General features: G+C 60.9%; 37 protein-coding genes, 1 tRNA gene and 1 riboswitch. Of the genes, 16 read left to right on the top strand and 22 right to left on the bottom strand.

Annotated features, from left to right (window positions below):
- Positions 1-30: 30 nt before the first annotated feature.
- The 3 genes from AB8E48_RS05865 to AB8E48_RS05875 all read right to left on the bottom strand — a co-directional run bounded on the left by AB8E48_RS05865 (position 31) and on the right by AB8E48_RS05875 (position 2,995).
- The gene (locus AB8E48_RS05865) at positions 31-957 is read right to left on the bottom strand and encodes a phosphoribosylaminoimidazolesuccinocarboxamide synthase (RefSeq protein WP_049331615.1); all 927 of its coding nucleotides are present in this window, start codon (positions 955-957) and stop codon (positions 31-33) included.
- Positions 958-1,226: 269 nt separating this feature from the next.
- Complete coding sequence (gene purD / locus AB8E48_RS05870) at positions 1,227-2,510, bottom strand: phosphoribosylamine--glycine ligase (protein ID WP_368886077.1); 1,284 nt, start codon at positions 2,508-2,510, stop codon at positions 1,227-1,229.
- Positions 2,511-2,659: 149 nt separating this feature from the next.
- A complete protein-coding gene (locus AB8E48_RS05875; RefSeq protein ID WP_368886078.1) occupies positions 2,660-2,995 on the bottom strand; it encodes a hypothetical protein in 336 nt (111 codons plus the stop codon).
- Positions 2,996-3,545: 550 nt separating this feature from the next.
- Here AB8E48_RS05875 and AB8E48_RS05880 point away from each other — a divergent pair.
- The 5 genes from AB8E48_RS05880 to AB8E48_RS05900 all read left to right on the top strand — a co-directional run bounded on the left by AB8E48_RS05880 (position 3,546) and on the right by AB8E48_RS05900 (position 10,856).
- Positions 3,546-4,673, top strand: coding sequence for an asparaginase (locus AB8E48_RS05880; protein WP_368886079.1), 1,128 nt, complete (start codon positions 3,546-3,548; stop codon positions 4,671-4,673).
- Between the two features lie 2 nt (positions 4,674-4,675).
- A complete protein-coding gene (locus AB8E48_RS05885; protein WP_368886080.1) occupies positions 4,676-5,143 on the top strand; it encodes a sterol carrier family protein in 468 nt (155 codons plus the stop codon).
- A gap of 240 nt (positions 5,144-5,383) precedes the next feature.
- Positions 5,384-7,135: an amidophosphoribosyltransferase gene (gene purF, locus AB8E48_RS05890; protein WP_314668051.1), complete on the top strand. Its 1,752-nt coding sequence runs from the start codon at positions 5,384-5,386 to the stop codon at positions 7,133-7,135.
- Positions 7,136-8,281, top strand: coding sequence for a phosphoribosylformylglycinamidine cyclo-ligase (gene purM / locus AB8E48_RS05895; protein ID WP_044150117.1), 1,146 nt, complete (start codon positions 7,136-7,138; stop codon positions 8,279-8,281).
- A 643-nt stretch (positions 8,282-8,924) separates the two neighbouring features.
- Complete coding sequence (locus tag AB8E48_RS05900) at positions 8,925-10,856, top strand: S8 family peptidase (protein ID WP_368886081.1); 1,932 nt, start codon at positions 8,925-8,927, stop codon at positions 10,854-10,856.
- 96 nt (positions 10,857-10,952) lie between these two features.
- Here AB8E48_RS05900 and AB8E48_RS05905 read toward each other — a convergent pair whose 3' ends face one another.
- Entirely contained in the window at positions 10,953-12,860 is a 1,908-nt protein-coding gene (locus AB8E48_RS05905; RefSeq protein ID WP_368886082.1) for a S8 family peptidase, read from the bottom strand.
- Positions 12,861-13,480: 620 nt separating this feature from the next.
- Here AB8E48_RS05905 and AB8E48_RS05910 point away from each other — a divergent pair.
- Positions 13,481-15,199 (top strand): S8 family peptidase, encoded by a 1,719-nt coding sequence (locus AB8E48_RS05910; protein ID WP_368886083.1) that lies wholly within the window; start codon positions 13,481-13,483, stop codon positions 15,197-15,199.
- 220 nt (positions 15,200-15,419) lie between these two features.
- On the opposite strand, the gene AB8E48_RS05915 is transcribed toward AB8E48_RS05910, so the two are convergent.
- The 10 genes from AB8E48_RS05915 to clpB all read right to left on the bottom strand — a co-directional run bounded on the left by AB8E48_RS05915 (position 15,420) and on the right by clpB (position 29,185).
- Positions 15,420-16,613 (bottom strand): glycosyltransferase, encoded by a 1,194-nt coding sequence (locus AB8E48_RS05915; RefSeq protein ID WP_368886084.1) that lies wholly within the window; start codon positions 16,611-16,613, stop codon positions 15,420-15,422.
- Positions 16,610-17,680, bottom strand: a complete 1,071-nt coding sequence (locus tag AB8E48_RS05920; protein ID WP_368886085.1) for a phosphodiester glycosidase family protein — start codon at positions 17,678-17,680, stop codon at positions 16,610-16,612. Before AB8E48_RS05920 ends, AB8E48_RS05915 begins: the two co-directional genes overlap by 4 nt.
- Before the next feature lie 324 nt (positions 17,681-18,004).
- Entirely contained in the window at positions 18,005-18,214 is a 210-nt protein-coding gene (locus AB8E48_RS05925; RefSeq protein WP_005504588.1) for a DUF3073 domain-containing protein, read from the bottom strand.
- Positions 18,215-18,606: 392 nt separating this feature from the next.
- Positions 18,607-20,349 carry a carbohydrate-binding domain-containing protein gene (locus AB8E48_RS05930; RefSeq protein WP_368886086.1) on the bottom strand — a complete coding sequence of 581 codons (1,743 nt, stop codon included), beginning with the start codon at positions 20,347-20,349 and terminating at the stop codon, positions 18,607-18,609.
- Between the two features lie 234 nt (positions 20,350-20,583).
- Positions 20,584-21,504 carry a polyphosphate polymerase domain-containing protein gene (locus tag AB8E48_RS05935; RefSeq protein ID WP_296545563.1) on the bottom strand — a complete coding sequence of 307 codons (921 nt, stop codon included), beginning with the start codon at positions 21,502-21,504 and terminating at the stop codon, positions 20,584-20,586.
- 130 nt (positions 21,505-21,634) lie between these two features.
- Entirely contained in the window at positions 21,635-22,342 is a 708-nt protein-coding gene (locus AB8E48_RS05940) for a DUF4956 domain-containing protein (protein ID WP_296545564.1), read from the bottom strand.
- Positions 22,343-22,657: 315 nt separating this feature from the next.
- Positions 22,658-23,728, bottom strand: coding sequence for an excalibur calcium-binding domain-containing protein (locus tag AB8E48_RS05945; protein ID WP_368886087.1), 1,071 nt, complete (start codon positions 23,726-23,728; stop codon positions 22,658-22,660).
- A 315-nt stretch (positions 23,729-24,043) separates the two neighbouring features.
- On the bottom strand, positions 24,044-25,276 hold the full coding sequence (locus tag AB8E48_RS05950; RefSeq protein ID WP_368886088.1) for an excalibur calcium-binding domain-containing protein: 1,233 nt from the start codon (positions 25,274-25,276) through the stop codon (positions 24,044-24,046).
- Positions 25,277-25,448: 172 nt separating this feature from the next.
- Complete coding sequence (locus AB8E48_RS05955) at positions 25,449-26,417, bottom strand: Sir2 family NAD-dependent protein deacetylase (RefSeq protein ID WP_368886089.1); 969 nt, start codon at positions 26,415-26,417, stop codon at positions 25,449-25,451.
- A 158-nt stretch (positions 26,418-26,575) separates the two neighbouring features.
- Positions 26,576-29,185, bottom strand: coding sequence for an ATP-dependent chaperone ClpB (gene clpB, locus AB8E48_RS05960; RefSeq protein WP_368886090.1), 2,610 nt, complete (start codon positions 29,183-29,185; stop codon positions 26,576-26,578).
- A gap of 273 nt (positions 29,186-29,458) precedes the next feature.
- On the opposite strand from clpB, the gene AB8E48_RS05965 reads away from it, so the two are divergent.
- The 4 genes from AB8E48_RS05965 (at position 29,459) to AB8E48_RS05980 (ending at position 33,135) form a co-directional block, all read left to right on the top strand.
- Positions 29,459-30,142 (top strand): NAD(P)-dependent oxidoreductase, encoded by a 684-nt coding sequence (locus AB8E48_RS05965; RefSeq protein ID WP_368886091.1) that lies wholly within the window; start codon positions 29,459-29,461, stop codon positions 30,140-30,142.
- A gap of 18 nt (positions 30,143-30,160) precedes the next feature.
- Entirely contained in the window at positions 30,161-30,817 is a 657-nt protein-coding gene (locus AB8E48_RS05970; RefSeq protein ID WP_368886092.1) for an HAD family hydrolase, read from the top strand.
- 310 nt (positions 30,818-31,127) lie between these two features.
- On the top strand, positions 31,128-31,625 hold the full coding sequence (gene dps, locus AB8E48_RS05975; protein ID WP_294627814.1) for a DNA starvation/stationary phase protection protein Dps: 498 nt from the start codon (positions 31,128-31,130) through the stop codon (positions 31,623-31,625).
- A gap of 349 nt (positions 31,626-31,974) precedes the next feature.
- Positions 31,975-33,135 (top strand): VIT1/CCC1 transporter family protein, encoded by a 1,161-nt coding sequence (locus AB8E48_RS05980; RefSeq protein WP_390896013.1) that lies wholly within the window; start codon positions 31,975-31,977, stop codon positions 33,133-33,135.
- 226 nt (positions 33,136-33,361) lie between these two features.
- On the opposite strand, the gene AB8E48_RS05985 is transcribed toward AB8E48_RS05980, so the two are convergent.
- The 4 genes from AB8E48_RS05985 to AB8E48_RS06000 form a co-directional block, all read right to left on the bottom strand.
- Positions 33,362-34,309, bottom strand: coding sequence for an amino acid oxidase (locus AB8E48_RS05985; RefSeq protein WP_368886093.1), 948 nt, complete (start codon positions 34,307-34,309; stop codon positions 33,362-33,364).
- Positions 34,310-34,542: 233 nt separating this feature from the next.
- Entirely contained in the window at positions 34,543-35,460 is a 918-nt protein-coding gene (sucD, locus tag AB8E48_RS05990) for a succinate--CoA ligase subunit alpha (RefSeq protein ID WP_368886094.1), read from the bottom strand.
- A 29-nt stretch (positions 35,461-35,489) separates the two neighbouring features.
- Positions 35,490-36,656: an ADP-forming succinate--CoA ligase subunit beta gene (gene sucC, locus AB8E48_RS05995; RefSeq protein WP_105360621.1), complete on the bottom strand. Its 1,167-nt coding sequence runs from the start codon at positions 36,654-36,656 to the stop codon at positions 35,490-35,492.
- 458 nt (positions 36,657-37,114) lie between these two features.
- Positions 37,115-40,066, bottom strand: coding sequence for a UvrD-helicase domain-containing protein (locus tag AB8E48_RS06000; RefSeq protein ID WP_368886095.1), 2,952 nt, complete (start codon positions 40,064-40,066; stop codon positions 37,115-37,117).
- 144 nt (positions 40,067-40,210) lie between these two features.
- On the opposite strand from AB8E48_RS06000, the gene AB8E48_RS06005 reads away from it, so the two are divergent.
- Positions 40,211-41,071 (top strand): VOC family protein, encoded by an 861-nt coding sequence (locus tag AB8E48_RS06005; protein WP_368886096.1) that lies wholly within the window; start codon positions 40,211-40,213, stop codon positions 41,069-41,071.
- Between the two features lie 110 nt (positions 41,072-41,181).
- Here the strand turns inward: AB8E48_RS06005 and AB8E48_RS06010 are convergent.
- Positions 41,182-41,254 (bottom strand) — tRNA-Arg (locus AB8E48_RS06010).
- Between the two features lie 175 nt (positions 41,255-41,429).
- Here AB8E48_RS06010 and AB8E48_RS06015 point away from each other — a divergent pair.
- Positions 41,430-42,443, top strand: coding sequence for a DUF4031 domain-containing protein (locus tag AB8E48_RS06015; protein ID WP_368886097.1), 1,014 nt, complete (start codon positions 41,430-41,432; stop codon positions 42,441-42,443).
- A 183-nt stretch (positions 42,444-42,626) separates the two neighbouring features.
- Here the strand turns inward: AB8E48_RS06015 and AB8E48_RS06020 are convergent, their stop codons facing one another.
- The 3 genes from AB8E48_RS06020 to AB8E48_RS06030 form a co-directional block, all read right to left on the bottom strand.
- Positions 42,627-43,316 (bottom strand): C40 family peptidase, encoded by a 690-nt coding sequence (locus AB8E48_RS06020; protein ID WP_303939522.1) that lies wholly within the window; start codon positions 43,314-43,316, stop codon positions 42,627-42,629.
- Positions 43,317-43,476, bottom strand: a riboswitch (cyclic di-AMP (ydaO/yuaA leader). It abuts the gene before it with no gap.
- 634 nt (positions 43,477-44,110) lie between these two features.
- On the bottom strand, positions 44,111-44,815 hold the full coding sequence (locus tag AB8E48_RS06025; RefSeq protein WP_368886098.1) for a metal-dependent transcriptional regulator: 705 nt from the start codon (positions 44,813-44,815) through the stop codon (positions 44,111-44,113).
- A gap of 208 nt (positions 44,816-45,023) precedes the next feature.
- Positions 45,024-45,743 (bottom strand): DUF3027 domain-containing protein, encoded by a 720-nt coding sequence (locus AB8E48_RS06030; protein WP_368886099.1) that lies wholly within the window; start codon positions 45,741-45,743, stop codon positions 45,024-45,026.
- A 141-nt stretch (positions 45,744-45,884) separates the two neighbouring features.
- Between AB8E48_RS06030 and AB8E48_RS06035 the strand changes: the two genes are divergently transcribed.
- The 4 genes from AB8E48_RS06035 to AB8E48_RS06050 all read left to right on the top strand — a co-directional run bounded on the left by AB8E48_RS06035 (position 45,885) and on the right by AB8E48_RS06050 (position 49,091).
- On the top strand, positions 45,885-46,157 hold the full coding sequence (locus AB8E48_RS06035) for a hypothetical protein (RefSeq protein WP_049326987.1): 273 nt from the start codon (positions 45,885-45,887) through the stop codon (positions 46,155-46,157).
- A gap of 76 nt (positions 46,158-46,233) precedes the next feature.
- Entirely contained in the window at positions 46,234-46,938 is a 705-nt protein-coding gene (locus AB8E48_RS06040) for a response regulator transcription factor (RefSeq protein ID WP_049326988.1), read from the top strand.
- Between the two features lies 1 nt (position 46,939).
- On the top strand, positions 46,940-48,439 hold the full coding sequence (locus AB8E48_RS06045) for a sensor histidine kinase (RefSeq protein WP_368886100.1): 1,500 nt from the start codon (positions 46,940-46,942) through the stop codon (positions 48,437-48,439).
- Positions 48,440-48,800: 361 nt separating this feature from the next.
- Positions 48,801-49,091 carry a WXG100 family type VII secretion target gene (locus tag AB8E48_RS06050; RefSeq protein WP_005504526.1) on the top strand — a complete coding sequence of 97 codons (291 nt, stop codon included), beginning with the start codon at positions 48,801-48,803 and terminating at the stop codon, positions 49,089-49,091.
- Positions 49,092-49,234: the final 143 nt, after the last annotated feature.

A 49,234-nucleotide genomic window follows, 5' to 3' on the forward strand; every position in this document is an offset into this window, starting at 1 on the left:
CAAAGACTTATTGAGCCTCAAAAATTGAGTTTAGAACTTTGTGCCGGTCAGACGCTCATACGCCTCAACGTAACGCGCACGAGTCTTCTCCACAACCTCCTCAGGCAGGTGCGGCACGTTATCCGAGCCATCCCAACCCGACTCCGGCGAACGCAGCCAGTCACGCACATACTGCTTATCGAAGCTCGGCTGCGGACGACCCGGCTCGTACTGCTGAGCATCCCAGAAACGCGAAGAATCCGGGGTCAGCACCTCATCGCCCAGGGTAATCTCGCCGCGGTACGAATCAGTACCGAACTCCATCTTGGTGTCCGCCAGAATAATGCCCTGCTCGCGAGCAATCTTCTCCGCAGTGGTGTACAGGCTCAGGCTCAGCTCCTCCAGGCGCTCACCCACCGGCTGACCCACCTCAGCGTACAGCTCCTCACGGGTCACCAGCTCATCATGCTCACCCACCTCAGCCTTACCGGTCGGAGTGAAAATCGGGGTGTCCAGGCGGGAACCATCCACCAGGCCCGCAGGCAGCTTCACACCAGCAATCTCACCGGTCTCGTTGTACACAGCCAGACCCGAACCGGTCAGGTAACCGCGCACAATGCACTCAACCGGGAACATGTTCAGGGAGCGGCAAATCATTGCTCGACCAGCCACAACATCCGGAACGTCAGTGGACAGCACATGGTTCGGAACCTGCTTAAGCTGCTCAAACCACCACAGGGACATCTGAGTCAGAATCTTGCCCTTATCCGGGATCTCGGTGGGCAGAATACGGTCAAACGCGCTGATACGGTCCGAGGCAACAACCATGACCGAACCGGCACGCAGCTCAGCGTCATCATTGACGGTCAGGCCGGTAGCGTCAAAACGTTCCTCATTCGGAACGTACAGGTCGCGGACCTTGCCGGAATAGATGTGAGTCCAGCCAGGAATCTCCACGGGGTTAGAACGAGAAGTCATGAGAATTTCTCCTGATGAGGTGGTGTGATGTGGATGCAAAAAGTCTGTGTAATTACAATACCGCGACAGGCACGGCTCCCGATAGTGCCAATTGGGCATCAATACGGCACAATCTTGAGAGCCCAACCTGCCCCGGTCGCCGCCGCCAGCACCCCCGAACCAAGGAAATGAACCAGGGAAAAGCTGAAGCGGCACAAAGCTAAGAAGCGAGAAGCAAAGAAGCGACCGGCTCCCCCACCCTCAAGCGGGGAAGCCGGTCACCTTATGTTTTAGCCGCGCGGGGCGGGAATCTGGATGCGGTTCTCCACAGCCTTCAGCGCGATATCGGTGCGGTACTGCGCGCCAGCCCAAGAGATAGCGCGAACACCCTCGTAGGCGGCGTCGCGGGCAGCGCCCAGGTTCTCACCGAGCGCCACAACAGCCAGTACGCGGCCGCCAGCAGTGTGAATCTCCTCGCCGGAAACCACGGTACCGGCGTGAATCACGTGCACGCCCTCCAGAGCGTTCGCCTCGTCCAGACCGGAGATGACGTCACCCTTGCGGGGAGTGTCCGGGTAGTTCTCAGCAGCCATGACCACGTCCACTGCGGTGCGGGGATCCCAGTCCAGCTCGGTGCCCTCAGAAATTTCGCCGCGGGCAGCCGCACGCAGCAACTGACCCAGCGGGGTGCGCAGACGCGCCAGAACCGCCTGGGTTTCGGGGTCGCCAAAGCGGGCGTTGAACTCAATAACGCGCACGCCGCGGCTGGTCACAGCCAGACCGCAGAAGAGCACGCCCACGAACGGGGTGCCGCGCTCAGCCATACGTGCCACGGTCGGGCGGGCAACCTTCTCCACGACCTCCTGTACGAAGCCCTCGGGCAGCCAGGGAAGCGGGGTGTAGGCGCCCATACCGCCGGTGTTCGGGCCCTCGTCGTTGTCGAAAATGCGCTTGAAGTCCTGAGCCGGGGACAGCGGCAGAACGTTCTTACCGTCAGAGATGACGAAGAGGGACACCTCGGGGCCGTCCAGGAACTCTTCGATGACCACGGTGCCGCCAGCGTTGAAGCAAGCCTGAGCGTGCTCCAGCGCCGCAGCACGGTCCTCGGTCACCACAACGCCCTTACCTGCAGCCAGGCCGTCGTCCTTGACCACGTAGGGTGCGCCGAATTCGTCCAGTGCCGCCTGCGCCTCAGCGGCGTTCGTTGCCACGTAGGCGCGAGCGGTCGGCACGGAAGCCTCTTCCATGACCTGCTTAGCGAAAGCCTTAGAGCCCTCCAGCTGAGCGGCAGCTGCGGAGGGGCCGAAAACGTCAAAACCCGCCTCACGCAGTGCATCGGAGACACCTGCGACCAGGGGCGCCTCCGGGCCAATAACGACCAGGTCGGCGTTCAGTTCGCGTGCCAGGGCGGTTGCCTGGGCGGGGTCATTCGCATCAATTGCGTGGACGGGAACATCCTGGGCAATACCGGCGTTGCCGGGGGCGCTGTGCACCTCAGTTACCTCAGGGTCGCGCAGAAGCGCTCGAATAATTGCGTGTTCGCGGCCGCCGGGGCCCAGTACCAAAACCTTCATGCTATTTAGGGTACCCGGTACCCTCTCAAAAATGTGAGCTGAGCACACTAAAAATGCGGCCCTTCTCATGTAGCGGCACATTCGCAAGAATGCACGCTAGAGAAGAGCCGCACAGCGCGGTAACCGAAGCTACCGAATCAAGCTAAACCTTAGATGAGGGCGGTAATAGCAGCCACACCACCGAAGACAATACCCGGGAGGTTCGCGATGATGATCGGGACGTCCTTCTTGGGGCGCCACAGACCGTACAGAACCCACAGGGTGCAGTTCACAGCAGCAACCAGAGGCTGGATCCAGTCACCCTTGTGACCGTTCAGGTTACCGATAATCTGCGGGAAGTAGAACACGTACATGAGCACTGCAGTCACAGAAGCAACGCGAGCCAGGATGGGGAAGAACTTTGCGTGGAATTCAGATTCTGCGCTCAAACCGCCCTTGGGGGAGGTGTTCTGTGCGGAGGTAGAGGTGTTGTTCTGCTCTGCCATGGATGTACTCCTTTACGTAATTGTGTGCGCCGTATGAGCCACTTAGAAAAGTGGCTGAAAGTGACGGTGCAAAAATCCCTGTAAACCCTCAAGTTTTAAACCCTATGCTTCGTACCGGCATATTCACCTTAAGGGTGAGGTTTAGGGTGGGGGTGGCAAGCGAGCGCGCGAGGGCTCAGCGTACCGTTCAAGGGTGGGTAAGTGGAGAAAAAGCTCATATGCCGCTGCCTTGGTCTTCGCCATATATTGGGCGGTGACGTCTATACGTCGGTCGGTCCTATGCGGTGCGCAGGGTTGATGCGGAGGCTACCTATAGTAGGGGAATCGTGCGGGCTGTGCCTCGCTCACGATGCTTGCCTCAGAGCCACCTTTGAAGGTGTTCTGCGCGATGAGCACCCTACCATTATAAAAATGAGTGACTCATAAAATCAACCTTTTGAGGGATATACGCTTCCTCACACTCCTTATCAGGTGCATATAAAATCCCGTTTTCAGCTACCTTTCACCGCACAAATAGGGCGATGCAATACGCCCCGTTTAAACTAGAAGAATGACCAACAGCACCACCTCACAGGCCACCACTCACACCACCCACCAGGGCAGCGCCTTCGACGTAGAACTCGCGCAGCTCACCCGCAACAACCTCGTGGAGGCACGCCACCGCGGCCGCCTCATTCTGCTCGGCCCCGACGGCGAAATTCAGCTTGCCCTCGGTGATATTCATGAGCCCTTCTACCTGCGCTCCGCCGCAAAGCCGCTACAGGCAATTGGTTCCATGAAGGCGGGCGCACCCCTGCGCGGCTCCCAGGTCGCCATCGCCTGCGGCTCGCACCGCGGCACCTTCGAGCAGATGCGCGCCGTACAGGACGTACTCACCCAGGGCAGCACCGAAACCAACCCACTCACCTCTGCGAACCTGGCGCTCAAGCCCGCGCTCCCCTCCGATAAGCAGGCACGTCAGGCAATGATTCAAGCGAACCTTGCCGCTACTGCCCTAGCGCACCCCTGCTCCGGCAAGCACGCCGCATTCCTGTGGGCGTGCACCGCCAAGCTCGAGCGCGGCGAGCTCGAAGAAGGCTCGCAGAACTGGACCCTCCACAACTACCTCGACCCCAACCACCCGCTGCAGCAGGTCATCACCGAAGAGATCGAGGCATTCACCGGCGAACCGGTAGCCGCCATCGGCGTGGACGGCTGCGGCGCGCCCGTGCATGCGGTCTCGCTGCTGGGTGCCGCACGCGCCTACTCGGCCCTGGGCTCGGCAATCCGCAACCTCGGGGCGGATGCGCGCGCCTCCACGGTTGCAACCGCCATGGTGGACTACCCCGAGCTGATTCAGGCACCCGGCTACCCCGACACCGTGCTCAGCGAAGAACTGGACGCCATCGTCAAGAGCGGCGCGGAGGGTGTGCTCTGCATCGGTCTGCGTTTGGGCGCGTCCGTGGTGGTGAAGATGAGCGACGGCACCCACCGCGCCATGTACGCCGTGGCTCTGCGTGCGCTCGCCGCTGGCGGTTACCTGAGCGCCGAAGAGCGCGAGCGCCTGCTTGCGCTGGTGGTTCGTCCCGTGACCGGCGGATACGCCGATGGCAAGCCGGTTGAGGTCGGCGAGCTGCGCGTGCATGAGGAGCTCTTCACCCGCGAAGATCTCGCTACCGGCGCCCCGGAAGAGGACTAATCGTGGCGATTCGACGTAAAACCTCCGAAGCAGACGGCATGGCGGCGGTACGCGAAGTGCATGCTTTCTTTGAGGAACAGCGTGCGGCAGCCGGCGAGCCTGCAGATTCGCACGCCCGAGGCGAGTACCTGCTGAACAGCTACTTGCTGAATAGCCCGGAGGTGGAGCAGGCGTTTGCCGCGCTCCCCCGCTCGGTGCGCGCAACCTTCGTTCGCTTCACCCTTGAAGAGCTGGCAACCCTCGCCCCCGGCAATAGCGTGGAGGTGCGCGTGCCCCCGCTGGGCGTGACCCAGTGTGTGGCGGGCCCCCGCCATACACGCGGCACTCCCCCGTCCGTTGTGGAGGCGCGCCCGCTCGTGTGGGCGGCGCTGGTGCTGGGTGCCTGTTCGTGGGAGCAGGCGGTGGGTGCCGGTGCGCTTGATGCGTCGGGCGAGCGCAGTGATTTATCGGCGCTTCTTCCGCTCTTCTAGAATTTGCTACGAGCCCGCAGGTCCACGCAGTTTTCGTAATTTGGCGTGTTTGTTGCCTGTTCTAGTGGTCCATACTGAGGTATTTAGCGTATCCTTCACCACGTCTACATTGAAACCCGGTACACTTTTAAAGGTCTGGTGTATGCTACCGCACACACAGGCAGGTGCGAGTACAGAAACACACGTCCGTCTTGCGCCTGCGCAGACGCATCCGCAGTCCCAACGTCGAAAAGAAGTGAATTGATTCGCCCCGACGGAAAACTCACTCACGACCTCGATCCGATTGACCACGGCCCCAAGGACGCCTGCGGCGTCTTCGGCGTCTGGGCACCCGGCGAGGACGTGGCAAAGCTAACCTACTACGGCCTGTACGCACTCCAGCACCGCGGCCAGGAATCAGCAGGTATCGCAACCAGCAACGGCAAACGCATCCACGTGTACAAAGATATGGGACTCGTCTCCCAGGTCTTTGACGAAGCCACTCTCAGCTCCATGCCCGGCGACCACGCTATCGGCCACGCCCGATACTCCACCACCGGCGCATCCCACTGGGCTAACGCACAGCCCACCCTCGGTACCACCCCGCACGGCACGCTCTGCCTGGCGCACAACGGTAACCTCACCAACTCGGCTGACCTTTACGACCGAGTGATTGCCAAGAATGGCGGCAAGCCTCCCAAGCACGGCGAGCTCGCCCAGGGCAACACCACCGACACCGCGCTCGTCACCGCCCTGCTGGCGGAGCACGACTTCGATTCCCTCGAAGAAGCAGCACTTGACCTGCTGCCCACCCTGCGCGGTGCTTTCTGCCTCACCTTCATGGATGAGAACACCCTCTACGCCGCACGCGACCCGCAGGGCGTTCGCCCGCTGGTGCTCGGTCGCCTGGAGCGCGGCTGGGTTGTCGCCTCCGAAACCGCGGCACTGGACATTGTCGGCGCGTCCTTCGTGCGCGAAGTTGAGCCCGGCGAATTCATTACCATCGACGAGAACGGCCTGCGTTCCCAGCGCTTCGCTGAGGCAAAGCCCGCCGGCTGCGTCTTCGAGTACGTTTACCTCGCCCGCCCGGACACCACCATCTCCGGCCGTAGCGTCTACGAATCCCGCGTAGAGATGGGCCGTCAGCTCGCCCGCGAGCACGCCGTCGATGCTGACCTGGTCATGCCCACCCCCGAATCCGGTGTTCCCGCCGCGATTGGTTACGCCGAAGAGTCCGGCATTCCCTACGGTAACGGCCTGGTCAAGAACGCTTACGTGGGTCGAACCTTCATTCAGCCCTCGCAGACCATCCGCCAGCTGGGTATTCGACTCAAGCTGAACCCGCTCAAGTCCGTGGTTGCAGGCAAGCGCCTCGTCGTGATTGACGACTCCATCGTTCGCGGTAACACCCAGCGCGCCCTGGTGCGTATGCTCCGCGAAGCAGGCGCGAAGGAAGTGCACGTTCGTATTTCCTCCCCGCCCGTGAAGTGGCCCTGCTTCTACGGTATTGACTTCGCTTCCCGCGCAGAGCTGATTGCGAACGGCCTGTCCGTGGACGAAATCGCCTCCTCCCTGGGCGCCGATTCCCTCGGTTTCATCTCCCAGGACGGCATGATGGCAGCCACCGAGCAGCCCGCCGAAAACATGTGTACCGCATGCTTCACCGGCGAATACCCGATTGAGCTGCCCAGCGAGGAACGACGCGGCAAGTCCCTCTTCGACTCCGAAGAGAAGGGCAAGGGCGGCCCCCTCGCCGGTAAGGCGGCAGAAGTGACCGTGGAACGCCCCGTCCCCTCCAAGCCCGAGCACGCCGAGGCGGTCTCCATTGAGACCCGCGAAGGCACCGAAACTCTCGAGACGAAGTTCGACGCCTCCGCAGTACAGGTTGCCGCAGACGATGCCGGCATGGGCATGTGCAACCCCGGCCCCGACGCCGACCTCGAGGCATTGCTCACCGAGCAGGACCGCACCCCCGCAAACTCCTCCGCTACCACTACCCCGAAGGAATCCTAAATGAGCGAGAACACCACCACCGTAACCTACGCGAGCGCAGGCGTTGACGTAGAGGCTGGCGATCGCGCCGTTGAGCTGATGAAGGGCGCTATCAAGGCGACCCACAACTCCTCCGTCGTTGGTGGCGTGGGCGGCTTCGCGGGCCTGTACGACGTCTCTGAGCTGGTCAAGTACCGCAAGCCCTACCTGGCTACCTCCACCGACGGTGTGGGCACCAAGGTCGCTATCGCGCAGGCTCTGGATATTCACGACACCATCGGCTACGACCTGGTCGGCATGGTCGTGGACGACATCGTCGTGTGCGGTGCGAAGCCGCTGTTCATGACCGACTACATTGCCACCGGCAAGGTCGTTCCCGAGCGTATCGCTGACATTGTGCGCGGTATCGCTGGCGCATGTGCACAGGCTGGTACCGCCCTGGTTGGCGGCGAGACCGCTGAGCACCCCGGTCTGCTCGCTGAAGACGAGTACGACGTTGCGGGCGCAGCAACCGGCCTGGTCGAGGCAGACGAGTTGCTCGGCCCCGACCGCGTGCGCGAAGGCGACGTACTAATCGCTATGGCGTCCTCCGGCATTCACTCCAACGGCTACTCCCTGGTCCGCAAGGTCCTGAACGTTGCCGGTTGGGGCCTGGAGCGCCAGGTGGACGAGCTGGGCCGCACCATCGGTGAGGAACTGCTCGAACCCACCCGCGTGTACGCAGCGGACTGCCTGGACCTGGCGGCGGCGTTCCCCGTCAACGGCGAAGACGGCACCACCGGCAGCGGTGTGCGCGGCTTCTCGCACGTGACCGGCGGCGGCCTGGCTGCTAACCTGGCTCGCGTTCTGCCTCAGGGCCTGGAGGGTCGCGTGGACCGCTCCACCTGGCAGATTCCCGCCATCTTCTCCCTGATCGGCTCGCTGGGCAACGTGCCCCTTGCCGACCTGGAGCGCACCCTGAACCTGGGCGTGGGCATGATTGCTATCGTTGACCCCTCCGTGGCTGAGGCTGCTACCAAGCGTCTGAACGACCGCGGTATCCCCTCCTGGATCATGGGCGATGTTGTTGCCGCCGGCGAGCCCGAGGCAAACAGCGCCGACTACATTCAGGGTGCTAAGGGCGTGGACGGCGGCGCGGTTCGCTTGCTGGGCTCCTACGCTTCCTAGGGACGCTTCTTCACACAGTGAGCGAGCGCCAGCCTGACTGGTGCTGATAATTGCTGATGCCGGGGCGGTCACCTCTACGGTGGCCGCCCCGGTTTTTGTGTGTCTACCGGTGGTGCGCTGCCCGGTGTTTTTACTACCGGGTTTTTATTTAATTTCGCGCGTATTTCAGGCTATTTTTATTTTTTGCTATCAACTGCATTTTTAATGCATTCCAGTGCTTACACTGCAGTGTTAAAACATTTACTTTTCTCTCCAGCTCGCAAGAGGCGCCACGCAGCCCACATCACACACCCTAACCCTCAAGCTTTACCTACATAAACTCTCAACTATTGGGCACTATTCAGCCTCCACGGGTTGATTTTCTGCACATTAACCCGTGAAAAGTACCTCAAAAATCCCTCAAGCTCACCTTGAAGTGATACCTTAGAAACGTACGTTGCACACCGTCCAAAAAAGAGTTCTTCCGGTACGAAAAAAGGGTCCACAAAACGCTATTCCCTCACCCCATTCATTACTTCAGCGCGCCCAAAATCAGGCCCCTTTTGCCACCCCGTAAAAACCCTATCCGCACCCCGTGCACCTACAGACGGAAACACCAGTACGCATCGCACAGTCCGCATACCACCTACATCAGGAGAACCAGATGAGGCTTCCATACATCGACGCACGCCGCACCGAAACACCTCCTCACCCCTGCACCCGCCGCAAGCGCCCCGCACGCACGGCACTGAGCCTGCTCGCCGCCGGCGCCATCCTCTTCGGAGGCGACCTGCCCACCGTCCTCGCGCAGGCACCCAGCGACGAAGCCATCCTGGCAGCAGCTCAGGCGGCACCCCAGATCGAAGGCCCCGTCAGCCCCTTAACCCTCACTCGCGACAGCGCGGTACGCCCCAACACCCCCACCGCCGCAGCACCCGGCACGCTCCCCCAGCAGAACTTTGACCGATTCATCGTTACCTACACCAACGAAGCCAAGCAGCGCAAAACGCTGCGTGACGGCGAGTGGGACGCAGTCCACGGCATTGCGGACGACATTATGGACACCGTCGATGTCGCCAGCGAAGCGATGAACGTCGACACCAAGCTCCTGCACAACACCTCCACCGATGACGCCGTCATCCAGACCTCCAAAACCCTCAACAAAACCGAGGCAAAGGAGTTCATGGCGAAAGTCGCCTCCGACCCGGACGTGGCCTCCGTCGAGCCCGACTACATCAACTACCCCGCAGCAGAAGGCGACATCACCTTCCAGTTCAACGACCCGCAGTACAGCAAGCAGTGGAACCTCACCAACCCCACCACCGGCGTGCAGAACACCGGTAACGCGCGCCTGCGCCGCGGCGCAAACGTGAAGGTCGCCGTGCTCGACACCGGCTACGTGCCGCACCCCGACCTGGTCACCGGCATGGCGAACGGCTACGACTTCGTCAGCGACCCGCTCAGTGCCCGCGACGGCAACGGCCGCGACCCCAACCCCCTGGATGAAGGCGACTACGCACCCTACAACCTCTGTAAGGACCAGGCGAACGCCCACACCTCCACCTGGCACGGCACCCACGTGGCGGGCATTATCGGCGCACGCGGTAACAACGGCATGGGCATTGTCGGCGTCGCCGACCTCGCCCGCGTGCAGCCCGTGCGCGTGCTGGGCCGCTGCGGTGGCCGCACCTCCGACATTGCCGACGCGATCATCTGGGCTGCAGGCGGACACGTTGACGGCGTGCCGGACAACACCTACCCCGCTAAGATCATCAACATGTCCATCGGCACCGTAACCCAGTGCCCCGCCGCCTACCAGCGCGCCATCAACATCGCCCGTTCCAAGGGCGCACTCGTGGTTGCCGCGGCAGGTAACGGCAATACGGACGCCTCCAAGTACGCGCCCGCCAACTGCATGGGCGTCATCACGGTTGGCGCAACCACCAAGGCCGGTACACGAGCATCGTTCTCCAACTACGGTACGAGGGTCAACATCTCCGCACCGGGTGAGAACATCCTCTCCCTGTCCGTGAACAGCCTCGACCGCCCGGATAACACCAAGTTCACCTACGTCTACGAGAGCGGCACCTCCATGGCGGCGCCGCACGTCTCCGCTCTGCTCGCGCAGCAGCTGGTCAACGGCACCTCCATGACCACTCAGCAGGTCGAGAGAGCATTCACCCTCGCGGGAGGTAATCGCATCAAATGCGACAAGATCTTCTGCAGCCGCGGCATTATCAACAGCTTCAACCTGGCGAAAAAGGCTGGAAACCTGGACGCGAACGGCAGGGTGACCTATCTGCGACCGCGCAAGATCATTTCTAAGGGCCTGAGCGCCGGAGCATCTAACACCAAGATTGCGGACGGTACCGGTGAAGCTGCAGAGGCAACTACTACCGCAACAGCGCAGGCGGCAGGAACCAACGGCGAGACCCTCACCGGCGACTACGACCGAATTCCCGGCGCCCCCGCCATGGAAATCCCCGAAGATGCCCAGGTCCAAGACCTGAACGGTGACGCCGAGCCCGTCACCCAGGACGAGCCGCTGGTCACCAACCCCGCACAGAAGCCCCGCGAGGCAGACGAGCAGCACTAAGCTACCCATAGCGTAGCCAGACCCGGTTCACGTGCATAGCGAAGCCCCCGATGAAAGAACTCATCGGGGGCTTTTCGTATCTAAAAAGAGTTTCGACTAGCGGTGATTACCGGAAGCGAAACCCAAGTAACCACTGCTCGGGTAGGTGTTCGCAGAAGAACCGTGCCAGGAGCGGTAACGCGGAGTGTGACCGTGACGCGGACGCGACGGGTACGAGGGGCGAGTCACCGGGCGGGACGGGCGGGTCACCGGGCGGTTAGTCTTCGGAGCCGGAGCCGGGGTCACCTTCGGTGCAGGGGTCTGGTGACGCTTAGCGTCCTCTTCAGCCTTCTTGCGAGCTGCTTCTTCAGCCGCCTTCTTACGTGCGGCCTCCTCTGCCGCCTTCTTACGTGCCGCCTCAGCTGCGGCAGCCTCCGCAGCTTCACGGTCGGAGCGGACCTGCTGAACCGCACGTGCCGCATTCACAATGCCAGAACCGCACGCGGACTGGTCGCACTCAACGCCCTGAGAGGTGGACTGCAGAACCTTCTTCGTCTGCGCGTAGGTCAGCTTCGGGTCGACCGCCTTCATGAGCGCCACAATACCGGCAACGTGCGGTGCCGCCATCGAAGTGCCCTGGTACTCGGCGTAGTCAGCCTTACCGGGAGCGGTCTTGCCGGCGTTCAGAGTGGAGAGGATACCGCCACCCCAGTAGCGGCGGTCGCCGCCGGGTGCGCTCACGTCCACGCGGGAGCCGTAGTTAGAGAAATAGGAGCGTTTGCCGTTCTTATCGGTCGCGCCCACGTTGATGACATCCTCGCAGTTGCCGGGGCTGGACTTCGATGCGTCAAAGTTATTGTTACCCGCGGCGACAACCACGATGGAGCCGCGCTTATTCGCCTGAGCAATCGCCTGGCGGTACGGGGTGGTGCAGGTGCCCTCGCTACCGATGGACATGTTAATGACCTGGGCGGGGTTCTGGTTTGCGGGAACGCCGCGCACGCTACCGCCGGCAGCCCAAATAATGCCGTCGGTGATGTCCGAGTCGAAGCCACCGCAGGCGCCCAGAACGCGCACGGGCACAATCTTCGCCTCGGGTGCCACGCCGGCAATACCCTCATTGTTATTCGCAATAGCGGCGATGGTGCCCGCCACGTGGGTGCCGTGCCAGTCGGAGGCGGTCGCCTTTGAACCGGTGAAGCACTGGTTATCTACGGTCCAGTTGCCGGCGTCGGTCGGGTCGGAGTCGCGACCGTTACCATCATTGGAGAACGCCGACTCGGCAATGAAGTCGTAGCCGGGCAGAACGTTAGCGTCCAGGTCAGGGTGCGCGGTGATGCCGGAGTCCAGCACCGCCACGGTCACGCCCTTGCCGCGGGTGGTGCCCCACGCCTCCAGCGCAGAAACGCCCTTCTCGCCGGTGAGGGACCACATGCGGTTCATCTTCGGGTCGTTAATCTTGACGGGCTCCGAGGTGTTATCCACGGTGGCGTAGCGGCGCATATCGGGCGACACGGAGGCAACCTTGGAGTTCGCGCTCAGGGCGTCCATGTACTGCTGCGCCTGGGCGGGGGTGAGCTCCGCGGAGGTGGTGACCACGCTGGCATCCAGCGCGGTGGAGCGGACGTAGCTGGTCTTAATGTTCAGCAGCTCGTCGATGCTCTGCACGTCGGAGGTGATGCCCGCGTAGAGTGCGTCGCTCCAGGTTGCCTGCTGGGTACCGGCGGCTGCGGACCAGTCAATCTGGTCTGCGGTGGCGTCGGTGGAGGCGGCGTTCTTCGCGTCCTCGGTGTAGGTGATGATGAAGCGGTTGTACGCCACGGGTGCGGACTGGGTGGCCTGTGCAGTGTTGGAGGCCTGTGCAGTGTTGGAGGCCTGCGCGGCGTTAGAAGCCTGGGTAGCCTGCGCGGTGGGTACTGCCACGGCGGGGATGACGCTTGCCGAGAGCAAGCAGGTTGCGGTGACGAAGCTCAGCAGGGAACGCTGTGAGGAGCGTGCCTGCGAGGGGCGAGCAATGCGAAGCATAGACGTCCTTGTGTGAGTGGGTACCGGGCATGCACGGTTCGGCGCAGCGTTGCCGATTCGCGTTGAGGGCGCAGAGTGCTGTGTGTGTGCTCGGTACGAGTGAATACGGAAGAGTGAAGTGTTGGTGCATAGTGTGGGCTGTGAAGTGGCTTCACAATGTGCATGCACGGGTACGCACCGTGAGATACTCTAGCACCATTTTTCAGTTACTTTATGAATAAAATATACAATGTGATGCACCTCATTTTATATAAAGATGAGCAATACTTAAATCACTACTTTAAGGCATAAGAATATCTCGACTAGGCATTTCTTTATCTGCATTTACATGAAGGAAAAATCTCATTATCTACGCCACACTATCGAGTTTTAGGCGCTAGATACATGGGAAAAGGTGCTAGGATAGCGATATCTCACCACATAAACTACTTCCGAAGAACTCCCATACGGGGGTTTAGAGAAAAATACACATCAATGCAGTGATGTGCATTTTCTTTTTCTATTCGCTCCTCACAAGCAAATATGCAAAAGAATGCAAATATTTTCTCAAAAGTGCATTTATGTGAGTGGATGACCAACCCACTTGCCGCTTCCGGCACTCACATACGCAAAGGACCCCGATGTCTTTTACCACTCACCCCTCAGCGCGCCGCATCGCACGCACCGCACTGAGCCTGGGCACCGCCGCAGCACTCGTCGCGACCCTGGGCGCCCCCGCATCCTTCGCGGCACCCGCCAAGGCTAACGGCGCCGAACGCTCCAAGGCGCACACCACTATTTCCTCCCTCAGCTCCGGTCAGCAGAAGGCAGGCTTCAACCGCTTCGTCATCACCTACACCGACAGCGCCCTGAACTCTGGCGGCATCAACTGGGCAAGCCCCGCAGGCACCCAGGTCGCCACCTGGAGCGACGCCCTCTACCAGGGCATCAGCTCCGACGTGAAGAGCGTTGACGAACTGTTGAAGGTCAAGACCAGCTACGTACGCACCACCGCCCAGAAGGCGACCGTGGTGACCCTCTCCTCCAAGCTCACCGCAGAGCAGGCTGAGAAGTACATGGCGACGCTGAGCTCCAACCCGTCCGTCGCATCGGTCGAGCCCGATCTGCTGCGCCACTCCAACGCACGCACTCGTGGCGCCGCAACCTCCAAGGTGGCTCAGGTAGCCCAGGCGGCTCAGGCGTCGAACCAGGTTGTGGCACCGAACGACACCCTGTACCCGCAGCAGTGGAACCTGCACGGCACCAAGGGCCTGGCAACCCCCGAGGCGTGGAAGACCACCCTGGGCGCTGGCGTGACCGTTGCTGTGATTGACTCCGGCATCGTCAAGCACCCCGACCTGAACGATAACGTTCTGCCCGGCTACGACTTCATCACCGAGCCTTCCATTGCCCGTGACGGCAACGGCCGCGATTCCGACCCGACCGACCAGGGCAACTGGGAAGAAGCCGGCGTCTGCGACGCTGACTCTGAGGCAAGCGAGTCGAACTGGCACGGCACCCACGTTGCCGGCTCCATCGCTGCGATTATGAACAATAAGCGCGGCATCGTCGGCGTGGCACCGAACTCCAAGATCCTGCCCGTGCGCGCCCTGGGCATGTGCGGCGGCTACGACTCCGACATTGCGGATGCAATGGTTTGGGCAGCCGGCGGCACCGTTGAGGGTGTTCCCGCGAACTCCAACCCCGCCAAGATCATTAACCTCTCCCTCGGCGGCGAGGGCACCTGCCCCGCAACCTACTCCAAGGCTATTGCCGAGGTGAACAAGCGCGGCGCGATCCTCGTGGTCGCAGCGGGTAACGACGGTCAGGACACCTCCAAGGTCGCTCCGGCGAACTGCGGCGGCTCCATTGTGGTGGGCGCTACCGACCAGGAGGGTAAGCGTAGCGACTTCTCGAACTACGGCAAGCTTGTTGATGTGAGCGCCCCCGGCAGCAGCATCATGTCCACCGTGGACCTGGGCACCACCGTTTCCAAGGGTGCGGGCTACACCGAGTACGACGGCACCTCCATGGCAGCGCCCCAGGTTGCTGGCGTGATTGCTCTGATGAAGTCCGTGGATCCCTCGCTGACCGCTGAGCGTGCAAAGCAGATTCTGAAGCAGAGCTCCAAGCCGCTCACCTGCGATGTGAACGCTTGCGGTTCCGGCATTGTGAACGCGGCGAGCGCACTGGCTATGGTGCAGGGCAAGAAGGACCCGAACCCGACCGCGAAGCCCTGGCCGAAGCGTGCACCCAAGCACCCGACCCGTGCGGCTCGTGTTGGTTACGTGACTAACCCGGCTGTTAACCACAACCCGCCGTTCCTGATTACTCCCGGCGGTCTGGTTCCCGGTCAGTAATCGGTATGTTGCCAGTTCGGAAGCCGGTGAGCCAATAGGCTTCTGAAAGGCCGATATATACAAAAAGCCCCCGCTGAGTTTTTCTCAGCGGGGGCTTTTCGTGAACAGAACGCTGCCGCTTTTGATGCGGCAGCTTACTTCTCCCACCCACCCTCACGACTGACGGGTGGGAGAAATCTTGGGGTACGCCCCCAGCGAGCTGGACGCTAGGGTAGACGAGCTAGGGGCGTACCTGGGAGGCGCGCACACCGGTACGGATACCGGCAGCCTCCACGCGAGCGGACTCGTAGCTGACCGCACGCAGACCCGAGGGTGCGTTGGTTGCCACCGCCTTTTCTCTCGGGTTTTCCTGACGCTGGGTGGGTAGAAAAACCCAGCGGCGCTGGACCGCGAAGCTGACCGGAATGAGGAACAGCTCGGTCAGGATTTTGGCGACCAGCAGGGACGCGCCCAGGCCGGTCAGGGTTTCCATCAGAGCCGCGTTGGCTGCGAGGATACCCACCGCCAGCACGGCGTACCGCACCAGCGAAGAGGATGCCGAGGGGCGTGCGCCTCCGTCGTGCATGAGCATTCGGTTGACGGTGAAGTTTGTCAGCGCCGAGATAACACGTGCACCGACCACGGCGGCAAGCAGCGGAGCACCCAGACCCACCAGGACGAAGAGGGCGATAGCATCCACGAGGAAGCCGGTCAGGAAAGACGACGCCAGGAAGGCGAGCAGCGGTGCGTAGATGAGCGCCGAGTCCTGCAGGGGCCTAAAGTGGCTGGTCGGGTTACCCGGCTCGTAGACCTTCACGATGGGCACCTGCACCAGGTCCACGTCTGCGCGGGTTGCGCGCAGCAGCATGGAGAACTCGTACTCGTACTTATCGCCGGGGATCTGCAGCAGCCAGTCCAGGATCTGCGGGGTGAAGCCGCGCAGGCCAGTCTGGGTGTCTGCCACGCGGGCGCCGGTCGCCAGGGCGAAAAAGCCTACGGTTACGCTGTTACCAATCTTGGAGCGCAGCGGCACCTTGGTGCCTTCTTCGCCGGCGTTGGGGTCGGGCTTGGTACGCACACCGAGGACGATGCTCTTCTGGCCTGCCGCCGCCGCGGTTTCGGTGCGCACACCCACACGGAAGATGTCCTGGGGTAGGTGCTGGCCGTCCGCATCGGCGGTGACGATGACCTCGCCGGGGCGGTTTGCCTTCGCCCAGGCGATGCCGGTGCGCAGTGCCGCACCCTTGCCCTTGTTGACGGAGTGGGTCTGCACGGTCACGCCGTCGATACGCAGTTCGGTAAAGATCGGTGCGTAGGTGCTGCCGGATCCGTCGTCAATGACGAGGATTTCGGCGTTAGGATCCTGTTCGCGCAGGGCCCGGGCAAGGCGGACCAGTGACTGATCCGGCTTATAGGCGGGTATCAGGATTATCACGATGCGCTCCCTGCAATGTAGAGGATGTCACTGGTGCCACGCTCCTTAGTGCCACCCTGCGGGCGGTTGACCAGCTGGTTGTTGAAGACCATGGCGGAGGAGCCGCCACCGTCCAGGTTGTAGGCGCTGACGCAGCCGAGGTCCTTGAACATCTGGGCGAACTCGGGCATGGTCACGCCGCGCGAGTAGTTGGTGGAGCGGCCGTCAACCACGATGAAGACCAGGTGGTTGGTGCCGAGCACGCCCACGCCGGTTCGCGGCTGGTTGCCCTGGATGGAGTGGTTACCGAAGTTGGTGTCCACCTCGACGCTGTCGATGCCGTCGACAACCGCGGAGTCCTTGACCAGCGCGGGACCGAAGGAGAGGGTGTTCCATACGCCTTCGTTGACGAGGGTCTGGGCGTTGGTTGCGGTTTCGTCGTAGAGCTTGACGGAGCCGTCGCGGTAGAAAGCCAAACCCTCGCGAGCGCCGGAGTCACGGTAGACAACACCGTTTCGGATTACGATGCCGGTGGTACGGAAGCCGTAGTAGTCACCGTTGATCGCCCAGATGCCGTTGTGCTCCGAGGCAATGTTCGAGGGGGTGTCGATGATGTTCTGGCCGAACTTGTTGTTCGCGAAGGCGCTTCGCAGCAGGGTTGCGTTGTCGAGCTTGATGTCTGCTACGAAGGAGACGACCGCATCGGAGCCGCTGCCGGTGGTGGTGGAGGTGATGGTGATCGAGCCTTCGTTAGCGGTGAGGCTCTGGCCGTTAACCTTCACGCCGGTCAGTTCGGTGGGGTCTGCCGTGGCGGAGCCGGAGGCACTTGCGTTTGCCTGGGCTGCTGCCGCCTCGTAGGCGGTGGTGTCTTCGATTTCGGTGTGCTCTGCCAGGTAGCGGTTGTATGCCCAACCTGCGCCGCCGCCGACTACTGCGAGTGCGCCGAGGCCGCCGCCGATGAAGATTCGACGGGTGAGCTTCTTCTTGGCTAGCTTCTGCTCTGCTGCGGTTTGTGCGGCGGTTGCTTGTTCTGCCGCGGTCTGGGTGGTCTGGTCAATGTTCTGAGTCATGTTCTGTTCGTTGTTCATGTCTCTAGAATGCCGGGCTATTCTCTGTGCCAGGCATGACTAAGCTGTGCAGGAGCTATGTATGCTTATTCATTTCAAACTTTTTTATTACTACTTATGCTGTATTACCAGATGATGCTATGCGTACCCATGTATAAACATGTGCACTGGCTTTGTGTTCCATCTAGCTAAGGAACCCCGCGGGTAACCCGCCCCTCCCCCGACCCACAGGCCACCTCAGAGGGCACGAAAAAACCGGCTGAGCACCCCGTGCGGGGCCTCAAGCCGGTTCATCGTCTATACAATACGCTCGGTCGATATGCACCGAATCAATCCGCGTATTCTTTATGCCTCATCCTCGTAGGACGCGTACTTTTCTGCGTATGCCGAGTAGTCGTCCTCGTCGTCATAGCGACGGCGGGACGAATCGGAGGACTTCGTTTTCTTCGCGCTGCTCAGCTCGCGCTCGAGCGCGCTGTAGTCGGTCTCGGGGCTGAAGTACTTCATCTCCCGAGCCTGCCTTGTTGCTTTAGCCTTCTGACGGCCGCGCCCCATGGCGTGACCCCCTCTTTCATCCTGTCCGAGGCGAACAGCACGCGCGGCGCATCGCTCTCGGATCGTTCAACAGTCTTTACTACACTATAGAGTACCCTGTTTCAGCCCTGAATGTCTCGCTCAGCGGCACCTATTTTACGTATCAAAGCACTTCTTCGCACCGGAACAACCGTTTTATTTTGCACCGGTAGCCTTTTATACACCAGACGCCAACTCCCTAGATAACACATAGCCCCGCATCGGACGTATCGCTACATCCGATGCGGGGCGAGTGTCTCTCCCACCGGCTCACTCACAAGACCGGGTTCGGAGAGGGTACCGTGCGGGTCATGACATCCCGCACGGAGCTTAGGGGGGCAGCTCCTACCGCTTAGCTTGCGGCAAGGGAGCCGCTAGCTGGCGGTGAAAGAACCCAGCGAGGTGGCGTTCGACGCCAGGGTGGTGCTGGAGGCATCCACGCTATCGGTGGTGGTGTACACGGTGTAGCTCTCGCCCTTGGTGATCTTGGAGCTGGAGACCAGGATCAGTGCGGTGCTGGAGTTCGTCACCTTGTAGTTCGCCACCACGTTACCGGAGGAGTCGGTCACCTGTACGGTGGTGCCGGCGCTCAGGTTCGATACGTTGCTGATCTTCACGTAACCGCTGGTGGAGGAGGTTGCGGGCGCCTCAAACATGTCACCGGAGTTCGCCGCGCTCACGGTCGTACCGTTGAGCAGCAGGTCGCCGTTGGTGTCCAGGGAGGTGTTACCGCCGGTGAAGGGGCCGTTCACGACCAGGGTGCCGCCCGAGAGGGTTGCCGTACCGTTGGAGTCGATGCCGTCGCCGTTCGCGTTCACGGTGACGGTACCGCCGGTGATGTTGATGGTTGCGTCGACGACCTCGAAGGTGCCGCCGCCACCGCCCATACCGCCACCTGCGCCACCGCCAGCCGGGGGCTGACCCATGGTACCGGAGGGTGCCTGGCCGCCTGCCGGTGCCTGGTCGCCTGCCGGAGCCTGACCGCCCTGTGCCGCGTTACCCGGTGCAGCCTGGCCGCTCTGGGTATTCTGCGTAGTCTGGGTATTCTGCGCTGTCTGGTTGGTCTGCGTGGTGGAGGTCGAAGCCGACTCGGTACCGGTCGAGCTAGTGCTGGTGGTGCTGTACGAGGCGTTGATGCCGTCATCCGAGCTGGTCACGTTTACGGTGCCGTCCAAGATGTTGATGTACTGCGCCTCAATACCCTCGTTCGACTGGGTAATGTTCAGGGTACCGCCCGAAATCTCAAGCACGCGCTCGGCCTTGAAACCGTCGTCACCTGCGGAGATGTTCACGGTACCGCTGCTCAGGCGTACCCAGCCGCGGTTGCCGTCGGTGTCGTTGGTTGCCTTGATGCCGTCCTGGCTTGCGGTCACGGTGACGGTGCCGTCCAGGATATCGACGTAGTCCTTACCCTTGATGCCGGTGTTTGCCGCGTTCACCTCCAGGGTGCCGGAGGCAATAACCAGGCCGTCAGTGGTGTGGATACCCTCTTCGTACTTACCCTCAACCTTCAGGGTGCCTTCGCCCGCCAGGGTCAGGTCGCTCTTGGAGTAGATGGCGGCGTCGGGGCTGCCGCTGGCGGTATCGGAGTAGGAGGAGCCGTCAGAGACGGTGTTGGTGGTGCCCGAGGCGGTGTAGATAACGACCTCGTCCGCCTCAACCACGTTGATTACCGCGCCGGTGGAGTTAGTGATGGTCGCGTTGTTCAGAATCAGGCGGACCATGTCGCTGTCGGCTGCCTCAACCTTGACCTGGCCGCTATAGGTGCCGCTCAGGCGGTAGTTACCCGCCTTGGTGATGGTGATGACGCCGTCACTGACGGTCACGCCGTCGGTCGCGGTCGGGTTAGAAAGATCGATAGTAACTTCGCTGGAGGAATCCCAGGTCAGATCCTTCGCGGAGTAGTGGGTGTCCTCGGCGAGCTTCGCGCCGCTCTTCACGTCGGTGGAGAAGGAGTCCGCCACCTTCGACGTGGTATCCGAGGTGCTCGAAGCGGAGGTCGTGGTTGCGCTCGAAGCGCTAGCGTTCGAGGTCGAGGTTGCCGAGCAGCCGGTCAACGCCAGGGCTGCCAGGAGGGTAATGGAGGTTGCGCTCTTGATCATATTGCTCTTTTTCACGGGTTTTCCTTTGTGTTTGGGTGACTACTCGCGGAGAGCTCGCGCCACAGGTGGGGGTACAGGTTGTATGTGAAATGTGAATATGTGTGAGAGCGGTTATTGCCTGTGTGGGGCGAATAAAGCCAGTGTTGTGTTTTGTTCGGAGGGTTATAGGTTAGGGGGCTGGGGGTGCGGGTAAGGTAGGTGCGCTACCCTACCCGCGCATCCCAGGTTGCCGTTTAGGCGGGTTGCCGTTTAGGCGGCTGCGAAATGCTCGGTCAGCAGCTTCTGGTAGTCCTCTTCGGTCATGTCATCCAGATTGAGGCGGGTGCCGTTGACCGGTTCCAGGTGCATCCAGTTCTTCAGGGTTTCTTCCCACTTGTTGCTTGCCAGCTGCGGGTTCAGCGCCGCCATGCCGGTTGCAAACTTGGAAATCTTCGCGGGGGTGATGCCCGCATCCCAGAGGTGCTGGTCTGCCACGGAGGGCTCCACACCGGACTTGGTTTCAATGATGACCGCGTTCGGCAGGCCGTAGGTGGTGCCGACCAGGTTGCCGTGGAAGTTACGGTAGTTCACGCCCGCCATGAGGATGTTCTCAGAGAGAGGGGTCCAGGTCAGGGCGTTATCTACGGTCATACGGGAGGCGACCGGGTTCTTCTCGCTCTGCGGCAGGAAGACCGTGGTACGGCGGTAGCCGGTAGTCAGGACCGCCTCGAGCTTGTGCACGGGACCCGCGAGGATGTCACCAAGTGCTGCGGTGATGTACTCGTGGCCTTCCGCGGTGAGCGTATCGCGCTTCTCGAAGGTGTACGGGATACGCTTCTTGACGGTCATATCCTGCTCACCGTCGGTCTTGACCTCCAGGAAGGTCAGCTTCGAGTCCAGGTAGCTACGGGTACGAATCTTGAAGGTATCGTCGCGGCTGTAGGCTGCCGAGTGGTAGCTCTGCATCTGCGGGGTGTCGAAGTAGACCGAGTCGTAGGCGAAGTCGCGCTGGCCATCGATTTCCATGACGGAGGCATCTGCGTCGAGCGTGGAGAGTACCTTGGCGGCGGTTTCTGCGTCGACAATGTACTTGCGGTCCACACGGGTCTGCATGGCTGCCTTCTCGTTCATGGCTTCGAGGCTGATGCTCTTCCACTCTGCGGGGATGATGTTTGCGGCTGCGTTAGTCATGGGTCTTCGTCCTTCTGGGGTGCCGCCCCGGTGCGCTAGGTTGTGCGTTGGGCTGTGCACTAGGGCGGCGTGTCGTGGGTATCTGGGATGGTTGTGCGGTTGGAGTGAATCGGAGGCTTCGAGCTTGTTGCTACTTACCAACCGGCATGCGCTGGAGGGGAACCATCCGAGTATCCAGCGTGGCGTGCGCCTCGGCGGTGGGCGCTACCGGCTGAGTTGCTACAGGCTGGCGGGTTGCGGTTACCTGCGGTGCTGCCGCCTCCACCGCTGCGGGGGTGCCGCCTTCGGGGGTTTCCTTGGGCTGGTAGGTGACGGTGGCGCGGGTCAGGTTGTTCACCATGTCCAGCTCGGTAATCTTCGCCGAGGTGACGGTGTAGCCCAGGCGAGCGGTCAGGTATGCCTTGAGCTCCTCCTCGTCACTGATCGCGCGATCGGCGGTGACGGTCTGAGTCAATTCCGTAGAAATCGGGGCGCTGCGCGAGTCAAGAATCGCGATCAGGGCGACCAGGGTAGCCATCAGGGCGAAGGCGATGTACGCCGGGCTGATGTTCACACCTGCGATCATGCCGACCGAGAGGGCTACGAAGTAGTAGCCGACCTCGCGCTGGCTCAGGGCGGTGGAACGCAGTCGGATAATCGACAGGACACCGAAGAGGCCCATGCCCATGGCGGATGCGTTCGATCCGGCGGATACCAGCGCCACCGAGACGGTGAAAATACCGGCGTTGATGACCGCGTAGGAAATCATCAGTTCGCGGTTGCGGTGCCGCACCATGTAGAGGGTGCAGAGCGCTGCGATGGCTATAGCATCGGCGAGTGCCATGGTCAGAATGTTCATTGGGTGCTCCAGATGTCGTGTCGTGAGATTCGCGGTGCTCGTCGCTGTCTGTTCTTCAGCTTCGGGCTGTGCGTTCTTTGTAGTATCTAGATTCCCGTGCGAGTCTGTGTTTACCCTGTGCTCGCCTTAACTTAGAGATAAGTGTTATGCGTCTCCGATAAACAGCCTTGTCAGTGGTGCTATTTGTCCGTAATTTTTTGCTTCTTTCGCGCCGTTCCCAGCATCCCTAACAGCCTCAAAAGGCACAAAAAATGGGCTCCCTCCGATATGGAGGGAGCCCATCAAAGTAGCTAAAAGCTTAGCGACTAGGCACTATTAAGCCTTCTTGCGCATGCGGGTTGCAACGATGGTCGCGCCACCTGCGCCCAGAGCAATCAGGCCCAGACCAGCAGCAGTCATTGCACCGGATGCACCAGTCTTAGCCAGGGAAGAAGAGCTCTTGGAGGATGCGTTCGAGGAACCGGAGCCCAGGTTGTCGCCGGAACCCAGGTTGTCATTCGAGCCGGAGCTCAGGCTGATGCTGTCAGACTTCTTGGAGTTCTCGTAGTCAACGGGCTGCTCGCAACCATAGTCGTCGCCGTCAGCGTTGAACTTCTCGCGGTAATCCGGGTGGCTCTTGTGAATCGGTGCCAGACCTGCAGCCTCAACGTCGGCGCAGTTCTGGAAACGGAAGTGCTGCTCGCTGTCAGACTTCTGCTCATCGGACTTCTGATCCTCAGACTTCTGCTCTTCGGCAGGCTTCTGGTCCTCAGCGGGCTTGGTTTCCTTAGCGTCCTCAACTGCGGGTGCGGAGGTCTCTTCAGCAGGCTTGGGAGCCTCGGTAGTCGGCTCAGCAGTTGCATCCTTGGACGGCTCGGGAGTGGGATCCTGGGTGGGTTCCGGGGTCGAATCCTGGGAAGGAGCGGGGGTCGGGTCCTCGGTGGGAGCCGGTGCGGGCTGCTCTGCGACCTTAATGGTCACGGTAGCTGCCTTACCGCCACGGGGAACGTCACCGTCCTTCAGGGAGCCGGACAGCAGGTAAATGTCAACGGAAACGCTGCCGTGCAGCTCTTCCTGCCAGGGGATGGTGGCGGAGAAGTTACCATCGCTATCAGCGTGGATTTCCAGGTAGTCCTGGCCGTTAATCTTAACGGCGCCCTTGTTCAGCTTCAGAGCCAGAACGGAACCGGAGGTGCCGTCAGCGGTCTTGAAGCCCTCGCCACCAATGTTCAGGTCCTTACCCTCATACCAGGTGTCGGGAGCAAGGAACTGTGCAGAGTCTGCGTAGGTGTGAACGGTCTGAGGCGCGCCTTCAACAGCGAAGGTTGCGGGGACGGAAGTAGCAATCAGGCCACAGCCAATCAGGGCAGTGGCACCAATGCGTGCGATGTTGTTTCGAATGTTCATGCCCCCCATTCTAACGAGCGAAGCTTGGGATACCGGCTCCCAAGAAGCCAATTTGCCATGACCTGACTCACAAAACATATTTTTCTTGAAGGTTTATTGAAGGCATGGTTGAACTATAGAGACCTTTTACACCGCCGTGCACCCCTAAAGCCTCAACCTAACCTTGAAAAAACTAACAAGTACATACCCCACCCTACCGACACAACACACCAACAAAAACCGCCCCATTAAACGCGAGAATCCCCTCCACCCAAACGCTCAAAAGCGTTCAGAAGAGGGGACTCTCACGCACCGCACCGGGCGGCGGCAATAGTTTTAGGAGTTCTTGCGGTTACGCACAGCAGACACGCCAGCAACACCCAGGCCGAGGGCTACCAGGCCCAGACCAGCAATGGTGAAGGCGTTGGAAGCACCGGTGTTCGCCAGGGAAGAGCGCTGAGCGCGGCTGGAGGTGGAGTTGCTCGAAGAGGAGGAACCGCTACCCAGGTTGTCCAGGCCGCCGGAGTTACGAGAGGAAGAACCAGAGGAACCGTTGGAAGAGGAACCGTTGGAAGAGGAACCGTCGGTCACCTCGCTGTTGATAACCTCGCAGCCCCAATCATTCTTGTCGTTGTCGAACTTCTGACGGAAGTCCGGGTGACTCTTGTGAATGGGTGCCAGGCCAGCAGCCGCAACCTCTGCACAGTTCGCGAAGCGAGTGCTCTCAGCAGAAGCGGTCACCTGCTCGGTCGCAGAGGTGGAATCACCCAGCTGATCCTTCGCATCGTTAGCAACGGATACGCTCTGCTCAGTAGTGGCCGAAGCGGAAGCCGATGCCGAAGCGAAGGGGGTAGCAACCACAGAAGCGGAAGCCGACGCGGTAGCCGGCGGGCTCACCGAAGCAGTAGCGGAAGCCTTCTCATCGGCGCGGTTCTTAATCTTGGCATCCACGGACGCCACAGCATCCTCAGCGGCGGTAGCCGAAGCAGAAGGAGTAGCAGATGCGGAGGACGCAACAGAAGCGGAGGGGGTAGCCACCACGGAAGCCGAAGCGCTCGCGGTCGCCGAAGGGCTCACCGAAGCGGTAGCGCTCGCAGTAGCGGAGGGGGTTGCTTCCTGAACGGAACGAGCCTCAATCTTCACGGTCGCAGCCTTGCCGCCGCGAGCGGTGTCGTTGTCCTTCAGGGAGCCAGAGAGCAGGTAGACGTCCACGGAGATGCGCTCATCCAGATCGCTCTGCCAGGGAATAGAAACGGAGAAGTTACCCTTCTCGTCAGCCTTAACTTCCAGGTAGTCCTTGCCGTCAATCTTGACGGAGCCCTTGTTCAGCTTAATAGCGATGATGGAGCCGGAGGTGCCGTCCTGGGTCAGGAAGCCCTCACCGGTAACCTTCAGGGTTTCACCCTTGTACCAGACCTCAGAAATGTGGGAAGTCGCCTTGTCGGAGTAGACGTGAGTGACGGACTCTTCGCCGTTCTGAGCGAACGTTGCGGGGATTGCGGTGACCACCAGGCCGCAGCCAATCAGGGCGGTGGCACCGAAGCGAGTGATAGTGTGTCGAATGTCCATCCCATCATTTTATCCCCGCATGGTGGGTATATCCGCCTGTCCAGGAGCTATTTGCAATGACTTGCAACACAAAATAGCACTTTCGTGCAGATAACGACGGGCCAGCTACGGGTCAGTGCACGCGCGGCAAAATTCGCCGGGTGCCAGCGTTACCCAGTCGTGCCGGTGCCACCTAGTCGTCAATCTCGTCAAGCATGAGCTCAAGCGCCTCACCCACGCCGGAGCGCCACAGGTAGGTTGCCTTCGCATCGGCGCGGCCCGGGCCACCGTTAATCACGGCAACCGGTTTGCCGGAGCGCAGAGCCTCCAGCACAATCTTGTAGCTGCTCATGACCGCCACTGAGGAGCCCACCACCAGCAGCGCCGAGCACTCGGCGAGCATGGCGTCCTTGCGTGCCTTACGCTCGGCGGGCACGGATTCGCCAAAGTACACCACATCCGGCTTGAGGCGAGTCGAGCCGCAGGCGAGGCAGGGCACCATCTGAAAGTCGCGGATGTAGTGCTCGTCCAGTTCCACGTCGCCGTCGGGGTTCACGCGCAAATCTTCGTCTTCAAGGCGCGCCAGGTAGCCGGGATTCGCCGCGTCCAGGCGCGCATCGAGGCTTTCGCGCCCCTCGTCTTGACCGCAGTCCAGGCAGACGATGCGCGATAGGTCGCCATGCAGGGCCAACAGATTGCGGCTTCCAGCGCGGGAGTGCAGGCCGTCCACGTTCTGCGTGATGACGCCACTGATAGCGCCCAGCTGCTCGAGCTCGGCGAGCGCGTAGTGGGCACGGTTCGGCTGGGCGCGGCGCATGCGGCGCCAACCCACGTAGGAGCGCGCCCAGTAGCGCTGACGGGCAGCATCATCGTAACGGAATTCCTGGTAGGTCATGGGACGGTGGTCGTGCAGGGATCCGCCCGGGCCACGGTAGTCGGGGATGCCGGATTCGGTGCTCACGCCGGCACCGGTCAGCACGAGAACCTTACCGGACTTGAGTAGCCGCGCGATGCCCTCGGCGGCGTACCCCTCCTCGTGGGGTTCGGCGGTATCCGCCACAACGCGCTGGATGGAACGAATCGCGGCCCTGTGCACGGAGGCGATTTCTTCGCGCTGTTCACCGGCGGCGGCGAAGTTCTGGTGGTCGGTCCAGCGGTCCATTCTTCTCCCATGCTCTGTGATTTAGTACATTAAACGGCTGTGGGGCACCCCCTTTCGAGGGTACCCCACAGCCTATTTCTTATGGTTTCGAACTGGCAAACTCAGCCACAGGCTAAGCCCGCCGAGCTAATCAGGTCCGTCCGACTAACCGGTTGAGTTTAGTCCTCGGACTTCTGCTCACGCTCGGAGGTCACCGACAGGCCGTCGCTGGCAACGTCCGGGTTCACGTCCACGGTCACGGTGTCGCCGTCGTGGATGGCACCGGAGAGGATGCCGCGAGCCAGACGGTCGCCGATTTCGCGCTGAACCAGGCGGCGCAGCGGGCGGGCACCGAATGCCGGGTCGTAGCCGGTCTTACCCAGCCACTCCAGGGCCGCGTCGGTCACGTTCAGGGTGAGGCGGCGGTCCTCCAGGCGCTTAGCCATGCTCTTGACCTGCAGACCCACAATCTGGCCCAGGTTCTCAGCCGACAGGGGCTGGAACATGATGATGTCATCCAGTCGGTTGAGGAACTCGGGGCGGAATGCCTGGTGCACAACCTCCATAGCCTTCTCGGAACGCTCGTCGAAGGGCAGGTCCTGGTTGACCAGGTACTGCGAGCCGAGGTTCGAGGTCAGGATCAGGATGACGTTGCGGAAGTCCACGGTGCGGCCCTGACCGTCGGTCAGGCGGCCGTCATCGAGCACCTGCAGTAGGATGTCGAAGACCTCGGGGTGTGCCTTCTCAACCTCGTCGAGCAGGACCACCGAGTAGGGGCGACGGCGCACGGCCTCGGTCAGCTGACCGCCCTCTTCGTGGCCAACGTATCCGGGAGGAGCACCGACCAGGCGAGAAACGGTGTGCTTCTCGGAGTACTCGCTCATGTCGATACGCACCAGGGCGCGCTCGTCATCAAACTGGAACTCAGCCAGTGCCTTAGCCAGCTCGGTCTTACCGACACCGGTCGGGCCCAGGAACAGGAAGGAACCAATCGGGCGGTTCGGGTCGGAAATACCGGCGCGAGCGCGGCGCACGGCGTCAGCGACAGCTACCACTGCGTCTTCCTGACCAATCAGGCGGGCACCGATGCGCTTCTCCATTTCGAGCAGCTTCTCGGACTCACCCTGCATCATGCGGCCTGCGGGAATGCCGGTCCAGGAGGAAATCACCTCGGCGATATCGTCCGCGGTGACCTCTTCGGAAACCATGGACTCGCTCTTAGCGGTGTCCTCGGCGCGCTGTGCTTCTTCCAGCTCAGCCTGCTTTGCCGGAATCTCACCGTACAGCAGGCGGGATGCCTCGGCGAGGTTGCCCTCGCGCTGTGCGACCTCTGCGCGGGAACGCAGCTCGTCAATCTGGGTCTTGATGTCACCCACGCGGTTCAGGCTTGCCTTCTCAGCTTCCCAACGGGCGTTGAGGGCGTCGAGCTCTTCCTTCTTGTCCGCCATGTCCTTGCGCAGGGCCTCCAGGCGCTCAACCGATGCGGGATCGGTCTCGTCGGCAAGAGCCAGCTCCTCCATGGTGAGGCGGTCCACGGCGCGGCGCAGCTGGTCAATTTCCTCCGGTGCGGAGTCAATTTCCATGCGCAGGCGGGATGCTGCCTCATCAATCAGGTCAATTGCCTTGTCCGGCAGCTGACGGGAGGGAATGTAGCGGTTGGACAGGGTGGCTGCGGCAACCAGCGCGGAGTCAGCAATCTGCACCTTGTGGTGCGCCTCGTAACGTTCCTTCAGACCACGCAGAATACCGATGGTGTCCTCGACGCTGGGCTCGCCCACGTACACCTGCTGGAAGCGGCGCTCCAGGGCGGGGTCCTTCTCGATGTTCTCACGGTACTCGTCCAAGGTGGTGGCACCGATGAGGCGCAACTCACCACGGGCAAGCATGGGCTTGAGCATGTTGCCCGCATCCATGGAACCCTCGGATGCACCAGCACCGACGACGGTGTGAATCTCGTCGATGAAGGTCACGATCTGACCCTCGGACTTCTTAATTTCCTCGAGGACTGCCTTCAGGCGCTCCTCGAACTCGCCGCGGTACTTTGCACCTGCGACCATGGAGCCCAGGTCCAGGCTAATCAGGGTCTTGCCGCGCAGGGATTCGGGCACGTCGCCGGAAACCATGCGCTGTGCCAGGCCCTCGACCACGGCGGTCTTACCGACGCCGGGCTCACCAATCAAAACGGGGTTGTTCTTGGTACGGCGGGAGAGCACCTGCACGACGCGGCGAATCTCGGAGTCACGGCCGATGACCGGGTCAAGCTTGCCTGCGCGGGCAATGGCGGTCAGGTCGGTGCCGTACTTTTCGAGTGCCTGGAAGGTGCCTTCGGGGTCGGGGGTATCCACGGTGCGGTCTCCTCGGACGTTGGGGATGGTCTGCGCGATGAGCTCTGCGGTAGCACCAAGCTTGTGCATTGCTTCAGCGGTGCTATCGGTTCCGCTGGCGATGCCCAGCAGAATCATTTCGGTGGAGACGTAGGTGTCTCCGAAGCCCTGGGCGCGGGTCTGCGCGGTCTGCAGGGCGGAGAGTGCGGAACGGCTGAAGGAGGCGTTCTGCACGGATGAGCCAGATGCCTTGGGCAGCTTCTTGATTTCTGCGGAAGCAGCCTCGGAGATGGCGTCTACATCCAGGCCTGCGGCCTTCAGCACGGAGACTGCGATGCCTTCGCGCTGATCCATCAGGGCCTTGAGAATGTGGCAGGTTTCAATAGTGGGGTTGCCCGCCGTTTGCGCATTGGTATTAGCGGCGGAGATAACTTCTTGACTCTTGGTCGTGAACTTAATATCCATGATGTCCTTTCGTATCGTGCTTTCAGGGGACTATCCTATGTCCCTTCGCATTACATAACTTGAGTCTACTCCACTCAACTATGTTTCGCAAGGACTTTTCAAAAAATTTTCTCCACTTTTTTCGTTTTTCACCCCGCACTGTTCTGAGCCCTAGCCAAAACCCCGCTTGAAAGAGCCTCAACCGAAAGCCCCCAGTCGAAACCGCATTGTTATACTGACCGAATTGGGCGCTACAAGCCCCCACAACAGCTACAGCCCAAGTTGGGAGCTCACATGAAAATACTGGTTCTAGGCGCAACCGGCCGCACCGGCCGCCTCTTCACCCGCAAAGCCCTCGAGGAGGGGCACGCAGTCACCGCCTACGTGCGCAACCCCGATAAGGCACGCACACTTTTGGGAACCCACCCGAACCTCACCATCACCCCCGGCGACCTCAACGATGCCGAACAGCTCGCCGCAGCATCCACCGGGCAGGACGTCATGGTGAGCGCCCTGGGACAGAAGGCCACGGTGCGAGAGTTCCTTCACAGTACGTTCCTACAGGAGCGCCTGCCACTCATCATGCAGACGGTCACGGGCGCAGGCGTGAAGCACTGCGTTCTGCTGAGCGCCTACGGTGTGGGTGATACGGTACGAACCGCATCCCTGCCCATGCGCCTGGCATGCAAGGTCATCATGCGCGGCATTTTCACCGACAAGGTTAAGGCGGACGCCCTGGTCGCCGAATATCAGCCGTATATTTCGCGGGCGCACCCGGGCAGGCTGACCGATAAGCCCGGTAGGGGCGGGGTGAAGGTGTTTGATATGGCGAGTGTCAGGCGAACTCCGGGCATTCCAACGATTGCCCGTGAGGACGTTGCCGATGCACTGCTCACTATCGCCGAGAACCCCCAGAACGCGGGCACAGATTTTTTGGTGACGATTGGGAATGCTGTCCTGCGGTCACCCCAGAAATAAACCGGTAGGCTTAATGACATGACGACTACGAACACCTTCCCCGCCGCCATTCTCTTCGACCACGACGGAACCCTGGTCGACACCGAACCCGTATGGGCAGCCGCTAAGGTTGCTCTCACTGCAGATTTCGGTGGCACCTGGACCGAGCAGGACACCCTCGATTGCCTGGGTCTGTCCATGCAGTTCACCCTGGATCGCCTGCGCGAGCGCGGCGTGGATCTGCCGGACGAAGAGATTAATGAACGTCTTGTGGCGAAGGTGCATGATGCTCTGGCGCATCAGCCGGTTGAGTTCCTGCCCGGTATTGAGCGTTTCCTTTCGGAGGTTCGCGAGGCGCAGATTCCGGCGGCTGTCGTCACCAATGCGACCACTTCCGTAGCGCGCCGCACCGCAAACGCGGCTCCCGAGGGCACGTTCTCAGTGGTTATTGGCAACGATGAGACCACCAACCCCAAGCCGGACCCGCAGCCCTATCTTTTGGCGGCAGAGCGTCTGGGTGTTGATCCGACTCGGTGCGTGGCTCTCGAGGATTCCCCTTCGGGCGTGCGCAGCGCAACCGCGGCGGGCATGCGTGTCATTGTTGTGCCGGGCGAGCTGGAGGTTCCGGCGGAGCTGGGCACTGTGCGCCTCAAGCATGAGGAGCTGACCCTACAGGCAGTGCGTGCACTGGCATAGCCGCTTGGTTCGCAGAGTGGAGGCTCTGTAGAAAACTGAATACGCTTCACCGTAAAGGGTGGGATGCGCGACACGAGATACCGCGCATCCCACCCTTTGTGTATACCTGGGCGGTGAGCCGCGGGCGTTTGGGCGGGGCTTTTGAGCGAGGGTTTAAGGTTGGCGCAACACTCAGATGACAATTTATTACGAATTACTCAAAATAACCTTGACAGCGGCTCCTTAAAATGATTTACTCATAATAACGATTCGGCGGGGCGCACAAATCCCACCGAACCAAAAACATCACAGCATCAAGAAGGAGACCATCATGGCATTCGCAAACTACACCGCACCCGGCCTGACCCTCGAAGAAGGCAAGGGCATTTCTGAGGTTCTCCAGGCACGTCTGCACGACCTGAACGACCTGCACCTGCTGCTGAAGCACGCACACTGGAACGTGACCGGCCCCGGCTTCATCGCCGTTCACGAGATGATTGACCCCCAGGTCGACACCGTCCGCGAGTTCGTTGACGCCATCGCAGAGCGTATGGCAACCCTGGGCGCAACCCCCAACGGTCTGGCTGGCGCACTGGTTGCACAGCGCTCCGTCGAGGACTACCCCGTTGGCCGCGCACGCGTTGCCGACCACCTGCACGCCCTGAACGATGTCTACACCCGCGTGATTGAGGACCACCGCAAGGCTATTGCTTTCGCTGGCGAGTCCGACCCCGTCACCGAGGACCTGCTGATTGGCCAGACCGCTGAGCTGGAGAAGTTCCAGTGGTTCATCCGCGCGTTCCTGGAGAACGGCGAAGGCAATATCTAAGCCCCATATCTAAGCGGCAGTCTCATCATGGCGCGAGCCATATAGGCGCTAACTTTTAGAGTCACGAGACCGGGCGGGTGCGCTCTCCTTTTTTACGGAGGGCGCACCCGCCCGGTTTTTTATGCGCAAAATCTACCCCCATCTACGCACCACCCAACCCTTTGTTCCTCGTCCGCTCGGCATCACAAAGTACGTTGAGGCGAACATGAACACCCGGTTAGGCCGTCCTAGATTTTCTGTTCGGAGTGCTCTACAGTGGTTCACTGGTCAACACAGAACACACAGATTGAACGCATGATTGAGCGCCCGGGAGCTGCCCGGCGCGCCCCGCACCGGCGGAAAGAGAGATATGAGCACGCACGCACCCTACGAGCACGGCGAAGAGACCGAGATGCTCCAAGGCGAGCACCAGCCGACCCGCCACAGCGCGGTCACCGACCCTACGCCCGCGCAGATTAAGCGTTGGCGCCGCTACCTGGCTGATGAAGAGTCGGAGGCGCGCATCTACCGCTACCTGGCGCGCCGCGCCGAGGGTACCGACCGCGAAATCTTGTTGCAGGTTGCCGAGGCGGAGAAGCGTCACCAGCAGCATTGGCGTGACATGCTCGGTGAGCACGCGGATGTGCACGTGCGCCCCTCCCTGCAGTCTCTGCTTCTGCAGTTCTTGGCGAAGAACTTCGGTTCGGTGTTTATTCTGGCGATGGCGCAGCGCGCGGAGTCCCGCTCCCCCTACGCAGAGGACCCCGATGCAACCGAGGAGATGGCGGCTGACGAGGCGATTCACGAGGAGATTATTCGCGCTCTGGCGACCAGCGGTCGTGAGAAGCTCTCGGGTAATTTCCGTGCGGCGGTCTTCGGTGCTAACGACGGTTTGGTCTCGAACCTGGCGCTGATTATGGGTATTACCGCCTCGGGTGCGTCCAGCTCGATGGTTCTGCTCTCGGGTATTGCAGGCCTGCTGGCTGGTGCGCTGTCGATGGCTGCGGGCGAGTTCGTGTCGGTGCGTTCTCAGCGTGAGCTGCTGGATGCGTCCCAGCCGACTCAGGTGACCCTGCGTGTTGCCCACGATTTGGATTTGGACTCGAACGAGCTGGAGCTCATTTACCGTGCCCGCGGCATGGAGCCGGAGGCGGCGCATCACCGCGCGATGGAGCGTTTCGGCTACCTGGATTGTGATTGCGACCCGTCGCTGTCGCACCGTGATGATGAGGAGCGCGAGGAGAACGTGGCGCTGGGCACCGATATTGGTGCCGCAGCGGCTTCCTTCTCGTTCTTCGCTTCGGGTGCGCTGATTCCGATTCTGCCTTATATCTTCGGCCTGTCGGGTGTGGGTGCGATGATCCTGTCCCTGCTGTTCGTGGGTGCGGCTCTAGGCTTCACCGGCGGCGTGGTGGGTCTGCTCTCGGGTGCGTCCCCGCTCAAGCGCGGTATCCGTCAGATTCTGATTGGCTACGGTGCGGCGTTCGTGACCTACCTGCTGGGTCTGGCGTTCGGCACAACTGTCGGTTAGATTTATCCCCTTATTTTTAGGCCTTAACAAGTTTGTATAGTTACTCTGACGTTCATTTTCAAGCGTTTGAGAACTATACAGGTGCAGAAATCCCCCGGCGGATACACTCAGTGTATCCGCCGGGGGATTCATCACTCTCTGCACTTGCACCGCTCAGCACGGGGTAAGCAACAATGCGGGGCGAACCTCGCGGGGCATTGAGCTGAGGCCCTACAGCATAACCAGATTAGGGGTTAATCTGGGTGGTAGTCTCAGCGCCAGAGAGCGCCTTGGTGTCGGTGTAGCCGTTACCGGAGTAGGTAATGGTTGCATTCTGGATGCTGGAGGTCTGCTTGTAGGAGACCCAACCCTGTGCAGGGCTGAAGGACACAATACCGGGCATAATGACGACCTGACCGTACAGCTTGTTACCGGTCTGCTTCAGAGTGTATGCCTTGGTGGTAGTGAAGGTAATGCGGCCCTTGAAGGTGTAGGTGCCATCAGAATTCTTGGTCACGGTCGGAACCGAAGCGGACCATTTACCTGCTGCCTGCGCAACCGACAGGTAGCGCGCCTGACCTGCAGAGGCAACCAGTTCGGTAAGCGTACCGCTCAGCGCACGGCCATTGGGGGTCCATGCCTGACCGTTGACCCTACCGCTCTTAGCAGCGTTCTGAGCGTTAGCAGGCACGGTGTACTCAATATCGGTCACGAAGGTTGCACCGGCTGCCAGGGTTGCGGTGGAGTTCGGAACGTAGCCGGTACCAGTCTTGGGTGCAGTGGTCGGGACAGACCACCAGAAACCGCTAGATGCCACGTAGGAGCCGGGGGATGCAGTCTGGGAGTTGTTAACCGGGGTAAAGGTACCCTCACCGTTGATGAACAGGTCACGGTTGGTGGGCTTGGAAGCGCTGTCGTCCCAGTTCAGGTCGGATTCAGGCTTGGAAGAAGACGCGAAGTACGCCTCAGGAGTGGTCGGGTGAATGGGGCCGGTGCTGGTGGACGAAGCGTAACCAACAAAGCCGCCACCATACTGAGCGCTGACGAACAGGCCGCTCTGGATAGTCAGCTTCTCCTCAGAATCATCGCTCCTGGAGGATGCTGCGTAGGCCGGCACAGCAGCAGAAGCCGCAATAACAGGTGCAGACCAGACGCCTGCCTTAGCGACAGAACGACGGGAAATGGGCTGAGTCATGAGTGAATGTTCTCCTCGTATGTGATGACATATAGATTAGAGCCCGCAGGTATAACAATCTGACTAGGCTCAATGGGTTCTATTGTATAACGCCCTAGCATAGACTTTTCATATGTTTCACCATGATATGTATAACAAAACAGACTCTTCGCTCACTGAACTATTTTCAAAAATCTGATTTAACACGTAAATGCCGGCAGTCTTGCGACTACCGGCATTTACCGTGATTAACTTTACTTCGCTGCGAAGATTTCGCGCATCAGGTTTGCAGCCTCGGAGGGGGTCTTACCGACCTTCACGCCTGCTGCTTCCAGAGCTTCCTTCTTCGCCTGAGCGGTACCGGAGGAACCGGAGACAATAGCGCCTGCGTGGCCCATGGTCTTACCCTCAGGTGCGGTGAAGCCTGCAATGTAACCGACGACGGGCTTGGTCACGTTTGCCTTGATGTACTCAGCGGCACGCTCCTCAGCGTCACCACCAATCTCACCAATCATGACGATTGCCTCAGTCTCGGGGTCAGCCTCGAAAGCTTCCAGAGCGTCGATGTGGGTGGTGCCGATGATGGGGTCGCCACCAATACCGATAGCGGTGGTGAAACCAATGTCAGACAGTTCGTACATCAGCTGGTAGGTCAGGGTACCGGACTTGGAAACCAGACCAATCTTGCCCTTGCCGGTGATGTTCGCCGGGATAATGCCGACCAGGCACTCCTCGGGGGAGATGATGCCGGGGCAGTTGGGGCCGATGATGCGGGTGATCTGCTTGCCGTTCTCGTCCACGGATGCCTTAGCAGCTGCCCAGAACTCTGCGGAGTCCTGAACCGGAACGCCCTCGGTGATGACCACGACGAGGCCAATCTTAGCCTCGATAGCCTCGAGAACTGCTGCCTTGGTGAAGGCCGGGGGAACGAACACGATGGAGACGTTCGCGCCGGTCTTCTCCATAGCCTCAGCCACGGTACCGTACACGTTCAGCTCGATGTCCGAGCCGTCCTTTGCCTTGTGGGAGACGGTGGTGCCAGCCTTGCGGGCGTTCACGCCGCCCACAATGTTGGTGCCTGCTGCGAGCATGCGTGCGGTGTGCTTGGTACCCTCGCCACCGGTGATGCCCTGAACGATGACCTTGGAGTCCTTGTTCACAAAGATAGACATATTACTTCCTTGAAATCCTTTGCTGGCGATTACGCCTTGTGAGCGAGCTCTGCTGCCTTGTCAGCGCCGGAGTCCATGGTCTCAGCCAGAACAACCAGCGGGTGGTTCGCCTCGGAGAGGATGCGGCGACCCTCAGCAACGTTGTTGCCGTCCAGGCGCACAACCAGGGGCTTGGTTGCTGCGTCGCCCAGAATCTCCAGAGCCTTCACAATGCCGTCTGCCACTGCGTCACATGCGGTGATGCCGCCGAAGACGTTCACGAAAACGCTCTTGACCTGCTCGTCGCCCAGAATGATTTCCAGGCCAGCAGCCATAACCTCAGCGGACGCGCCGCCACCAATATCAAGGAAGTTTGCGGGCTTGACGTTGCCGTGGTTCTCACCAGCGTATGCAACGACGTCCAGGGTGGACATAACCAGACCTGCACCGTTACCAACGATGCCGACCTCGCCGTCCAGCTTCACGTAGTTCAGGTCGAACTGCTTTGCCTTAGCTTCCAGCGGGTTCTCAGCGGACTTGTCCACGAGAGCCTCGTGCTCGGGCTGGCGGAATTCTGCGTTGTCGTCCAGGGAGACCTTGCCGTCCAGGGCGAGGATGGTGCCCTCGGGGGTCAGAACGAGGGGGTTAACCTCAACCAGGGTTGCGTCTTCCTTGGTGTAGACTTCGCCCAGCTTGACGAGAACGGGAACAACCTTCTCCTGCAGTTCTGCGGAGAAACCTGCTGCCTTAGCAATTTCTTCAGCCTTAGCCTGGTCCAGGCCAACCAGCGGGTCAACCTCGATCTTTGCCAGTGCCTCGGGACGCTCAGCAGCGAGCTGCTCAATTTCCATACCGCCTTCTACCGAGCACATTGCCAGGTAGGAGCGGTTTGCACGGTCCAGCAGGAGGGAGAAGTAGTATTCTTCGGCGATGTCTGCGCCGTCAGCGACCAGCACGCGGTGAACGGTGTGGCCCTTGATGTCCATGCCGAGAATTGCCTTAGCGTGCTCGTAAGCTTCTTCGGGGGACTTTGCGAGCTTAACGCCGCCAGCCTTACCGCGGCCGCCGGTCTTAACCTGAGCCTTAATGACGGTCAGGCCGCCAATTTCCTCAGCTGCTGCCTTTGCTTCTTCAGGGGTGGTCGCAACAATGCCCTTGAGCACGGGTACGCCGTGCTTTGCGAAGAGATCGCGCGCCTGGTATTCGAAAAGGTCCACAGGTGTCCTTCTTCTTCGAAGTGGTGCCGAGTACTGGTGCACTCGGCCTGGTCATTAGAGGAGGTTCCCCCATGCGGCCGGTACGGTGCGATAGGGGTCTCTCGCACCCGGCGCACACGCATCATTGACGCGGGGAATTTCTCTCGTCTCTACTCTATCGGATTCGGCGTGAGCTCGCACTCACAGAGCCCCAAATCTGAGATTTTAGCGACTCAGCTCACACATATTTTGGGTACGTTTTACCCAAAGGTTGCGTACCGGGTAACTAACCCGAGCACGCGGCGCCCCATCCGCCGCGAAATACCGGTGAAAACGCGACATTACCGCCGCGCGCAGAAGAGCATCCGGACCTTTCTCACCAGGCGGACAACACGCCCGGTACAGCGCACAAAAGAGGGGCGGGCACCCGCAGGTACCCGCCCCTCCATCGGCGTTGCCAGGTTCTCACTCCCGGCGCGTTAGCTCACCTTCTCCAGCGGCGCGTAACGCAGCAGCAGACGCTTCTCTTCCGAGCCGAAGCGAACCTTCGCCACGGTCTTATCGCCGCTGCCCTCAACGGCGAGCACACGACCCTCACCGAACTTGGTGTGGCGCACGGTATCGCCAACCGCCAGGGTCGGGATTTCCTTGCTCTGATGCACGCGGGAACGGTTCGTCACCTTCGAGGAGGCGGCAGCCGCCGCCAGCCCGTAGCTTGCCGAGCCGTTAATATCCGCGGTGGACGGCTCGGAGCGGCGTGCGGGGCGGGACTCGTAGGGATCGTAGGAGCCTCGCGAGCTATAGCCGCCGGAGCCGTAACCGCCCGAGTAGCCGCCGGAGCCGTATCCGGAGCGGGAACCACCCGAATAGCCGCCACCATAGGAGCTGCCTCCATAGGAGCCGCCGCCGCGAGCGCCGTACGCACCCATACCGGAGGCACCAAAACCCGAGAAACCGGCGGTGCGCTTCCACTCGATCAGCTCCTCCGGAATCTCTTCCAGGAAGGGCGAAGGCGGGTTGAACTGGCTCTTGCCCCACATCGTGCGGGTCTCGGAGCGGGTCAGGTACAGGCGCTCCATGGCGCGAGTCAGACCCACGTACGCAAGGCGGCGCTCCTCACTCATCTCCTTCTCGTCGGTCAGGGCACGCTGATGCGGGAACAGTCCGTGCTCCATGCCGGTCAGGAACACCACGGGGAACTCTAGGCCCTTAGCGGTGTGCAGGGTCATGAGGGTGACCATGCCCTGTGCCTTCGCCTCGGCTGCTTCGGCGGCAATCTGCGCTGCGGAGGCGTTCTCACCCTCCGCGCTGGCGGGGCGGTTCGGAATCGAGTCGGCGTCGGCAACCAGAGCCACGTGCTCGAGGAACTGCTCCAGGTCGGCGCCGGGATTCTCGGTCTCGAACTCGACCATGGCGTCGAGCAGCTCGGAGAGGTTCTCCACGCGCGACTCGTCCTGAATATCCTTGGATGCGCGAAGAGCCGCCAGATATCCGGTCTGCTCCAGGACCGCTTCCAGGCAGGTTGCGGCGGGTTCGGTGCGGGCAATCTGCGCCAGGTCATCCATGAGGCGCACGAACTCGGCGTACTTCTTCACCGCGGCGGCACCCAGGCCGGGGATGTCGGCTGCTTGGCGTGCGGCGGCGTAGAAGGAAATACGGTTCGCACTCGCGTACTCAGCCACCACAGACTCAGACTTGGCACCGATACCGCGCTTGGGTTCATTCAGGATGCGGCGCACGTTCACGTCGTCATCGGGGTTGCTCAGGGCGCGCAGGTAGGCGAGCGCGTCCTTGATTTCCTTACGCTCGTAGAAGCGGGTGCCACCGACCACGCGGTAGGGCAGGCCGGCGCGCATGAGCATGTCCTCGAGGGTTCGGGACTGCGCGTTGGTGCGGTAGAAGATGGCGACGTCACCGGGCTGCACACCGTGCTCATCGGCAAGGCGGTCAATTTCGCGGGTGATGTAGCGTGCCTCGGCGTGCTCGGATTCGGCGACGTACCCGATAATCTTCGCGCCCGCGCCGGAGGCGGTCCACAGCTTCTTGGGGCGGCGGTCGGGGTTGCGTTCAATGACCGCGTTCGCCGCCGAGAGGATGTTCTGCGTGGAGCGGTAGTTCTGCTCGAGCAGGATCGTGTGGGCGTTCGGGTAGTCCTTCTCGAAGTCCGTAATATTGCGGATGTCCGCGCCGCGGAAGGCGTAGATGGACTGGTCGGAGTCACCCACCACGGTCGGCTCGGCAGGGGGCACCGCGTCCGGGTAGGGGCCGCGATCAGCCGGTGCCTTCACGTGGGCGCCGACCAGTTCACGCACCAGCTGGTACTGGGCGTGATTGGTGTCCTGGTACTCATCCACGAGGATGTGGCGGAACTTCCGGCGGTAGTAGTTCGCGATTTCGGGGAACTTCTTCAGCAGGAAGACGGTGCGGCCAATCAGGTCGTCAAAGTCGAGGGAGTTGGCGGCGCGCAGACGCTGCGTGTAGACGGTGTAAATCTGCGAGACGGTCTTCTCGTACGGGTTATCGCTAGCCACGCGGGATGCGTACGCCTCAGCGCTAACCAGCTCGTTCTTCAGCGCGGAGATGCGGTTGCCCACGGCCTTGGCGGTGAACTTCTTGGTGTCCAAGTTGAGCTCTTTAATGATGAGGCTCAGCAGGCGCTGCGAGTCGGTCGAATCGTAGATGGTGAAGGTGGACTTCAACCCGAGGGCGGCGGCCTCACGGCGCAGCACACGCACGCAGAAGCTGTGGAAGGTCGAAATCCACATGTGCTTAGCGCGCGGGCCGACCAGCGCCTCGATACGTTCGCGCATCTCGGCGGCAGCCTTGTTGGTGAAGGTGATGGCGAGAATCTGGCCGGGGGTCGCCCGGTGGGTTGCAAGCAGGTAGGCGATGCGGTGGGTCAGCACGCGGGTCTTGCCGGAGCCAGCGCCCGCAACGATGAGCAGGGGCGAGCCGGAGTGCAGTACGGCCTCTTCCTGGCGTTCGTTGAGCCCCGCGGTGAGGGAGGCGGGGTCCACGGCGCTCAGGCTGTGGGTGCGTTCACCGTAGGGGTCGGCGGGGTCGAAGTCCTCGCCGTAGCCGCCGACGCGGTAGGCGGGCGGCATGAAGTCACCGAGCGGGTCTGCGGCGGTGAAGGCTGCGGGCACGCCGGGTTCAGGCGCGCTGGTAGCGGGGGTACCGTAAGCGGGCATGCCGGTAGGCAGAGCGACGGGTGCGTCCTGTGCGGGCGCCTCCATCACCGGGGCATCCATGGGAGGGGCGTAGTAGTCGTCCTCGGCTGGGGGTACGTCGTAGTACGGGTCGAAGGGCGGCTCGTCAGCCGGTGCAAGGTCAGCCGGTGCGGGTGCTGCGGGGGTGACGAGTTCGGCGGCGAAGAGGCCGTCCTGTTCGGTGAAGGGCTGCTTCTGCTGTTCGGGCTTGTCGCTCATCATCTACCTCGCTGCCTAGAATACACGTTCGATATTCCATGCTACCGCATTTACTCCCCCGCTCCCACCCGTTCGGTCAATCAGCCTCACAATCTAAATCGGCAACGGCACACCGGTGGCACAGAATAGTCATGCTAGGATGACCGCATGACCCAGACCTTACCTCCGAGCCTCTCAATAGCCCTATCGTGCAATGGCTCAGCCGACGAAGCCGCACAGTTCTATACCAGGGTTTTTCGCGATGCTTCTATCGTTGAACAGGTGCCCGGACTTACGACAGCTCTAAGCATCCATGGCTTCCAGCTCTCACTCATTAATGGTGATGACCGGTACGTCCCGAACCAGTCCATCAGCTGCATCCTAAACTTTGATCCGCTCCTCTTCGGTGGTGAGGCGCAAGCGCGAGCATACCTCGATGAACTCTACGAAAAGCTGAGCAGCGGCGGTGTACTCATGGAATTGGGCGAGTACCCTTTCTCTCCCCGCTACGCCTGGGTCCGTGACCGTTTCGGCATGACCTGGCAGCTGATGCTCACCAACCCCGAGGGCGACCCGCGCCCCTTCGTCATCCCCTCATTCATGTTTGGCGGCAAGAATCACGGCAATGCAGAAGAAGCCACCAACAGTTGGCTTTCTATCTTTGACGATGCCCGCCGCGGCACCCTGTATCACTACCCGGAGGGCACCCCCTTCGGATCGGATGCAGTCATGTTCACTGACTTTAACCTGCAGGGCACCTGGCTTGCGGCTGCTGATTCTGGCGCTTTCCACGATTTCACGTTCACACCGGGGGTTTCGGTCGTTGTTTCCTGCCGCGACCAGGAGGAAATTGACCGTTACTGGGAACGGCTCTCCGCGGTGCCCGAGGCAGAGCGTTGCGGCTGGTGTGTAGACCGCTGGGGCGTTTCCTGGCAGGTTGTCCCGAGCAATATTACTGAGCTGATGGCGGACAAGGCCGCCCGCAAGAAGATCCTGCAGATGGGCAAGATTGACCTGTCTCAGCTATAACAACGTGTTTTCTTGAGTACTCGTTACGTGCAGAAACAGAGAAACCGCCCGCGCCTGCTACTGCAAGCGACGGGCGGTTTTCTCGTACCGGCATGACTACCGGTTCTGTGTGCCCCCGAGACGATTCGAACGTCCGACACCTTCTTTAGGAGAGAAGTGCTCTATCCCCTGAGCTACGAGGGCGTACCTATCCAGTATAAAGCACCCCGCACGACTGGTCGCACGGGACCCTATAAGCCACCAGGAGCCGCGCTGTGCCCATGTTTCCGCCCGCACACTGCCCGTCCTGCGTCCCAGCCCGTGTTCACCGCATGAGGACACCCGCACCCGGCACCGGAACCGCTCCTACAATGTACGAATGAGCATCTACATTGACCCGCCCACCTGGCCCGCACACGGCACCGTCTTCTCGCACCTCATCTCCGATGTGTCCCTGGCGGAACTGCACGAGTTCGCCGCGGCAGCGGGCATTAGCGAGCGCGCCTTCGACCGCGACCATTACGATGTGCCGGCGCACCTCTACGATGAGCTGGTGCAGGCGGGCGCGGTTGAGCTCAGCGGCGCGGAGCTGACTCGCACGCTCATTGCGAGCGGTCTACGGATTCCGTTGAAGGAGCGCCCGGAGAAGATTCGCCCGCGTCTACTGCGTGCCTGGGAGGCGGCGTTTGCGTTCCGTCTTGTGCGTATGGAGGCATCCTCCGAGCTGCGAGCTCAACTCACGGCGCAGGTGGCAGAGCTGGGTGAGAGCCTGCTGCAGGCGTGGGAGCAGCCGCACCGCACCTACCACCACAGCGGGCACCTTTCGCAGATGCTCGCCGACCTGGACCGCCTGTACGCGGCATACCCGCAGGGGTCCACTCCCCTGGCGCCGGTTCTGGCGGCGTGGTTCCACGACGCAATCTACGAGGGCGCGCAGGGTGAGGATGAGCGCCGCAGCGAGCAGCTGGCGGGCACCTCCCTGGAGCCGCTGGTGACCGCGGGCCTGCTGAGCGGACACGAGCTGCAGATGGTGCGCCTTCTGGTGCGTGCCACGGCAACCCACGAGCTGCCCGAGTCCGCCGAACTACCGGCGGGCTACGAGGTAACGGATATTGAGTTCTTCCTTGACGCTGACATGGCAATCTTGGCGGCAGACCCGGCACGCTACCGCCGCTACCTGCGCGGGGTGCGTAGCGAGTACTCCCATTTTGACGATGAGGCGTTCCGTACCGGCCGTACGACCTTCCTGCGTTCCATCCTGGAGCGCGAGCGTATCTTCCTCTCTGAGCAGGGTCTGCAACTCTGGGAGGAGCCCGCGCGGACTAACCTGCGGGCTGAGCTGACCGAGTGGGAGCAAGACCCTCAGAAGCTTCTGCCGGTTCTCGCGCCCTAGAAGGTCTCTCCGAAACGCAGCCAGCCGCCTACATGCATACCGCCGAGAATGCACCCGTACTAAGGGGCGCTCTCGGCGGTATTCTATGGAATCTCTCGGGTACGCAAAAGGCGCCTACCCCGTGCGGGGTGGGCGCCTTTTGAGAAGTATGTTGGGCTAGACCCAGCTTCTATGCGCTAAGGCTTAGAGAGCGGTGTAGTAGCCGTCAACGGACATCCAGGAGGTGGGGTGCACCAGGGTACCGTTGGTGGGGTTCAGAGCGGAGATCATCTTGCCGTCGCCCAGGTAGATACCAACGTGGCTGTAGCCGTTCTGGAAGACGATGTCGCCGGGCTGGGGGTTAGAGGTCGGGCGCAGCTCGTTCTTCATTGCGTAGGTGAAAGCGGTCAGCTTGATGCCGTGCTGAGCGAAAACCCAAGAGGTGAAGCCGGAGCAGTCCCATGCACCGAAGGTCTTGCCGCCCCAAACGTATGCGCCACCCAGGCCGCTCATTGCGGTTGCAACGATTGCGTCGCGGGATGCGTTACCGGTGGAAGCTGCGGGAGCAGCGGGTGCCTGAGTTGCAACGGGTGCAACGTAAGCCTGCTGTGCCTCAGCCTGGGGTGCTACGTAGGAGGTCTCAACTGCGGGAGCAGCGGGTGCCTCGGTTGCTGCGGGAGCAACGTAGGTCTGCTGTGCCTGAGCCTGGGGTGCAACGTAGGTGGTTGCGGGGGTGTTGTAGCTGGTGTAGTCGAACTCGTAGTTGGTGTAGTCGTAGGACAGATCAGCAGCAGCGGGGATCTGTGCAAATGCGTTCGCGGGAACGGTCGAGCCGAGCAGAACTGCGCCTGCTGCGAGGGTTGCACCTGCGGTACGTACGATCTTGTTAGCCATTGGTAATTCCTCCATTGCCTGACGAGGTGAGCTGTCGGGCTCGAGCATGGATTCGCTCGGCCACCGAAGTGACTTAGCCCCGAGGCTTCTCGATTGAGAAGCCGTATCCCAGCTTGGGGATTGGGTCCCCCGCTTCTGCCATATTGGGTAGACGTACATCGAAGCGCTGGCAGAACTCAGCGGAACCGCTTCGACGGCACCCTCTTACGATTAGGATTTGGGCACAGAAAAGAGAATACACAGAAAACTCCCAGTTGTCACCTCTTTCAGCCTTAAATTCCGGGCTTTCACCCCCGGCGGAACAGAGCGGATTGGACTGACTAGACCCCCGTTTATTTGTGGGAACTTAAGCAACTTAAGGCTCTTGACTAGGCATTTCACAAGGATGCACATTCGCTTTTAAGGCACCACCACCCTTTAAGGACATAGTTCAAAACTCTTAAAAATGAGCCTCGTCTCTTAAGTGTCCACTCTCAGAGATTGCTCAAATACCGGCGTTTCCCTCAGTTTCAACCTCAGATTTAAGCGAAAAACGCGAAAAATGCACTCGAGCGCAGTTGCTAAAACTCTGCGAGAGGAGTATATGCGCCCGCGCACACATATAGGCCCTAAAATAACCCGCCCACTAGGCATCCCACCCACACACAAACCCACCTCAAGGCCGAGTTGCCGCGTGCGCCCATCACCGCGCGCACAAGAACGCGCATACAAAAACGGTGGCACCGCCTCCACCAAGGGAGGCGATACCACCGTTTAAAGCGTGAACTGGGTTAGCGGACTCTCAGAACTAGAGCTTAGAGGTTGCCGCCGCGCTTGACCACAATCGCGTTTGCCACGTCCATATCCAGGGAGAGGGTGTCCTCTTCACCATCGGCGTGAACAATCACGTCATCGTTCTGGCCGGCAACCACGGACACCGAAGCGCCGTAGACAATACCTGCGTCAGCCAGCAGCTTCAGCAGCTCAACATCAGTCTGAATGGACTCGGGGAAGCGAGAAATGGTGAAGCGGTCCTCGGGGCCGGAGTCGCGCGCAGCCAGGGACATGGGTACGGTGCGCTCGTCGTTCTTCTCGCTGGTGTGGCCCAGATCTTCCAGGCCGGGGATTGCGTTGCCGTACGGGGAGAACTTGGGGTCCTTGAGCATCTCCAGGATGCGCTTCTCCACCTTGTCGCTCATGACGTGCTCCCAGCGGCATGCCTCTTCGTGCACGTACTCGAGTTCCAGACCGATAATGTCGGAGAGCAGGCGCTCAGCCAGGCGGTGCTTACGCATCACCTCGACCGCCTTGTGGCGGCCTTCCTTGGTCAGTTCGAGGTGGCGGTCCGGCTCAACGGTGAGCAGGCCGTGCTTCTCCATGCGTGCCACGGTCTGGGAGACGGTCGGGCCGGAGTGCTCGAGTCGTTCAGCGATGCGCGCACGCATGGGGACGATGCCCTCTTCCTCCAGTTCGAGGATGGTGCGCAAATACATCTCTGTGGTATCGATGAGGTCTGTCATGTATCTCTCCCAGCTTTCACCGCAACAGTACTTAGATAGCACTGCCTAAGTCGTTACTTAATTCAATAATCTATTATGTACTTTTTTAGCGGCTTTTGCCACGGCTTAAGTCATTGAGTCGCCCACCGAAAATCGGTGGACGACTCACAACACTTTATATATACGCTTTTGCTAGCCCGCCCCTTATTAAGAGGAGTAGGCGGCAGGCTTACTCTGCAGACTCAGCCTCGGCAGTTTCTTCTGCAGCAGATTCGTTCTCTGCAGATTCGTTCTCAGCGGACTCAACAGACTCAGCAGAGTCTGCGTTTTCCTCCACGGCGTTCTCCTGCAGGTCCTCGGGGCGAACGCGGTCAGCCCACGGCACCCAATCCGGCGCGATTAGCGCGTCGTCACCGGGCAGCAGACCCACCTCGCAGATCGTTGCCACGCGGGAGCGAGGCGCACGCGAGAGGGTCGCAAACCAGAACCAGCCGCGGTAACCGGGCAGGGTGCACTCGAAGAGGTGAGTGCTCAGGCGTTCCTCCTCGGCGCGCACGTGGTGCACTAGGCCGATAGCGTGTGCCGGGGCAATCTCCTGAACGCCCTGCAGCGCCACGTCCTTGGCGGCGGCAAGAATCTCATCCACCTTGGAGGTGCGGCGCAGCTTGTGCGGAACACCCAGGGAGGGGGCGCCCACCTCTTCATCCAGCGGGGTGAAAGGGTCGGGGGTGGAGTCTTCGGTCTTCTCCGCATTCTCTGCCGGCGCTTCCTCAGCGGCTACTTCTTCAGCGGCCGCAGGTTCTTCGGCGTTCACGGAGGGCTGAGTCTCAGCAGGTACAGCGCTACCCTCGTCGGTGCTCTCAGGCGCGGCAGAAGGCGCAACGGACTCTGCGGGCGCGTCAGTAGCGGGCGTAGTTTCGGGGAGCAGTTCAATAACCTGTTCAGACATACCCCTATTAAAGCATCTCGCGTGCACAAACAGTGCGGTCGCTCCCCTAAGCTTCACATACGCTGTGAATTTGGGTCTCAAACCGCTAAATCTGGGGCTTCGCCCACGAACAGCTGTGTGTGAGCTGATACCGTTAAATTCATGAGTAATGAACCCGTACAGGACACGCGCAGCACCGCAGACCAGGCGCCCGCGCCCCTTCCCTACGCTGGAGCCATCCGTTGGCTCGGCGCAGGCGGTGCGCTTCTCGCCCTGATTTGCCTGCTCACCGGAGTCGCCATGCTCGTGATGAAGTGGGTTGGGGCAGCGCCGCCCGCCCTCATGAGCCAGATTCCGCTGGTCCTCCTCCCCGTCGCCTTTATTGCCCTCATGGCCGCACTCATCCTGTCGGTCATGCGCCGCAACAAGGCATAGAGATTTGAGCCGCAAGCTCACACACACATCATTCACTTATCAAGTACAGCCTGCCATTCAGAGAGAAAGATAGAGTATGTCTGCTGAAGCAAAACTCCTAGTCGTCGATGACGAGTTCAACATTCTTGAATTGCTCGCCACCTCCCTGCGTTTCGCCGGTTTTGAAGTAGTTACCGCCGGCAACGGCCGCGAAGCCCTCGAAAAGGCGCACGCCGAAAACCCCGACCTCATCGTCCTGGACGTCATGATGCCCGGCATGGACGGCTTCGAGGTGACCCGCCGACTGCGCGAAAACGGCACCACCACCCCCGTGCTCTTCCTAACCGCGAAGGACGCCACCGAAGACAAGGTCACCGGTCTGGGTGCTGGCGGCGACGACTACGTCACCAAGCCCTTCTCCCTCGACGAGGTTATTGCCCGTATCCGCGCTATTCTGCGCCGTAGCCGCAGCATCCAGGAAGAGGACGACGCCGTACTGCGCGTTGACGCCCTCACCCTGAACGTGGACACCCACGAAGTGTTCCTGGGTGACGAAGAGATTGACCTCTCCCCCACCGAGTTCAACCTGCTGCACTACCTGATGCTCAACGCCAACCGTGTGCTGTCCAAGGCGCAGATTCTCGACCACGTGTGGGAGTACGACTTCAACGGCGACTCCTCCATCGTCGAGTCCTACATTTCCTACCTGCGCCGCAAGATTGACAACAACCGCGAAAACCACGAGCCGCTCATCCACACCAAGCGCGGTGTGGGCTACATGATTCGCGGTTCTCGAGGCTAACGTGGCGCTCAAACCCCTCGACCGGATCCCCCAGTCTCTCTCCCTTCGCACCCAGCTGGTGCTCATCACCTCCATGCTCATCGCCCTCTCCATTGCGGTGACGAGCCTGGTGGCGATTTCCGCTCTGCGCGCCCAGATGGTGCACCAGCTGGACGAAGAGATGAAGAACAGCGCCCCCTCGCTCGTGCAGCTGGCGACCGTGCGCCCCTCCGGCAATCAGGAACAATCCCTGAGCACCTACCGCCTATACCTGCTCGACAAGGACGGCAACGTACTGTACTCGCTCAAGTCCGAGGACAGCGAACAGTTCAGCGAGCCGGCGCTGCAGGGCTGGACCGAAGAGAAGGTTCGCAAGCAAAACGAGGAGGCGGTCACCGTCAATTCGGTGGGCAGCTCCTCCGATTGGCGCGTGCTCGCCGTGCCCATTGAGTCGAATGACTCTTCCGGACTGCCGGAGGCGGCATCCCTGATTATTGCCATGCCGCTGAAACAAACGAACCAGGTGGTCGCCCTCGTGGGTGTGCTGACCTTCGCGTTTGGTTTGGCGACTCTCGCCTCCGCGATTGCGATGACCTGGGTGATTGTGACCCGCACCTTCGAGCCTCTGGCTCGCGTGGAGCAGACCGCCGCCAAGATCGCTGCCGGTGACCTCTCTCAGCGTATTGAGGACTACAACCCCAGCAACGAGATTGGTAACCTCGCGGTTTCGCTGAACACGATGCTCACCCAGATTGAAATGCTCTTCAAAGCCCGTGAGAAGAGCGAGGCGAAAATGCGCCGCTTTGTGGGTGACGCTTCGCATGAGCTGCGCACCCCGCTGGTCAGTATTCGAGGCTACTCGGAGCTGTACCGTCAGGGCGCGCTACCGACCGATGAGGCTGTCGCTACCGCGATGAGCCGCATCGAATCGGAGTCCAAGCGCATGGGTCAGCTCGTCGAGGACCTGCTCACCCTGGCACGTATTGATGAGCGCCGCGAGTCCAAGCTGGCGCCCTTCGACCTGTTCAACCTCGCGGTGGACGCTAGTAACGACGCCTACGCTACGGCACCCGATCGTGCAGTGTCCCTCGTGGGCCTGAGCGAGGACGTAGCACCGACCTCCGCAACCGTGCTCGGCGACGAATCACGCCTGCGTCAGGTCGTGGCGAACCTGCTCACCAACGCCATGCGCTACACCCCCGACGGCTCTCCCCTGGAGATTGCGGTGGGCGTGCGCGAAGAGGTGCCCGGCTTCCCGCTCTCCGTGTTGGAAGTACGCGACCACGGCCCCGGCATCCACGGCGAGGACCGCGAGCGCGTGTTCGAGCGCTTCTATCGCACCGACACCTCGCGTTCGCGTGAGACCGGCGGTACGGGCCTGGGCCTGTCCATTGTGGCTGCGATTATTGAGCAGCACGAGGGCAGGATTCACATTGAAGAGACCGATGGTGGCGGCGCTACCTTCGTGATTTCTTTGCCGTTCTACCCGCCGCCCGTCTCGGACGATCAGCTGATGAAGTAACGCTATATCGCTGGATAACGCACAAGCCCCCGGGCTGCAGAACTTAAGTGTTCTGCGGTTCGGGGGCTTTGCTGTGCCGGGGAAGTAGGCAGGGGAAAAAGCAGATGGAGCGCAGCTGTGCACGTCATGGGCACGTCATTTTCGGGAGGGTTTTCGATTTTTTCGAGATGGTGGAGCGAATCAGGCGGTTTTATCCACATATTTACCAAATCATAATTTTTTAGCTCATTTGATGCATTTTGAAAGATATAGTGATAACAAGCTTCCGGTCAGGAACTCACCCCTTCCAGAGATCCAAACCCCAAGCGCCACCACGGGGCAACCGCCCCACCCATCTCACATATCTCAAAGGAGAAAAACCATGGCACAGTTCAATGTCGATTCCGAAGTCATCGCAGCCAAGAGCGCACAGGCACGATCCTACGTCGCATCCATCACCGCAGACGTCAACGGTATGACCGCATCCCTGCACGATTTGCAGAGCTCCTGGACCGGCTCCGCATCCGCTAACTTCCAGGGCGTACTGGACCAGTGGCACGCAACCCAGCGCCAGGTCGAAGCATCCATCACCCAGATCAACGAGGCGCTCACCCGCGCAGGCGTGAACTACGCGGACACCGAGCAGGCTAACGCCTCCATGTTCGTCGGCTAAGGGGTCAGGCGGCAAGCCCAAAACCCCACCCGCAGGCAGGCGGCAGACCGGGCGGTTTAAAGGTCCCGGCCGCACGACACACCGCCTGGCAGATTCGCCAGAAGGCGGCGAACATCTATTGAGAAAACCCCGCCGCATCCTCG

This window comes from Rothia mucilaginosa, from assembly GCF_964211445.1.
Classification (GTDB): domain Bacteria; phylum Actinomycetota; class Actinomycetes; order Actinomycetales; family Micrococcaceae; genus Rothia; species Rothia mucilaginosa_E.

What these genes read in the sequence shown, in the direction of transcription:
- AB8E48_RS05950 (WP_368886088.1), bottom strand. Translation starts at nt 25,276, where the DNA reads ATGGACATTCGACACACTATCACTCGCTTCGGTGCCACCGCCCTGATT.
- dps (WP_294627814.1), top strand. Translation starts at nt 31,128, where the DNA reads ATGGCATTCGCAAACTACACCGCACCCGGCCTGACCCTCGAAGAAGGC.
- AB8E48_RS05945 (WP_368886087.1), bottom strand. Translation starts at nt 23,728, where the DNA reads ATGAACATTCGAAACAACATCGCACGCATTGGTGCCACTGCCCTGATT.
- AB8E48_RS05980 (WP_390896013.1), top strand. Translation starts at nt 31,975, where the DNA reads ATGAGCACGCACGCACCCTACGAGCACGGCGAAGAGACCGAGATGCTC.
- AB8E48_RS06015 (WP_368886097.1), top strand. Translation starts at nt 41,430, where the DNA reads ATGAGCATCTACATTGACCCGCCCACCTGGCCCGCACACGGCACCGTC.
- AB8E48_RS06025 (WP_368886098.1), bottom strand. Translation starts at nt 44,815, where the DNA reads ATGACAGACCTCATCGATACCACAGAGATGTATTTGCGCACCATCCTC.
- AB8E48_RS05920 (WP_368886085.1), bottom strand. Translation starts at nt 17,680, where the DNA reads ATGAACAACGAACAGAACATGACTCAGAACATTGACCAGACCACCCAG.
- sucD (WP_368886094.1), bottom strand. Translation starts at nt 35,460, where the DNA reads ATGTCTATCTTTGTGAACAAGGACTCCAAGGTCATCGTTCAGGGCATC.
- AB8E48_RS06020 (WP_303939522.1), bottom strand. Translation starts at nt 43,316, where the DNA reads ATGGCTAACAAGATCGTACGTACCGCAGGTGCAACCCTCGCAGCAGGC.
- AB8E48_RS05905 (WP_368886082.1), bottom strand. Translation starts at nt 12,860, where the DNA reads ATGCTTCGCATTGCTCGCCCCTCGCAGGCACGCTCCTCACAGCGTTCC.
- AB8E48_RS05955 (WP_368886089.1), bottom strand. Translation starts at nt 26,417, where the DNA reads ATGGACCGCTGGACCGACCACCAGAACTTCGCCGCCGCCGGTGAACAG.
- purM (WP_044150117.1), top strand. Translation starts at nt 7,136, where the DNA reads ATGAGCGAGAACACCACCACCGTAACCTACGCGAGCGCAGGCGTTGAC.
- AB8E48_RS06030 (WP_368886099.1), bottom strand. Translation starts at nt 45,743, where the DNA reads ATGTCTGAACAGGTTATTGAACTGCTCCCCGAAACTACGCCCGCTACT.
- clpB (WP_368886090.1), bottom strand. Translation starts at nt 29,185, where the DNA reads ATGGATATTAAGTTCACGACCAAGAGTCAAGAAGTTATCTCCGCCGCT.
- AB8E48_RS05900 (WP_368886081.1), top strand. Translation starts at nt 8,925, where the DNA reads ATGAGGCTTCCATACATCGACGCACGCCGCACCGAAACACCTCCTCAC.
- AB8E48_RS05875 (WP_368886078.1), bottom strand. Translation starts at nt 2,995, where the DNA reads ATGGCAGAGCAGAACAACACCTCTACCTCCGCACAGAACACCTCCCCC.
- AB8E48_RS05925 (WP_005504588.1), bottom strand. Translation starts at nt 18,214, where the DNA reads ATGGGGCGCGGCCGTCAGAAGGCTAAAGCAACAAGGCAGGCTCGGGAG.
- AB8E48_RS05965 (WP_368886091.1), top strand. Translation starts at nt 29,459, where the DNA reads ATGAAAATACTGGTTCTAGGCGCAACCGGCCGCACCGGCCGCCTCTTC.
- AB8E48_RS05935 (WP_296545563.1), bottom strand. Translation starts at nt 21,504, where the DNA reads ATGACTAACGCAGCCGCAAACATCATCCCCGCAGAGTGGAAGAGCATC.
- AB8E48_RS06040 (WP_049326988.1), top strand. Translation starts at nt 46,234, where the DNA reads ATGTCTGCTGAAGCAAAACTCCTAGTCGTCGATGACGAGTTCAACATT.
- purD (WP_368886077.1), bottom strand. Translation starts at nt 2,510, where the DNA reads ATGAAGGTTTTGGTACTGGGCCCCGGCGGCCGCGAACACGCAATTATT.
- AB8E48_RS05910 (WP_368886083.1), top strand. Translation starts at nt 13,481, where the DNA reads ATGTCTTTTACCACTCACCCCTCAGCGCGCCGCATCGCACGCACCGCA.
- AB8E48_RS06000 (WP_368886095.1), bottom strand. Translation starts at nt 40,066, where the DNA reads ATGATGAGCGACAAGCCCGAACAGCAGAAGCAGCCCTTCACCGAACAG.
- AB8E48_RS05940 (WP_296545564.1), bottom strand. Translation starts at nt 22,342, where the DNA reads ATGAACATTCTGACCATGGCACTCGCCGATGCTATAGCCATCGCAGCG.
- AB8E48_RS05865 (WP_049331615.1), bottom strand. Translation starts at nt 957, where the DNA reads ATGACTTCTCGTTCTAACCCCGTGGAGATTCCTGGCTGGACTCACATC.
- AB8E48_RS05970 (WP_368886092.1), top strand. Translation starts at nt 30,161, where the DNA reads ATGACGACTACGAACACCTTCCCCGCCGCCATTCTCTTCGACCACGAC.
- AB8E48_RS06035 (WP_049326987.1), top strand. Translation starts at nt 45,885, where the DNA reads ATGAGTAATGAACCCGTACAGGACACGCGCAGCACCGCAGACCAGGCG.
- AB8E48_RS06050 (WP_005504526.1), top strand. Translation starts at nt 48,801, where the DNA reads ATGGCACAGTTCAATGTCGATTCCGAAGTCATCGCAGCCAAGAGCGCA.
- AB8E48_RS05880 (WP_368886079.1), top strand. Translation starts at nt 3,546, where the DNA reads ATGACCAACAGCACCACCTCACAGGCCACCACTCACACCACCCACCAG.
- AB8E48_RS06005 (WP_368886096.1), top strand. Translation starts at nt 40,211, where the DNA reads ATGACCCAGACCTTACCTCCGAGCCTCTCAATAGCCCTATCGTGCAAT.
- AB8E48_RS05985 (WP_368886093.1), bottom strand. Translation starts at nt 34,309, where the DNA reads ATGACTCAGCCCATTTCCCGTCGTTCTGTCGCTAAGGCAGGCGTCTGG.